Raw genomic sequence first — 53,029 nt, 5'->3', positions numbered from 1 at the left:
GACGGATGGATTGAAATGCGGTACCCAACCCGCGCATATCAGACTGTTAACCACCGTCAACGTCTTTGCCTTCGTGCCAAGATTTCAAGGTAACAACCATTGTCTCCATTAATGGTTAAAAATGGATTTTTTTCTGACAAAAATAAAAAAACATTTAATTATTAGAAGAGGTATTGACCGCCTCGTTCATATCAGCTTAATACATTCTCGTAACATTCCCGTATTCGCGACGTCCCACCGACTTAAGGCTTTATATGTATTATTACACGCTGGATAATGTACAAAATAAAGACATGGCAGGGGCATTTTGCTCCTACCATGTCTTATAATCTCGGTTCGCAGTTAGAAAGCAATCTCGCTTAACTCCTCAATTTGCTTGACGCTGATCGAAATATGGAACACTTCAGCTATAACCTGCGTCCATCCATGAATAAAGTAGACCCATCCATCGTGGAGCTGCAATTGCTGAGCTACTCTTTGTCTCTCAGCCTGCTTTTGAAAGAGCAGTTCTCCTCGATAATTCAATTCCCAGACCAAGCTGTTTGGAGGAAAGCAGGCTGCGTCCGTTAATGGAGAACCCGGTCTGTCCTTCCCCAATCCTGTTGCGTTAATGATCAACGAATACGGTTTCAAACTAGATACAAGGCGATCGTTATCGTGTTCATTTTCTATCATTTTATACTCAAACGCCGTCGAGGCATGGTTAATCGTAGACATGATGCGTGACATATGGTCCAATCTGTTCAAAACACGATCACTTGCATAAATTTTAGAAGGTCGATCGTAGCCATGGCACTCCTGAATCAAATAAGAAGCGATCGATAATGCGCTGCCGCCCGCCCCCAGTATGCAAACTTCACCTTGATTCTCCTTCCAAAAATGTTCCGGTATGAATGTCTCCATGGCAAGACCGCTGGATATGGGATCCTTAGCATAGCCTTCAAGCTTTCCTTCTTTTTTGGAGATGGATGATAACTCCTGAAAAGCCAGCGCATAGACATCCAGATAATCAAATAAATCGTGGGCTGCGGCAAAGAGAGCAAGTTTGTGAGTCGTGACAAGTGCTCCCAGAGAGAGTTCATCTTCTTTGATGAATTGAACGACCTTACGATAGATCTCAGGCTCCGCCTGAAGCTCAATATCAATACCCTTTATAACAACGTCTTGTAAGCCTAAGGCTTGAGCCCATAATGGAAAAACATGCATAATAGCAGATTGGCTGGTAGTAACACCTATAAAGTACATCGTTGGTTGTTTGGCTTTCTCAGGCAATATCATGATGAACACACCTCCTTCTCTCTTTCGAAAAATTGTAGAATGTGATCGGTAGAACGCTCCGTCATCCTCTTAATCGCTTCCACGCTTGCTGAAGCATTATGCGGGGTTAAAATTACTTGATCCAATTCGCAGAGTGGCGAGCTGGCGAGCGGCTCTGTCTGGAACACATCGAGTGCTGCGCCCGAAATCCGATGATGAATTAAAGCGTCGTACAGCGCTCTTTCATCCAGGATGCCTCCTCTCGCCGTGTTGATCAGCATTGCCTCTCGCTTCATCCAACTCAGCTCCTTTTCTCCGATGAAATGGTAGGTTTCGGGAGTAAGTGCTGTATGAATGGTAATGATGTCACTACCACTTAGAACAAACTTTAACTCTGCCAATTGGATGCCATGCGCTTCTGCAAACGAACGATCGGGGAATGCATCATAGGCCAGCACCTGCATATTAAATCCTGTGGCCCTTTTAGCCACCGCTTTCCCAATTGCTCCTAAACCAAGAATACCGATGGTTTTCCCATACACCTCAAACCCTACCCTTTTTTTCCATTTCCCCTGTACGAGGTCAGTATGACTTTGCGGAATTCTTCTAGCCAAAGAGAGAATTAAGCCCCATGTATAATCGGCAACAGCTTCTGTGTTCACCCCAGGCGTATTATAAACCTGAATCCCGTTGTTCTGGGTATAATCGGTCTCTATGTTATCTACGCCAACTCCGTATTTAGAAATCACCTTTAGATTCGGAGCGCTCACAAGTACCTGTTTCGATACAGTGTCCGTGCCTACCAACAGAGCGTCAGCTTCCGCCAACAATTCGCTCAACTTACTCTCTGATAGAGGTCCGGCTTCAACGGTGACATGAAAGCCGGCAGCTTCCCAGCGTTCCCAAATAAGAGGCGAATAGAGTCCGTAAGATCGCGGAGTAATCACAACTTTAGGCAATGGTATCCCCTCATTCCCACATCAATATCACTTTGTATATTTCAGATTATCAGCAAGCAGATACGCTCCTGTATGTTCCAAAACGACCTTAGCAAAGCCTTCCGTCTCGATTTCCCCGTAATTGTGGCCGGCGTCCCCCGGATAAGCCGCAAAGAAAACAAATGGCTCATCTCCGGTATTCACAGTACGGTGCGCCCAATAGGGCGGTACATAGGCGATCGATCCCGGTATCATCTCAAGTGTACTAAATTCCCCTTCTTTGGTTTGCATGACGAGTAGACCACTGCCTTTCAGACAAAAATAGATTTCAGCACGATTTATAATTTCATGATAATGGCCTTTGGTCATAAAATATTCCTTCCCCACCTTGCCGGGATATAGAATTGTCGTACAATGCTGAACATGCTCCTCATTTTCCGGAAGCTCTACATTATACACTTCATAAATAAGCGGATTCTCCGTTAACCTTTCTTTCGCTATATCCGCATCCTGATACATTTCCCACATGTCCGACAATCTTCGTACAATTCGCTTCCCCTCTGGCATTATAGCTCCACTTGAAAAGTCATAAGTTGTAATAAATGGTTTTATGAGTTGGCTCATGTCTCGTTCCTCTTTCCATTTCTAATTTTTTATATTCACAGCTTAAATAATCGACTATAGATCGGGAGAAGCTGGTGATACGCTTCCTCAAACGCACCGTACATTTCACGATATATCCTGCGATTATCTCGGCTGGGCACGATCAATTCAGAATGCTTCACCCATTGTTTAGCAATAGAAAAATCTCTTAACAAGCCTATACCAATTCCGCCAGCAACCGCAGCCCCCATAGAAGTCGCTTCCTCTAATACGCAGGGAACTGAAATGTCAACCTCATAAATATCAGCCAAAATTTGTCTCCACAGCTTGCCCTTTGCGCCACCGCCTAGAACCCACATGCGATCTATTTCAATATCTGCTTTCAGAAACGTATCTAAAATAATTTTCAAATTAAAGGCCACTCCCTCCATCACGGCTCTCGTCATATCTTGGCGGGTGTGTGTCATGTGCAATCCGAGAAAAGTCGCTCTAGCGCTCGGATTCCATCGTGGCGATCTTTCGCCCATCAAATACGGCAAATACAACAATTTATTCGCGCCTGGCATGGACTTGGCAGCATGCTCGTTCATCAGCTCGTAAATAGATTGACCCGTTTCTTTCGCCTTTGCATACTCCGAGCTGTACAACTGATCCCTAACCCATTGGTAGGAGGCCCCGGCCGACTGCATCGTTCCGTTCGGAGAGTATTTATCAGGATCCAGGTGCGCCCACGTATACGTTTTCATTTCCGGATCAAAAACGGGTTTTTCCGTTGCAACGGCAATCCAAGCAGAGGAACCGATGTAATTGAAGGCATCCCCTTCCGTTACAACACCGACGCCTACCCCCGCACAACATCCGTCGCCGCCTCCTATGACAACAGGTGTCCCAAAGGCTAAACCCGTTTCTTCTACCGCATGGGCTGCCACCTCCCCTATCACTTGCGTAGATGGATATACAGACGGAAGCTTGTCGGCATCCATCCCCCATGCGTCAATGATCTCTGCCGACCACCTTTTATTCACCAAATCAAATACATTCGTTCCTGACGCATCCGAGTAATCCGTGGCTAATTGTCCAGTTAATTGATACACAAGATAATCTTTAGCATTTAGAATTTTATAAGTCTGTCTATAAACCTCGGGCTCATGGCGTTTCACCCACATGATCTTCGCTCCAGAGTAAGAAGAACTGATTCGATGTCCTGTTGTCCGGTACACCTTTTCCATGCTCAGCTTATTCAGTAAATCCTCCGCCTCTTGTTCGGCGCGCATATCCGCCCAAATGATCGCCTCTCTTAATACCCTACCTTTTTGATCCAAAAAGACGCAGCCCATCATCTGTCCGCTAAAGGTGACGCAGGCGATCTCTTTCGGAGAAACTTTCGTTTTTGCAAGCAGCTCCTTGGAAGTGATACAGACAGCCCGCCACCAATCCTGCGGATTTTGTTCCGCCCACCCCACTTGTGGATAACTGGTTTCATATCCATAGAAAGCGCTTCCCAAAACTTCGCCAAACTCATTGTATAGCGAGGCTTTGTTGCCTGTTGTTCCGATATCGTGTGCTAGTATAAGTGTTTTGCTCAATGCCGACTCCCCCTTGCACAACTATTCAACCCGACAGATTAACACCGGTTATCAGATACTATGGACGGCTTCCGGCTGCCAAGGTTCTTCCATCAGTCGGTCCGCGTAATAACTCATATGAGCTTTTCCCCAATGATACATCGCGTCAACAATTGGAAGCAATGTTTCCCCCATTGGCGTTAAATCATACTCTACCTTCGGAGGCACCTCGGGATAGATATGACGTATAATAATGCCATCCTGCTCCAACTCTCGCAGCTGCTTCGTCAGAATCCGATTGCTCAAATTGTTGAACAATCGCTGCAATTCTCCGAAACGATAAGAACCCTCAAAGCCCAAATGCCATAAGATCACTACCTCCACTTCCCACTAATAATAGAAAGGGTCAACTCTTTCTCACAATTGAATTCGTTATTGCGCATCTTTTCCCGGATTTCATCCCTTAAGGGTATCGGCATCGCTTTATTCCCTCCTAAGTCATAAACAGCCTTCTAAAAACAGAAAAGCGAAAATGCACCGGTAGACGGATAACCCGCCTAACGCAGTGCATTCCCTTTACTTTCGTCACAAGTGATGATTTATAGCAAACTTCTCATCCTCACTGATGACTCCCCTTTCCAACCGCTTAAAACTGGAGCCTTATGTTATTTGACAAAAGGAATTTTTGTTTTGAACAGTTCATTGCCTGATGTATCTTTGAGCACATATTCAAACGAATACGTCCCAGAAGCGATGCTGCTTAATGACTTGGATGCGCTTAGCAAAGTTGAACTGGTTGCGCTCGCAACAAAATTTTGTTGAAGAAGCGAATAATTATTCGCACCCGTTAAACTAAGCGTCGCACTGTAAGTTTGGCCCGGAGAAGTCGTGGACGCATTCGCATTAAAAGTAGCATTTCCTCCTGCCGTGGAAACGGTCAACAATGCAGCAGCATTCTGGTTCGACGAGGTCACGTCTGACAAGCCGACCGTCGGAATATAGTACTCGCTCCACTGCTTCGTTTGGTTGGGTTGCAAAGTAGCATCTACGAAAAATTCCTCAGAAGTGCCTCCCCACATCTCGACATACGGTCTAGCCACTGAACTGAAATTGTTAGGATTCGCAGCATAACTTTGAGAATAGCCCCATGTCCACAGTTTCAATCCTGTAGTCGCCGTTTGATTGTCCGCAATCCTTAGAACACCTTCATTGTTCCCGGTATTGATGGCTCCCCACCAATTCTCCTTGAGACCACCCGGCTTCGCATAAGCGATTCCCGCATTCTGCCAATTGGAGAACAGCGCCAAATTCTTATATTTGTAAATTCGATTCGGAGCATCAACAGCTTGATCTACAGTAGCCATCCAAGGATACCAGTCGCTTTTCACCTTAATTTCATCCATCGGAACGACCATTTTCATATTTTGCGGGTTCCCGCCAGGTGCCAGCGTCGTACATGTCCAGTACTCGTAAGTAACCGCGGACGTCTTGGTGTTGACAAGTTTCATATTCAGATCAACATACGATTTGTTCTTGTACACAGTTACAGTTGCTGTCGCTTGAATATCAGACTTGCCGTTATTAAATTTCGACGGACGACCGGCGAAGTTGACATCGTCTGTCCTTTTCATTTCGACAGAGACTTTATCCGGCGTATTGACAGTGACGGTCGCAGTCCAAGGAGTCAGCCAGTACTTCCCATGTTCAGGTTCGTTGAAGGTTGGAAAAATACCGCCGTAGACCATCAGCCAATTGTAGTAAAAATTCCCTGCCCCCATTCCGTATGGCGTACCCACAGGGTTTTGATACAACAGATCATGCCCCGTCGGTTTGTAAATAATCGAAAGAATCCTTCCGCCATAGTCTGGCAGCAACGTTACTTTGAGATACTGATTCTCGATGACTTTCGTATTAAAAACCTGGGTGACTTGCGTACTTTGATTATACGACTGCATCGAGTTATCCGGGTTCAATTGAAATGCGAAATGCTTAAAGTCAACAGTCGAATTGTAAATCGTCACATCATCGGGTGCGGCGAATACAACAGAGCTTGCGGTCGACATAAACACCATCAACGAGATGCAAATGGCGATCATTCGTTTGAGCAACTTATTCCCTGGTCTTATCATTCTTAAACACTCCTCCTCTATTTGCCTTGATAGACAGCACCGAGATCGGTTAGAGCCAAGTACGCGACGGGAAAGGGGAGAGCCGCAAACTTGGATAAGAAAAGTTTACTTTCGCAATTAACTAGGCTAAAATGCCTTTCATTACATAAGATTTCGTCTGTGTCATCTCATCAAGCGTACAAGTAATCCCTTCGCGGCCTAGACCGCTTTTTTTGTATCCTCCGAATGGCATATCCGCTGTCCGGTAATTACCGGAACCATTGATGATCACCGAGCCGCATTGCAGCTTGGAGGCTGTGTGAATTGCTTTTTTCATATCCGTTGTCATCACGCCGCCTTGCAGTCCATAAATCGACCCGTTAGCGATACTCAGCGCCTCTTCCGTCGTCTCGAAATCGATGATTGGGAAAACGGGTCCGAAAATTTCCAAATCTTTGGCCACATCCATATTCGCAGTGACATTCACTAGGACAGTCGGTTCAAAAAAGGTACGGTCTATTCGCTTGCCGCCATGAATGCATGTCGCTCCCTGTCCGACGGTCAGCTCGATCTGCTTCTGAACTTCGTCAGACGCTCTAAGACTGATTAGCGATCCCATTTCAGTAGCATCGTTAAGCGGGTCGCCAGCTTTCACTGTAGATAGCAAGTCTATTAGTTTCTCTACAAACGCTTCCCGGATTGAACGATGGATGATAAATCGTTTCGGTGCGCAGCACGTTTGACCTGCGTTTTGAATCCGACCAGACGCAGCTTCACGAACAGCCAAGTCCATATCGGCGTCGGCAAATACGATAAAGGGATCGTTGCCCCCCAGCTCTAGAAACACCCGTTTGAGCGTTTGCGCTGCATTGCGAGCAACGTTTATTCCAACTTCGGTGCTCCCGGTTAAGCTAATTGCATCAATCTTTTCACTGGTGGAAAGAAGGTCGCCGATGACGGCTCCGCTTCCGGTAACAACCTGAACGGCGCTGCCAGGTACGCCATTTTCAATCAAAAGTTCAGCCATCCGCATCACCGCGAGCGGATTATCAGACGGCGGCTTGATGATGACTGCGTTCCCTGCAGCCAATGCCGGCGCTACTTTATGTGCGCAAAGCTCCACCGGATAGTTGAAAGGAACGATACAAGCAATAACGCCAAGCGGCTCTTTCCGCGTAAAAATGATGTCTTTTTCAGAGCCCGGCTGGAAATCAGGCATCGTCTCACCGTACAAATGATTAGCCTTCTCAACAAAACCGCGAAAAATTTGAGCTGCAACCGCGATTTCCTTGCGAGCTTCGGTAATGATTTTCCCCATCTCCGTGCTCAGCATGACAGCTAGTTCCTCCAGATTCGCTTCGATGGCATCGGCACAGCGGGATAATATTCGGGAGCGTTCATACAACGGCAGTTCACCCCATGCTCTTTTACCCTCCTGCGCAATATCGATAACCTTTAGGACATCTTCCTTCGTTGCGCTTGGCACCGTATCGATTAGCTCTTGCGTCGCCGAATTGAGGACCTCAATGACATTTCCGTTCCCAGCGTCTTTCCGTTCTCCTCCAATAAGCATTTTCATGCGTATTCCACTCCTTGCGCCCGTTTATTTTTATATGAATTGATGATCTTTCCGTCATGTATTATAATAAAATTGTCATATTACTTTTTGGGGCTGAAACCGTAATCCGAGTAACCTCGGGCCCGGTTCCAGCTTCTTTTTTTATCGGACCTCATATTAAAAATCAGCGTCCAGTTTATAGAATTTGTCAACATTGCTTTTCGAGATGACGGCAGGCGCCGTATTTATTAGCTTCGGAATATTTCTATCTCCGTTATAGTACTTCACAGCGGTATCCACGAGGGTTTTCGCTACAAGTGCAGGATCGTTCAGACCTGTTGCACCGTATTTTCCTTCTTTGATCAGAGCTAGCGCTTCCTTTTGGCCGTCAGCTGCAGCAAGAACCAGAATTTGCCCTTCTTTTCCCGCATGTTGGATCGCTTGCAAGGCACCCAGCGCCATACTGTCGTTCTCGGCCACAAGGACGTTCATATCGGGACTCGCTACCAGCATATCTTCCGCTGCTTTCAGCCCGCCTTCTTGACTCCAAGCACCCCAGCCCTGCGTAACCACTTTGAAATGAGTTTGGTTGCCTTGACGAAGCTGCTCCTCAACCAGTCCTTTAATAACGCCGATCCGGCGATCTACGCCAAGCAAGTTCCCTTGATTTCCACTTAAAACGCCAAGCTTAATCTCTTTTTTCGCCATTTGTCCAGCAAGCCACGCACCTACAAGCTCTCCGTTGTTCAAGTTATTCGATTGAACCATCGTAACGAAATCGGCTTCCGACGAGATGGAATTATCCATAATAAATACCGGCACACCTTTTTTAGTTGCAGCTTTAGTCGCAGCGACCGCGCCTTTAGGGTCTTGCGGGTTAAGAATAAGCATGTCGATATTTTTCGTCAATAAATCCTCAACGTCCGCCAATTGCTTGTTCATGTCCCCTTGCGCATCAACAGATAGCACCGTCATGCCGTAGCCTTTGGCCACTTTCTCCACCCCATTCTTCTGGGCGACAAAGTATGGAGCACCTAATGTTTGCATGGAAAGCCCAATTTTGACATCCTTTAAATCTTTCGCACTTACGACTGTATTCGAAGTTTGTGCCTCGTTAGATTTGCTGCATGCACTCATCAAACCCATCATTAGGATGAGAATCATTGTAAATCCCAGTCCTTTTTTAATTAGCCTCACTGACAAACCCTCCCAATTTCAAAATTTACACACTTGCATCGTCCCTAGAACCTTTTGCGATGGGCCTCTCACTACCCTCCTTGGCCCGATGCGAATCATTAAATTTTCTTCTTCATGCCACCTTGAAGCAAAACGGCGATTAAAATGATGATGCCTTTTATGACCTGCTGCGGATAAGCAGCAACGTTCATCAAATTCATAATGTTGCTGATCATGCCGAGAATCAGCACACCGATCAGCGTATTCAATGCCGTTCCCCTGCCACCGCTGAGACTCGCTCCCCCAATAACTACTGCTGCGATCGCGTCCAGTTCGATTCCCGTCCCAACGACCGGAGAGCCAACCAAAGTTCTAGATGTACTGATAATGCCAGCGAGAGAACAGAGGGCCGCCGACATGGCGAACACGATAAATTTATATCTGCCTACCAGAATCCCAGATAATCCAACCGCCGTCTCGTTACTGCCAATCGCTTTAATCAGTCGTCCGAACGTCGTGAATTTCAAGAGAAATCCAACAAGCAAGAAGATAACCAACATCAGCCAAACAGGAAAAGGTACGCCTAGAAAGCTCCCGGAACCGAATTCCACCAGTGCGGTACTATTGGCTTTGATCGGAGTTCCTTTCGAAACGATAAATGCAAGGCCTCTGGCAATGGTCATGAAAGCGAGCGTGACCACGAACGAAGCGATGCCTCTCATAGCTACGAAGTAACCAGAGCCTACTCCTATCAACGTGCAGCAGACAATTGTCAATACAACTGCAAGGGGAAGCGGAAGACTTTGCAGAAAGTAGGCGGATAGCACACAACCCAACGCAAGAACTGAACCCACAGAAAGATCAATACCACCTATCAGAATAACAAGCAGCATCCCCATGCTGATGATCGCTAGTCCGGAAAGCTGGCGCAGCAAATTAAAAATGTTGGCTTCCGTAAAGAAAGCTTGGGATAAAAAACTAGATATGATCAATAAAACTATAAAAATAAAGACTGTGTTGTACTTGACCAAAATCGACTTCCAAGGTAGCGAAAATCGTTTGGCAGTATCCGACCCAAGCTTTGAGTCTGCAATTCTAAGCATAGCTGGTTCCTCCAATCGCTATTTCCATGATGTTTTTCTCCGACATATTCTCTTTCTCTAAAACGCCTTTGATCTCGCCGTTGCCCATAACCATCGCCCGATCACAAAGGCCGATAATCTCCATCAACTCGGAGGAAATCACAATGACCCCCAGCCCTTTGGCTGCCATTTCGTTTACCAGTTGATAAATTTCCGTCTTTGCCCCTACGTCCACGCCGCGGGTAGGTTCATCGAGCAAGATGACTTTGCAGTCTGTATTAAACCATTTCGCGAGAACGACCTTTTGCTGATTGCCTCCACTTAAGTTTTCAGCGTGCATCTCCGGACTGCTTGCTTTTACCGTGAGCGCTTTCATTAATTCATCGACCAAAACATTCTCCTGTTTGCTTCGGATGATTCCGAATTTCCCCGTTATTTTCTGGAGATTAGACATCGTTGCGTTTTGTTTGATGGGCAGCGACAGGACGAGCCCTTGTTCTTTGCGGTTTTCGGGAACTAAACCAATTCCATGCCTCACAGCATCTCTGGGAGAGCGAACGCTGATCAGCTTTCCTTCCAAAATTAGCTTCCCACTACTTTTCGAATCAGCCCCGAAGATGGCTCTTACAACCTCCGTTCTCCCGCTGCCGACCAGTCCGGCAATGCCAAGCACTTCTCCCTTACGGACAGAGAACGAAATGTTTCGGAATTTAGGAGGATTGTGAAACTCTTCTACCCTCAGTATTTCCTCGCCGATCTCGCAGCTGCGTTTCGGAAAAAGTGATGTTAACTTCCGACCGATCATTAGCTCGATCACTTCATTCATGGAAGCGACTTCAGGATCGAGCGTCCCCGTCACCTCGCCGTCTCGAAGCGTTGTAATCGTATCTGCAATCTGAAAGATTTCCTCCAGTCGATGGGAGATGTAGATGATACTGACACCACTCTCTTTTAATTTCTTGAGCGTATCGAACAGCCTCTCCGTCTCTTGTGGCGTCAACACCGCCGTCGGTTCGTCGAGAATGAGCACCTTTACTTTCTCAGACAGCACTTTGGCGATTTCTACAATTTGTTGATAGGCAATACTTAATTCGTGTACGGTTTTGCGGGGATCGATATCAAATCCCAATTCGTTAAGAACCGCCTTGGCTTTTTGATGAAGATCGCTCCAGTGAATCAATCCCTTTGATCCGCCTAAACGGTTAAGAAACATATTCTCTGACACAGATAAATCCGGAACGAGTGCAAGCTCCTGATAAATGATGCCAATGCCAAGCTCTTTCCCTTTTCTGGGCGACTGAATCTCAATCGCCTCACCATCCAATTTGATAAGGCAGAATCCTTCTGGACCGCACCTGATAAAATTTTCATCAGCGTCGATTTACCAGCGCCGTTTTCTCCGATCAACGCGTGAATTTCTCCAGATTTCACTTGAAAAGAAACGTTTTTTAACGCATGCACGCCATGATAGCGTTTGGAAATATTCGTCATCTCGACCCGATAGTTGTCAGGCATGAACTTCCTCCCGAATAACATTTTTCCTTCCCAGACTAACTGATGTAGCGTAAATCTATCGAACAATTTCAAGTTACCTTAATTCAATTAATATGTAAAGTACGTACATTTTTGTATCATAGTAACATTATTGTTACTATTCCCCTCTATTTTGTATGCGTTTACATACGATGATTTTTTAAGGTCCGAGACCTCTCTAGAATCACAGACCGATAAGTATACCTGCATTTATTTTTTGTATTTTAAATTCAAAGTAAACGATGTAGAGTCCCCACGGTACCGCGCGATAGAATACTCAAACGGTTCGCCTCCAGATAAATAACCTGTCGATTTGATAAGTTGAATCGCGGACATCGGCTCCACCTCTAGCAATTCAGCGTCTTCATCATCTGCATTAATCGCTTCAAGCACACGGATTACATGGCTGATCTGATAACCATACTTCGTCTCGATGACATCATATAACGAAGCTTCAGCGAGATTCTCCTCCATGAAGCCAGGAACCAGCACTTTCGGAATAAACGTCTTCACGATGACCAGCGGCTCGTTCTCAACAAAACGAAGACGCTCCAAGCAGATAACTTCCTCACAGTTCGGACCGAATATAGAAATAAGCTTAGCCTCGGCCTTCACCACCTGTAAGCTTATGACCTTCGTGAAATGTGTAAGACCCTTCATTTCCATTTCTTTCGAAAAACTAATCATATTCTCAAGAAACCATTGATCATGCTTGGGATGCGCTACGAGCGTACCTCGACCTTTCTCTCGCGTCAACAAGCCTTCAAACACGAGCTCACTGATCGCTTGCCGAACAGTCGGTCTGCTAATCTGACAGACCTCGACCAGTTCCCTCTCAGAGGGAATCAACATTCCGTGCGCTAATGAGCCGCTTTCTATCTCTCCTTTCAAAAACTCTTTTAATTGATAATATAAGGGGATGGGACTATCCTTTTGCAGGCGTATTCTCTCTAACATCTGTAGCACCTCAATCTAAGAAGCCATGATTTGTATGGATATATTTACCACTTCACTTTATTTCATTTAATCACGTAATTGATAATGATGTCAAGATGTCATTACCACTTTTAAACAAAATAAGGTTATGGTGCAAACCTCTAATTCATGACAACGTATCTGAATGAAGTCATGGGATGGAGCAAGTGGTTCTGGTGCAAAGATTAAAAAAAGTTCGCAGTTACACGACAGACTATACTTTGTCTATGCCACTAAACCAAATATCTTATTTAGCCATTCAACAGCAGTGAGGACAGTCGAATTATCATAGGCCTGCGCTTTCCTTATCATATGCAAAGCTTCAATTCCCTTTAACGTCTGGTCCGCTATAAGAAACGATTGAAACCGAGCATTGGTTTTGTTATTTTCTTTATGAATCTGTGATCTTGCTCTACAATGTTGTTTAGATACTTTGTTTGTCTAATTACGGTTTCTTTTGGTAAGGATTTGTCATTTATTAATTCTTGTATGGCTGGTGGATATGCTGGATTTTTATCCAAGGTGATTACACGTGGGATTTGAGTATGTGGAGAGGACAGAGCCTTTGTAAAGAAGCGTTTAGCTGCCTGCATATCCCGATTTTCGGATAACATGAAATCAATAGTTTTCCCCATAGAATCAACGGCTCTGTATAAATACTTCCACTGACCTTTAACTTTGATGTAGGTTTCGTTAGTCCTCCAGGAGTCATTTGTAGGTTTCAAAAAGGGGTGGATTCGTTTGTCGATTTCTGGTCCAAATTCATGCACCCATCTCATAATCGTCGTATGGAAAATTCTTAATCCTCGATCACTCATCATTTCAACTATATCTCGATAACTTAAACTATATCTCAAATACCATCTCACCGTTAGTAAAATGATTGTTGATTCATTTTGCTTCCATTTGAATATATCCAATTTCGTTTCCAAAGCAAGTTGCTCCATCCCATGACTTCATTATCAATTACGTTATCATGAATTAGAGCTTTGCACCACAACCATAAAATTTACTTACATGTTCAATTTGGATTAAGGTCATTCCCTTCGCCTCCATTTCGTGATCACGTGATCCCAAATAAATGAAGTCTACGGTTTTTTATCCTAGGTTCTTACCGCTTCGCCTTATAAAACTCATGATACAGCTTCATGAGCGCCCGCTTCTCAATCCTCGATACATAGGAGCGGCTAATACCTAGCTCCTTCGCGATCTCCCGCTGCGTTCGCTCTTCGCCGCCTAATTCCAGTCCAAACCGCCCCACCACAACTTCCTTCTCCCGCTCATCCAATATCTCCAAATTCTTATATATCTTTGATTTCTCTATTTTCAGCTGTACAGCATCTACCACATCATCCGCCTCGCTACCGAGGATGTCGATCAACGTAATTTCATTCCCTTCTTTATCCGTTCCAATGGGATCATGCAAGGACACATCTTTGCGTGTTTTCTTTAACGAAAGGATCTCGTTCTCGATACAGCGAGCCGCAAAAGTCGCGAGCTTCGTGCCCTTATTCGGCGAGAAAGACTCGATCGCCTTAATCAATCCAATCGTCCCGATCGAGATCAAATCCTCTAGATCTTCACCTGTGTTATCGAATTTTTTGAGGTTGTGAACATGAAGCAACGTAATTTTCATCAGTCGCCGCCAAGTAAATGAACAAAAGACTGCTACGAGGCAGCCTTGTGTAATTTATATTGAACTGATATGAACGCGGCGGTCAATACCTCACTTTTAATAATTTGTTACTTTAAAACTTTGGCACGAAGGCAAAGACGTTGATGGTGGTTAACAGTCTGATATGCGCGGGTTGGTTACCGCATTTTAATCCATCCGTCGCTGAGCTGCCTCGGACTAACGGTGCACATTCGGCTATCACTCAGTGCCTAGTGAATAGTTCAAAATGAGGGTGCTCACTAGTGCTCTCTATGACTCTTACACCTCATCCTTTAGTAAATCTTAACGTGATTATAGCGTACTCCTCAACCCTGGAAAAAACTGTATCACCTCCTCGACTAGAGCATAGAATGAGAAATCGTCCCATAGTTAAAGTTAGGGACACCAACGAACCAAAGGAGCAATTCTTCACTATTTAGGTTTAAAGCTGCAGCATAAACTTGATCATTTTATCGTACAGTCCAGGCAGTCCCTCATGTCCGAAGTCCGGAAAAATTTCGAGTTTCTTACTCGCTGTTATTTTGTTATAAGCGGCAAACTGAGTCGAAGGCGGACAAACGCTGTCCATTAAGCCAACGGCCATCATCACTTCTCCTTTGATTCGTGGTGCTAAATGCTGATTATCTATATAACCAAGCTTCGTGAAGATTTCATCTTCATTCCTATGTTGAGGATCAAAATAACGAAAAAAGGATCGAAGCTCGAGATAAGCATCTTTGGCAAGATCCATTTCCCATACCCGCTTGTAGTCGCATAAAAAAGGATAGACAGGTGCAAGCTTCTTAATTCGTGGTTCCAGCGCTGCGCAGGCTAATGTAATCCCTCCGCCTTGAGAAGCTCCAGTGACCCCAACTCGATTTGCATCGACTTCAGGCATTTCCATGACAATTCCTGCCAGCTGTGCCGCATCCAAAAAAATATGTCTAAACAACAGATTATGAGGTTTATCGCTCAGCCCACGAATAATATGACCGTTTTGCGTTGGCCCTTTGATTCCGCCTGTATCTTCCGATGATCCGCCTTGCCCGCGACAGTCCATCGCAAATACGGAAAACCCAAGAGAAGCATAAATGAGTTTATCGTGCCAATCCCCCGAGTTTCCTGAATAACCATGAAACTGAATGATGGCTGGATGAGGCTGCGCGATATGTTTCGGACGCACATACTTCGTATGAATTCTCGCCCCCCGAACACCAGTAAAATATAAATCGAAACAGTCCGCAAACGGCACTTGAAAATCACTCTTAACCAGTTCAACATTCGCGTTAACAGATTTCATTTCGTCGAGCGAGTGACTCCAAAACTCCTCAAAATCTGCAGGTTTCGGATTGCGACCTCCATACTGCTTTAACTGCTCTAATGGCATATCCAAGGTCGGCATGTTCTATTCCTCCTTTAACGACTATATGATTGATTAAAAAATGCCCTTATGTCCGGAATCGTGGCGACTTCCTTCGAATGCAGGGATTCTATACCTGCAGGCACGGTCTGAAGCGCAACGTATTTAAAGGCCCCCCGTGGTGAGTTCGGTGGACGTCGCTAAGGTTCAGGATGTGATCAGTTCGCATTAAAGCAAATCGCGGTGAATCTTTACAACTAGCTTAACCAGATGCACGTTCCCTTCCGGATGACAATTCGGGCGGTGAATTTCGCCCGGCCAATAGACAGTGAAATCGCCCGGTAGAAGCCGGATACGTCCTTCGTTCTCAACATGCTCGAACAGTATGTAGTCGCTCTGCTTCAGATTGTCTTCAACCGCATGGTTCAGATCCGAAGTAGAGGCGAAGCCTTGCCACTCTTCCCCTTCTAACACGAGATGGATGTCGGCATAACAGGAATGAGCCTCGGCGAGCTGTTCCTCGAACTGCTTTGTCATTGGACTCTGCTTCATGACGTACATGTTCTTCCCTTCAAATTCAACCGTAGTACGCATATCGGCAGTATTCAAGTTGATGACGTATTCGAGTGCACGACATACAGCCTCACCGTATTGGTATTGGTGATCCTGCCTATGACGGATCGTATCGATAATCATTGCAAACTCCTCCTAATGTCCAATACCTGTACCACTCCGGTGACGACACAGCACGTCACTCCCCACGTAGAATGCCTTGATTTGTTCGCATTCTTTCACGGTAAACCGTTTAAGCGGCTGGCGGACAGCCCACGATGAGATAACTCCCTGCAAGTAAAGCATATATTTCTCATATGGGATGACATCGAATTGGATCATATGCGCAATCACCTCGTTGGCTTCGGATTGCATCTCCTGCAGTGTCGGCATATGAGGCCGCTCTTCTGCCGCAATCAGCTTATACATTTGCGCGAACAAGCCGGGCATCATGTTGAATGTACTGCCGATGGCCCCGTCCGCTCCCGCATAAGCACCTCCCGAATAGATCTCGTCATGTCCATTGAAGATCAGGAACTCGCTGCCGCATCTCACCCGAATCTGCTGCATCTCAAACAAATTCAGCGATGTAAATTTCACTCCGATGCATTGGGGATTACGGCTCATCTGCTCGTAGAAGTCCATGGACAGGATGACCCCAGTCGCTCCGGGAAATGGTAGACGATCATTGGCAGAGGAACCGCAGCCATAATGGCCTCGTAATGCTCGCGGATTTCTTTCATCGTCACCTTGTAGTAAAACGGAACGACGGCCGAAATCGCATCGACGCCTTGCTTTTCCGCATGTTTGGCAAGTCTGATCGATTCCAGCGTGCTGATGCAGCCGACATGCGCAATAATCGTAACCCGTCCCGCAGCGGTTCGGACCACCGTCTCCAAGATTTGCTCCCGCTCATCGGTTGTCAAAATAAACCCTTCGCCAGTGCTACCTCCCACATAAAACCCATGGATACCCTGACTAATTTGATGCTCCACCAAATTTGCCAATGATTTGAAATCGATTGCGCCATCCTCATGCATCGGTGTCAGCAGCGCCGTAAAAATACCGCGAAACGCAGGATGTTTTACATTGTTTTTGGTTTCATTGTTTGTGGTCATACCCTTATTTCCTCCCTTGGCGCCATAGCGCTTGTTGTGAATCGTAATGATTGTATTGTAGCGCCAGATACAGTGACGCGTTTCTCATTTTTTTATAAAATCTCTCATTTCTTTATGAAAATGACTCAAGTATAATGAAGCTACAACGAGGGAGGCGAAACGGTGCCATGTACCCGCAATACTTGTTTGAATACCCGAATGTCGAAACGGACTTTCCTTTTTATATGAAAAAAAAGAAATACACCTCGGTCCCGTCCCATCGCCACGATTTTATCGAATTATCGTTCGTGCTTGAAGGGACGGGCAAGGAACGTATCAACGGTACCGAGCATGACTTGCTGCCCGGCACAATCGTACTTCTGCTGCCTTACCAGGTTCACGAATATGAAGCAACCCCGGGCGAGAAGCTGCAGATGTATATTTGTAATTTCGATATGAAGCTGCTTACTGCGGGCCCGGAATCGGCTTGGGGCTTGCACGAGCTTCTGTTTGGCAGCGATAATCCCAGATCGACGCATATCCGGTTGGAGGGCCACGATTTCGAGGAGGGGTTGAGGCTATGGGAACGGCTGTACCGGGAATACGAGTCCTCGAAAGCCTGGAAGCCGATCATGCTGCGAGCGCTGCTGTTCGAAACATTGGCACAGTTCGTTCGTGGCAGTGACGAGCCGGAAGGAAGGCGGATCGAAGATCAGCGCCCCAATTCCGCCAAGAATATCTGGCCGATTGTCCAGCATGTTTACGACCATTATCTCGAACCGTTATCTTTGACCTCGTTGTCCGAAAGGTTTCAAATGCATCCGTCACAACTCAGCACGCAGTTCGGAACCGAGCTCGGCATCCATTTCGTCGATTTCCTTCATGAGATTCGGATCCGTCATGCCTGCAGCCTACTCATTTCCTCGGACATGCCGATCTCACAAGTCGCCTACGAATCAGGTTTCTCTTCCTATCCCACGTTCTCGCGCGCTTTTCACCGCATGAAGGGAATGTCGCCGCGCGATTACCGCGAGCAGCAAGGGCGGGAGCGCTAATTCTATTTTGGAAAAGGCTGCTATGAAAATCACTTCATTACTTCCACCGACTGGATGTACTCGACACTTCCGTCGTAATAATTGCCGATACGAAAATCGCTGGCATTATTCAATTGGCTGGTTTATACCTGGCTATATCCGGTGAAGGAAGCCCTGGCATGGAGGAAGCCCAAGGTGCGGTATAACATAAAATCCAGACAATATGGATGCCCTTTGCGGTCAATTGATTGACCATATTATCCAAATGATTCAAGTAGGCCGTGTCATACACGCTTCAATCCTGCCCCATTCCGGGGAAATGCGGATCCACTGAATTTGGGATTCGGCGATTTGATTGATTTCCGTTGTGTAATCCGTCGTGTAGCGTTGCAAGGGGTCATTCACCCCAAAGTAGTCGGAATCGATGGCGTTGGCTTGGTTAAGCGGTAAACCGATGATGCCTGCAAGACAAATCATCAAGAAAATCCCCATCTTCCTCAGAAACATAAGAAGTCCCTCCATTCAATTTGAAAATACATTTTGGATCGCCATGTATAAGGAAAGCCCCGGTCAGAATTGCTTCCTAACCGGGGCAGGCCATCATTCTAGCGCGTGGGCAAGTTCAATCAAGATGTCTGCCAACTCATTCGGAATCCGTTTTCCTTTTTGCGCTGATATCTCGTTCACATAAGCGCCATACTGCGAATGTTCCAGCTTTTTGACAAGCGAGTTGATCACTCCGTTCGATCCAGCTCCGGTTACGAAGCGCTGTGTTAATATCATTAGGCTTTCCCCTGACACTTGAATCGTGTAGCTCGACGTTTCGATTGTAGTGTTGCCTGCTGCATCCTCAGCGGTGGCCGATACCTGGTGTGTGCCCAACCCCAACATATAGGCAGGACTATCGACCAGCAGCCCGTTGCAATCGCTGTAAACGATGCCCGACACGCTATCCGTAGCCGAACATGCTATCTTTACGTTCTGATCGACTGTAAACGTGCCAACGCCGGAAATTTGCACAATCGGGGAAGTCTGATCAATCTTGAATGCAATCGACTTGGCTTGCTCTACATTTCCTACAGCATCGGTTGAGCGGTATAACAACGTGTATGCTCCATCTTCAGCAAACCTAAGTTCCTGCGTGTATGGCTGCCATGTGGCACCGCCATTCAAACTATACACGGACTCTGTCACGGCGGACCGATCATCCGTGGCGCTCAGGTTAACTTTGACATCAGATACATACCAATCGTTATGCTTCGTTCCGGTAAGCGCAGCAAAAGTAGTTGGCGGGGTATCATCTGTTACGACCCACTGCATGGAACGAAATTTATTGGACAATTTACCGTCGCCGATCCCGCCTCCCCATTCGATCCAACCTTTCCTACCGTTACCATCATTGTCATTAACTAATAAAGAGAAGCTGATGACCCCGTTCCTTTCAGCTTTGATCGGCGTTAATTCCGACCAAGGAAGCGCCAGCTCGTAAATCGTATCGTGCTGATTTTCATCTCTTGTCACGACAAGATCGCCATTTGTCACCAACCCTTTACTTACTCCCGGAGGTGTAATCCAGCGATAAATTTGCGGACCGTTTGGCGTTTGGGAAATCCCGTATTCATACCAACTGAGACTCTCGCCCGGGAGTCCGTTCGAAATTGCGAATTGAAAGCTGTCATTTTTATAAATGTCCGCTCCGGTAAAGGGTGCCGAATTGGTGTTATCTTTGACCCTTGCTGTGATATACAGACGATTCGAATCGAAGTTAAGCCAAAATTTCCCGCTTAAATCATTTGCGCCTTGATAACCTGTCATCTTGACCGTACCCTTGGACAGGTCGATTGTGGAGGAAGCGGCTGCCGTTTCTGAATCGAGTGCTCCATCAACGTTAACTGTCCCTTGCCTAATGGGGTTGAATTCTGCCGTGCCTTCATACGTGAACGGATCATAGTCATCGAAATAGACCGTCACTTTAAGCGCATTGGTTACCCCTAGACCGTAACCCGTAAGCGGAATATCAAATACTTCTGCGGAACTGGACTTAACCTCAGCATGAAATTCCTTCATTCCCGATTGCGTACCAAACTTCCATTCGACTCTTTTAACTTGCAATCCTTTGGTGGTAGAAAGATTATTGATCTGAATTTGAAGCGTTTTGCTCATCGTATCTACGTCGGCAATAATGGGACGAACCTTGACTTCATAGGACTGGAGAGCTGTAACCGTGCTCCTTATCATGCCGATCTTGTCATTCCCTTTCATCAAGAAACCCTTAACCAAGCGGGTACCAGGTTCATTCAAATTCGAGACGGTCAGCATTTGGGTAACCTTTTGACCACCCTCGGCAAATACCGGATAGGACTCGCCTTCAACCTTGAAGTTAAATGAGTATGGTGCAGATGTTGTATTATCGGTTTCCAATGTCAGCTTGATCGGATCACCAACGCGAGCGGGATCTCCATGCAGGGAGAACGTAGAATCCTTCTCGACTCCGGAAATGTCCCCTTTTATAAAATACGGCTCATCGTTTAAGGTCACATATACGTTCCCATTATGAGGAACATAAGTATCAGTATTTCCCATCATATCCGTGATTTGGATCGAATTGACGGTATGAATAACAGCCGGGACTGACGAACCTACAGCCCACAATGCTCTTATTTGTTCACCATCCTTATCAAATACGTAACTTCGGATGTCAGTATCCGTCGAATCCTTACTTACGAACTGTGCGCCGCCAAGCGCTCTTGACATGGTTGCATAAGCAGCATAGGCTGGCTTAGGCGTGTAAGCGCCCAGTTTATCATTGGTATTACGGATGATGCCGAAATTATCTTCGTTATAATTGAGTTGAACGCCATCGTTCATAAAATCGTACCACATGATTTTGTCGATGCCGTTCGCGATTGAAACGACATAACCACGAATCAGATAGTTCGCCTGTTTCTGTTCATCCACTCCGCGACTATCGAGTTGTGTCGGCCAGCCTGTCTCGGAGATCCAAATTGGTTTCAGCTGCCCGTTATTGTATGTTCGAATCAAGTCCTTCAAGCCATTAATTTGACTTTCCAACCGCTCTGGCTCACCGGGATATACATAAGGATGAACGGAAATGACATCCAGATATTGCATACCCCCAAGCTGGAATACTTTTTCCATCCAATTCAGATCGATAGCCATGACCATGCCCACGACAGGTGTATCGGGATGCGCAGCCTTGACTGTTTCATACGTTTTTTTCAGCAATGGAAAATAGTTTTCCGGTTTCGAATCTGCCGGACCATTTCCTCTGTCCCCGAAGCTTCCGTTGAATTCGTTGAAAACCTCGACCGCATCAAGCTGGCCATCGTAATGATCCGCATACGCTTTCACATAATTGGCGAATCCTTCACGGCCCTCATCGGTATAGGGGGTGCTATTGTTATCGTAAAACGGGTTGTTGAACCCGGAAACAAACGTGAAATCAAAATGATCATCGTTCAACTTCGCCATGTAATCATCGGGAGAAGGAGAAAAGGTGTACGAACCCTTTTGCTTTTCAATACTGTTCCATTCTCTGCCGTCCCGAACCATATCGATACCGGCATATTTCATCATTGTTATCATATTAGCAGCATCTGCCGGCGGGATACGGTGCAGATGGGTAGCCATCCCGAACGGTGAATTCTCACGCCCTGATTGATCTAGGGGAGAAAGCACGGCAAATGGAGTTTTGATGGTAATGGGATCGCTGTTGTTCGATTCAACTTTGATTTGTAAGGTGAAATAACCGAATTTTGTAAAAGGAACCGTCACTATGGACTCACCCTGAGCAACCGGACTGTTCCCCGCAGATACCGCAGCTCCTTGATAGTCATAGACTGTCCAAGCTACGTTTGGTCTTGTGGTAATGACCTTAAATTGAATAGCTTCATGATCGATAAACACATTGCCCGGACGAAGCTGTACCAGTTTGGTGGATGGCAACATCGTTGTAATAAAGGGGCCATCCGTGCTCCATTGATTCAAACCGTTAACAGCCTCGACCTTAAACGTGTACTTTTGATCGATTTGCAGCCCCGTAACCGTATAAGTGCTTGCCGTACCGGCAACCGTCCCCAAGACGATGCCGTTTTGATAAATTTTATAACCGGTCACGCCTACAGGGTCCGCCGCAGCCGACCAGTTTAATTGCATGCCCGTTTCGTTGAGATCCGAAACGGTGAGACTTCCCCCGGATGGCCAATTGGGAGCGTTTGCATTTACACGGTATGTGGAAAGTTCCAGATATGGACGGTTCACCGTGTTTTCCATACTGTTGATCTGCACAGCATGACCTTGTGCAGCTTGCTCCAAGAACGCGAAACTGACCGTCTGGTCCAACGCCTTTTGCCGTTTCACGAATGCCGTTACATCAATTTCATACCAGCCCGCCGTTTTGCCTACATCGATATTAGCTATATAAGTATCAGGACCAGGCTTCGTATTCCAAGTTACCGTGTTTGCTTTCCATGAATCATTCTCCATGCCAAAGACTTGGACACCAATCGTCGAATTCTCGGTATCAATGGCATATATCTTTAATTTGGCCGAGGCGATCTCGCTGGCAAAATAGTTTAAATCATATTTCATATACGCCTGCCGGTTTAAGTTGGCATCTGCAGCAAAATTCTTCACGCCTAGCAACGCAGATGTTCCATAGTTATCATTCGCATTCCCTCCGCCCCGGACATAGGTGTCCTCGAGTGGCAGCAAAACCGTCTGTTTAGGGTTGGGCAACGTTACGGTCACATAGGGCCCATCGTTACTCCATTGATTCAGGGCATTACCGCTTTCAACCGTGAACGTAACCTTCTGTCCGACCTGCAATCCTGTCACCGTATACGAGGTTACCGATCCGCCAACCGTGCCAATGACATTTCCATTTTGATAAATGGTATAGCTAGTCACGCCTGTAGGGTCTGCAGCTGCCGACCAGTTCAACTGCAGGCTTGTTGCGCTCACGTTTGAAATGTTGACGGATCCTCCAGACGGCCAATTGGGAGCGCTTGCATTTACGCGATCAGCAGAAATCTCCAAATACGGACGGTTCTCCGTATTCTCCACGCTGTTGATGTTCACAGCATGGCCTTTTGCCGCTTGCTCCAAAAAAGCGAAACTTACCGTTTGATCCAATGCCTTTTGCTTTTTCACAAATGCCGTCACATCGATTTCATACCAACTCGCTATTTTGCCAACATTGATATTGGTTATATAATGTTCGGGAATTGGCTTGGTATTCCAGGTTACCGTGTTTCCTTTCCATGCATCGTCTTCCATGCCAAACAATTGAACGCCGATCGTTGAATTTTCCGTGTCAATGGCATATATCTTTAACTTGGCCGATCCGATCTCACCTGTAAAAGTGCTTAAATCATATTTCATGAAAGCTTGCCGGTTAATATTGATATCTGCATCAAAACTCTTTACACCTAGTGTTGTAGAGGATCCAAAATTCGTATTCGCGTTCCCTCCACTTCTGACATAGGTGTCTTCACTTGGATTTATTTGTGAGATAACCGGATTAGACGCCGCAGCTAAAGCTGTCATTTTATCGTTTGCGTAGGGTACAAGCGGGGCAACAAACCCTTGGAGTATAACTGCTGTCATGGTAAAAACTAAAACTAGGCTCGTTACTTTCAATCGCATTTTATTTATCATTTACTCACCCCATATCGTTGTTTTAAAATAGCAGCCAAGCACTTCCCCCGGATGATAGACATCCGGAAAAAGAGCTGGCCAATTTCGTTGCCTATTGTTATTTAAAATTGTTCTTGTTCTTCTGGTACCAATCCTGAACCTGTTTATCCACGCTATCTCCACCGAGTCGCTTCCATTCTTTGCGGAGATCATTCATTCCATCCTGGGCTGTTATGGACTTTCCACCGGTAACCACCTTCGTTTCAATTTGCACAGCAATTGGTGAGAACGTAGCGATCAACTGGGTGAGTTCAGGAATATCCGGGCTGTACGGAATATCTCTCCGGTACACATTCTTCATTGCCAATTCAAGCGACTTCGCCTTCAACTTGGCATAGTTCTGGGATAGCTCATCCTTCGCCGCCGTGTCTATGATCAATTTAGGTGTCATAATCGAATCGATCATGAGCGCATATTCGCCGGCATAACTGACTTCCTTGATAAATTTGTCCTGATTAATTGTCTGCCGAGCGCCATCAACCGTTTTGTAATGTACGTTCTCCTCCCCATACTTGAGAGGCACCCATCCATCCTTCAGCATCCAGTCTATAAATTGGATGGCCGATTTGATTTGGTCTTCCTTCATCTTGCTGTTAAATACGGTAAATACGCTCGGTGGGGCTTCCTGATATAAGCCGTTCTTACCATACTTGGTGCTGATCGATTCAAGCGGAGTCAACTTCGCATCTGGCACGTTTTTCAACAAATCGCGATAAGAGTTATCCATACTCCCCGCACCCCATTGCCCCAAATATATGCCTGCTTTACCGGTCGTCAACAACTGGTTTGATCGCTGAAAATTAGTGTCTGTAATATATTCCTTGTCGATAAGCCCTTCGTCAAAGAGCTGCTTCTGGAATGCAAGCGAATCTGAAAAACGGTCAAGGAGCCTACCGTATTCCAACTTGCCGCCTTCTACATACCACTGATTTTCTTGGCTGAAAAATAAAGCCCGCAGAATACCGACACCGCTACTGCTTAATGAGATCGGTACGGTGTCCGCTTTGCCGTTGCCATCCGGATCACCGTCTCTGAATTTGCGGGCGACATCGAGAAATTCTTCTGCCGTAGTCGGAGTCTTCAGACCTAGCTTATCCAGCCAGTCTTGGCGAATCCACATGCCGTGATTGGCGACCGTTTCTCGCGCGAACGAAACCGCATACGTTTGACCGTTGACATTCAGATAAGGCTTAAGCTCCGGGTGTTTCTCCAGATATGCTTTATACGTTGTGCTGTACTTGTTGATATAATCGCCGATCGGCTGAATAACGCCTTGGTTGGCCAATTGGCTGATATAATTTCGGTCGTATTCCCAGATTAAATCAGGCGCTTCACCGGAAGCGATGAGAGCGTTCAATTTGGGCTGGGCCTGGCTCCTGGTAACGGGAACCCATTTGACATTCACAGGCGATTTCTCATTAATCCACTTTGTCCACCGGTTGTTTTCATAGGTGCCTTCCTCCGTCGGGACTGTGCCGCGATCGAACATCGATACGCTGATTTCCTTCTTAGGACCCGGACTGGATACTGAAGTGGACCCCGGCGAACTGCTTGTTTGTACCGAAGAAGTCTGGTTGGAGCTGCATGCGACAAGTAATGACAAAGACATGGTTACAGCGAGAACGGCATTTCCTGCGTATTTCAACTTGCTCATTCTTTTTATCCCCTTTATCTGTATGATATTCCTATCTAGAGTCAGTTCGCTCTGGAAATCAACCTTTGACCGAACCGATCAAAACGCCTTTGACAAAATATTTCTGGAGGAATGGATATACGCAAAGAATCGGCATCACGACAATGACAACAGCAGCAGCTTTAATCGCTTCCGGCGTAAGCAGAATGCGTTCCACTGCATCGTTCCCTCCAATATTGTTTAATAAATTCTCATCCACCTTGTTGACCATCTGATACAGTTTCACCATTACGGTCAGTTTGGCTGACTTTGTGATATAGAGCATTACATTAAAGTAGCTGTTTCACCAGCTAACCGCGTAAAACAAGGATAATGCTGCCAAAATCGGCTTGTAGAGCGGGATAAAAATCTGCATTAATATTCGCCAATCGCCGGCACCATCCATCGCCGCAGATTCCTCAATTTCCTCCGGCAGCCCTTCCATGAATGTTTTCATCACAAACATGTTGTAGGTGCTGATCAAACCAGGCAGCCAAACAGCCCAATACGAGTTTATTAAACCCAACGTTTTGATGAGGATAAAGTTGGGAATGATACCTGCGACAAACAACATCGTAACCGTGATCATCATCAGCAGCGCATTTCGACCGAGAAGTCTCCGTCTTGAAAGCGGATAGGCTGCCAGAATCGTCATGACCATATTAAGCACTGTTCCGACAATCGTGACCACAACCGTGTTGCGCATTGCTATCAATAACTGGCCGTCGTCAAACAAACGTTTATAGGAACTACATTGAACTCGACTGGCCAGAAGAAAACTTCACCGGAATTAATCGCCCTGCTGCTGCTGAAGGATGCCACAATTTCGTACCAGAACGGGAACAGTGTCAATAATGAGATTGAGCCTAGGAATAGGTAAGTACTTAATCTTGCAAATCCATTTAATATCCCTTTGTTCGTTCTACTCATTGCTTACCATAGCCCCCGTTCCCCGGAAATTCGGATCATCCGGTTGACGCCAACAATAAGGATCAGGCCTATGGCCGATTGGAACAGCCCTATCGCCGTTGTATAGCTGTAACTCATATTCTGCAAACCTACCCTATACACATAGGTGCTAATGACATCTGCAACATCAAGTACAGAGTTATTTTGCAGAACGAGCGTTTGTTCCAGCCCCACATCCATCATTTGTCCCATTCTAAGAATAAGCAGAATGGCAATCGTACTGCGAATGCCCGGTAATGTAATGTGCCAAATTTGACGCAGCTTGTTGGCACCGTCCATCTTCGCTGCATCATAGAGCTGCGGATCGATCGAGGCCATTGCCGCCATATACAGAATCGTCCCCCACCCTGCTTCCCTCCAAGTGCTCGATAACGTATACACAATCGGCCACCAAAAAGAATCGGCCATGAAGTAAACGGATTCCCCTACGGTTAATTTCTTGATGACCATATTCACAACCCCCGTGCTCGGTGAGAACACGGCAACCACAATTCCGCCCAAAACTGCCCATGACATGAAGTGGGGAACGTACAACATATTTTGCACAATGCTCTTATACCATTTCCGCCTTACTTCATTAAGCAGAAGAGCAAGGACAATCGGGACAGGGAATCCAAGAACGAGACTGTACAAGTTAAGTACGAGTGTGTTTCTTAATATCCTCCAAAAGTCCGGGCTAGCGAAAATCATTTGGAAATGCTTAAATCCAACCCACTGGCTTCCGAATACGCCGTCCGCAAACCGATAATTCTTAAACGCAATGATCTCACCAAGCATCGGAGCGTATTTGAACAGGACATAAAAGCTGATCACGGGCAGGAGCATCATATATAAATACTTATCCCGCATCAGCCTTCTCCATACCGACTGCCTGAACCTTCCGATTCCAACCGATTGTGTCCCGGTCCGTAATTCTGTTGCCGGGAGCCTAGCCTTCATATTTCTTCACCCTCTCATTAAGTCGTTTTGCCAAACCTTTCGTTCGGTTACGATTTGATTGTAGGAGAGGTGATAAGAGAAGGAAATAGACGTGTTATGAGGTAAGTGCCCTTTTCTGTATATTGCCTGGTTACATTTCTTTAGGGTGGTATCTTTATCTTGGGTTTTTGCGCCTTGAAGCTTACTCCGACGCAGATTTTGCTTCAGACATTAGCACCCACTCCCGATATTCGGTTGGTGTCATGCCCGTATATTTTTTAAAAGCCCGAAGATAGCTGCGCGTATTCGTGTATCCAACCCATTCCGCTATATCGTTAATCTTGCGGTTCTTAACAGCAAGGAGCTCCTTGGAAGCATTGATCCGGATTTCGATCAAATAATCGATGAAGTTTTTCTCCGTATATTCTTTGAACAGCTTGCTAGCGTATGTCGGATTTAACTGAAACTTTTCGGACAGCAACTCGAGAGAAAATTCACTGTCACGATAATGATCTTGAATGTAAGGCAACAACCTGTCGATGGTCTTATTGCTTCCCCGTTGACTTCGTTTTCCTTCAATTTTCCCCGCAAGTCCTTCAAGTACGGTTTTGACAATCCGCTGCGCATCCTGCCAATTGTCGCATTGAATAATCCGTTGGTGGAGATTACCCATCTCTTCAAGCGTTTCCTCTGTATTTATGCCGACTGAAGCAACGACCTGCAATGATTTCATGATCAATTCGTAAGAGAGCTGCCTTATCAAATCGGGAGATAAGCTGCCGTTGACCGCTTCTATAAACAATTCTGATATGTATCCCTCTAATTTCCCGTTCTCTGTCTGCTTTAACGCTTCCACAATTCGATCCGTCATCTTTATCAAGCGGTAATAGTCCTGATTATCATGCCCCAGTAAATCTTCGATAGAAATGACGGAATGACTGCCGATCACCATTTTGTATTGCAGGGCTTTTTGCGACTCTTCGTATGATAGGGGGATATCCTTCATATCTTGATAGCATCTTCCTACACCAATGGTCACCTGAAGCCCGAATTGCCTCTTCATGACATCCAAGACCAAATCGAGGACGGCCAATGCACGCAGATGGTTTTGGTCCATATCTCCTTCGGCAAAGCTAAAAACGATGGCAGCGAAACCCGCTCCTAAATTGACTGCAGCTCCCGAGTTTTCCATATTCATCAACTCTTCCGCAACGTTGCATAACGCATACGTATACAAGGTTTCATCCTTCGGGCTGACACCGCCCTCCTTACCGATCTCGGCCGTACACACGACAAACCGCTCAGAAAACAAGCGGATTCCGGTAAATTCAAGGTGATGGCGCACGGATGCGTACTCCGTTCTATAGCCGGACAGCATGTCCAAGATGATTCTCCATTTCAATACTGGCTTGGAATCCCGGACCTGCTTTTCTAGTTGTTCACGGTCTACAAACATTTGGTCGAATACCGTTTCTAGGTAACCCAACCCAATAACACGTCTCATCGACTCATGTTCCGGATGGACTGGCTTGAACGCTCCTGACATTTTCCCGACTAATCGGTCCAAGGGCTTAAATGTCCGACGGTTTACGTAAAAAAGAACAGTCAAAGCGAATAGAACCATGCCGACGGCAAACGCAATCATCAAACTCCGTGTAGATTCCAAAGGTTGATACACTTTAGACTTGGGAATAACGCTTACAATTCGCCAATCCCGTATAATTAGAGGCCGTATAAAATATCGATTGCTCAATCCCCTCCATATTCACTGTGAAGTGTCCGCTACCGTTATGGCTCAGAATCTGTTGACTATAGGGAATGTCTGCCAAGTTCTTATACAATTGCTTTGCGTCGTCATGAGTCACTATGTTTGCTTGATCATCGATAATGAAGGTATGTCCGCCATGGTCTTCTTCATACACATCCTTGATCATCCGATAAAGAACATCTTCACTGATATTGATGGCAACAAGTCCCTTTCGATATTCAGGGCTGCTGATCGATGGATAGGAACGAATCAGCGTGACGACAGCCTGCTCTTTTTCGCCATCCCATACTTTATGAGTAGTTAGCCATTTCGAATGCTCTTTCATCTTTATATAGCTAGCCAACCAGTTGTCTTGCGAGACATTCCCCTTCATATAGATTTTATCGGTCAGCATATCGCCACTTACATCCGAATAAAGGAATATAGAAGAAAATAGTTCATTCGTATGTACAAGCGTTTTCAGTTTGTTTGATAATCCAAAAAAATTCGCATATTTTTGAGCTGCATCATCATAACTGTCATACATGAAATAAACATACTCCAGCTCCTGCGACATGTTCAGCAAATCTTTCTCCGTTTGACGAAAAACGATTTCCATTTTATCATCGATCTGTTTTAGCAAGGCAATATGGGTATTCTTCAGATCCTGCTCCAATCGTCCCACAGTTCCGGCATAAGACAACCAGAAGGTTAAAAAAATGATCGCAATAAAGACCAAGCTGTAAATGAACATGACCTTGCCAGAAATACTCAATTTCATAGACACCTCTCCCTACTACAATCGCTCACTTTATATCGCTAGTCTTATTGACGGAATTCAGTAGGGGTCATCCCGATCCTCTTCTTGAAAAGCCTACTGAAATATTTTTCGTCTTGGTACCCCACTCGATTGGCGATTTCATACGTTTTCAGATTAGAGCCGAGCAGCAGTTCTTTTGCCTTATCCATCCGAACATGGGTCACGTAGTCGGTTAAATTTACACCCTCCACCTGTTTAAACAAAAAGCTTAGATAGACAGGCGACACAAATACTTCTTTGGCAATTGTATCCAAAGAAAGGTTGCTTGCATATTGGGTCTCAAGTATAGCTTTAGCGGCTTCCACCACGTTATTTCTGCCGGATTTCCGCAAATCTACAGTCAGCTGGAGCAAATAGCGAAGAAACGTTTTGCAGATTTGACTAAGTTCTTCCAGCGTAGCAGCAGATAAAACCAACTGAATCTGCTCAGCGGTCAATAAATGATCCAATTGCATCTTAGGATGCAATTCGGAGATAACGCTTGCTCCGGAAATCATGGCTTTCAGGCTCTCCGTTTTCGTTAATGGGATGGTAATCTCCCGCTCTTGAAGATCAGTGAAAAAGGAGTGCATCCATAACTCTAATTCCTGAAAATTACCTATTTTTAGTGCCATGCGCAGCCTTTCATGAGCCGATGATGTTTCTTCAATGGCGGACGTTTCCATCATCGGAGGCTCCTGTTCATCGTTCTTCCGCTTTCCTTTTGACGCTTCCCAATCCACGTCGTCAATAAAAATGACTTCGTTCGGTCCGGTATAATATTTATATTCCAAGGCTGTTTTGGCCTGCTCATAGGCCATCTTTCCGTCAAGAACCAATTGTTCGCAAAGGCCCCCGATACCAATTGTGACAAAGTATTTTAATGTTTGTCTTATATTCGCCGCCAAAAGCCGCAGGTCACGGTGAAGTTCCTCCATTGAAAATGTCATATTTACAATAATCGCAAAACGATCCGGCAACTCAAGAAAAATGCATTTATTTTCCCAGTCTTGCAAAGTTTCTTCAGCGATGTTTTGGATAGCGAAATTCATCAACTGTTGATCTTCATAATTATAATTTCTGACAATTTCGGGATCCTGCTCGATTTGCAGCAAAACCATCCGGAAAGGCTGCAGGGTCAACGGAACCTTGAGGTAGGCGGTTTTTTCCATAAACAACTTCTCATTGATTCGCGCCCCTTCCAATAAGGTTCTAACAAACCTATCCCGGATTAACGGCAAATTTTCTTGTAGTTGGCGGTTTCGTTTGTTCTCTTCCTCCCATTCTTTTTTGATCTTAATGAGCACATCTAACAGCATATCCGTGTCAGGAGGCTTAAGAAGATAATCGGAAGCTCCAAGCTGAAGCGCTTGCCTGACATAGTCGAATTCATCATGGCCGCTGAGAATGATAGATTTTATTGACCATTTCCGGTTGCGAATTTCTGTAAGCAGTTCCACTCCCCCCATAATTGGCATTTGACAATCTACGATAATCAAATTGGGCGGTGCGCTTGCCATTTGCTCCAGAGCCTTCCTTCCATTTTCCGCCGGAGGAAGCCATTCAAAGCCATACTCCTCCCATGGAATTAAAACATGCAGTCCTTTAATGACGATCGGTTCATCTTCAATGACCATGACTTTCATATAGTTTCCCCCATTGTTCTTCATTTTCGATGATAGGAATTCTTACAATTACAGTGGTACCGACATCAGGCATACTGTTGATTTGCAGAGCATATGCAGGACCAAACATCATCTGCAAGCGTTCATTCACATTTCGCAGGCCATAACCGCCTTTACTTCGTACAGGGATATATAACAGTTGTTCGACTTGATCCGCATTCATTCCACAACCATTGTCCTGAACGGTCCAAATGATATCGCTCCCTTGAATACAGGAATGAATCAAAAGAACTCCCTGGAGATCTGTTGATGATTTGAATGCATGAAGGATAGCATTTTCGACGATCGGCTGGAGAAGAAGCTTCATCGTAATAAAATGGCCGATAGTAGAATCAATATGATAAATGGGCGTGAATCGATTAGGGAATCGCGCATGTTGAATATTGATGTAGGCTTTGATTTGATTCATTTCGTTTTCTAATTTGTAGAAATCTTCTCCCTTATTCAAAGAAATCCGGAACAATTCACTGAGCGAATGAACGACTCTAGCCGTTTGGTTATCTCCGTTGAGTTTTGAGCTAAAGAAAATGTAATCCAACGTATTGTAAAGAAAATGCGGCTCGATCTGTGCTTGAAGTGTCTTCAATTCAATCATTTTCTGATTTGTTTGGCTGATATACACTTTCTGAATCAAATCATTCAATTCAACGACCATTTCGTTGTACTTTTGCGTAAGCATTCCGATTTCATCTTTTGACTCCACGGGGACCTTTTGATTAAAGTCACCTCGTTTAAAATTGCTCATGGACCGAAGCAATTTCTTAATTGGCAGGGTAATGCCTTTGGAAAGTAATATGGACATCACAACCGCAACGAGCAGGAGAGAGAAGGTCAATACGATCGTGCTGCTTAGAACAATGCCATACTGCTTTTGGATATCTTCCATGGGGGTAAGACTCACAATATGCCAACGATACAGCTCAATGGATGTGTTAGCAGCCAAATACTTTTTATTTCCTATTTCGTAGATCCAGGTTTGATTGGGCAGCAGCAGGTTTTTGATTTCGTTCACATTGTCTTTAAAATTTTTGCTCATTTCTTTATCGTCCAACTTACTTGCGACGAGTTGATAATTGTCGTCGAACAGAAGCAGATTGGTCGTCCGACTGATCTTCACGTCTTGGATGGCATCTCTTAACGCGTCCCGATTAATTCCAAGAAAAAACATGCCCAACTTTTTGTCCGCATCATACAAACTTAAAATACGCCGTCCTAATACGATGTCATTGTAATTATGCGCATAAATAAACAGAGGCGATCCCGAATAATCCAAGTGAGACTGACCGTTACGCGCAGCCGTAGCCATATACAAGGGTGATTCTTTAAATTCTTCATAGGGAACAACCTGCCTGAAAAATCCTGAGAAATCTTTAAACAGAAAGTTATTTTCGCCATACAAAATAATAAATGAAATATACGTTTTAGCTTGCTTCAAATTAGATAAATAATTGAAAATCGTTTTTTGCGGATCACCAACATATGAAGGAGAAGTTTGGCTGAGCAGCGATTGAATAGTTTCGTTCCCGACTATAAAGGAAGAGAGATCGGTAGCATCATCCAGCATATTTTGGATATTGTCGGCAATAAGCCGGATGATTTGCACTTGATTCTGCATGGTCTGTTTCTCCAAAGAACGAGTTGCAATGTTGTACGAGAAAATGCCCAGACCAATAACGGGAATAAGCACAAGCGAAATGAAAGCAACAAGCATTTTGGTTTGCAATGTTTTGAATTGAAACATCGTGTTTTCTCCTCAATCATGTTGATTACTAGCATTATAAAGCTTCGCAAACATCTAAGGTATAGCAGATTCACACTTGCTTGAATAAGTCCACCAATCCTTAAAATCGTCACATTGTAATAAAACCCTGTAACAATTACGATAAATTTGCATCCAAATCATCAAGGAGGGGTAAACATGAAACAGCTAAAAAAGCCTGCAATGATCCTAATCAGCCTAACCTTATTGGCAAGTGCAGCGTTGACAGGCTGCAGTTCGAACAACGGGGAAAAGAGTGCGCCAAGATCAGCTCCGTCAGCAGCAACGAAAGAAATCGATTGGAAAACCGTGAAAGCGGATATCCGGTTCGTCTATCCGGGAACATCTGAAGCGGAAAAAGAGTTAGCCGATCAATTTAAAACAAAAATGAAAGAAAAGTATCCTAACGTCAACATTGAGTACATGTTCTTATCCTGGCAGGATATGGAGAAGAAGTTACCTATCATGCTTTCATCTGCCGATTATCCGGATATGACGATGACCCAAGACGTAACCAACCTTGTGCAGTTGGACGGATTGGAGGACATTTCTCCTTATCTCAATAAAACAGGCTCCGCATTGAAAAAAGATAATTTTCTTCCAGGCACACTGGAATATGCGTCCAGAGGAGATAAAATCTATTCCGTTCCGAATCTTGCCAACTCATTTACCCTCCTAGTCAATGAACAAATGCTGAACGAAGCCGGCATGAAAGTTGAAGAATTAAAAACTTGGGAGAGCGTGGAAAAAGCAGCTCAACTCATGACCAAAGGCGATAAGTACGGCTTTGGATATCCTCTGGGCGTAGCTCGTTTTGCTTTCAGAGTTCCTTTCACAGCCGCATATAGCAATGGGCTTCTGCTCAACGATACATCGGAAGCGTCAAAGAAAAAATATATCGAGACGCTGGATCATTTCAAAAAACTAGAAGCCTATGAACCGAAAGCACATTTCACTTGGGGTTATCCGGAAATGTGGCGTTCGTTTAGCAACGGAGAAGTGGGCATGGTTGCTGCGGGAACATACTTTTCCGCTAATGTGTACAGCATCAATCCGGACATTATTAAGGTAACCAGAGCGATTCCATATCCGAAAGGACCTTCCGGGGACAAGGCACAAGCACCGGTATCGAGCGTTGGCGTAGGCATGTTCAAAGGCAGCAAAAATAAAGATGTCACATGGAAGCTAATCGAAGAGTGGTCCTCTTCCGAGTTTAATACGTCAGAAGCAGCGGTAGTTAACGTCACCGCGATGAAAAATGCAAATTTGGATGAGATCGTCAAAAAGGCTGAAAAAGTTTATCCCAAAGCCATCGATGGCCACAAGCGAATTTTACAAGACTTTAACCAAATCCTTGTCAACAACGGCGTTCCAATGGCTACCATCGTAGGGCAACCCGAGATGGAGACGGTTGTGCAAGATAATATAACGAAGCTTCTTACGGGAAAAACGAGTACAGAAGAAACGTACACGGCTATCAAAGATGGGATCAATAAAATAAAAGACAAGTTTAAATAACGTTAGTCAGCATGCTTCGGGGAACCGACAGGAAATATAAGTCGCTGTTCCCCGTTTTTATTTATGATCAAAATGCGAAAGTTTACTCTAATAAAGGAGGAAGTTCACCTATGGACACCCCAATCAAACAACCTGCTTCTTCTATTGCCATAAAAAATAAACAGCACCGTTCGCTTATCAGACGGTATGCTTTCGGCTATTTACTGCTTGCGCCAGTCGTATTATATGTGGCGTTCTTTCAATTTTATCCGTTGTTCGATACGATTCGTCTCAGTTTCTTCAATTATTCGCTTCTTCATGGCGGCGGCATGCAATTCACAGGATTGAGCAACTATAAAGAGCTGACCGTGAATGACGATCATTTCTGGTTTATTCTTAGGAATAGCCTAGTATGGGTTATCGGATCCACGTTACTTCAGTTCCTCATTGCTGTTCCTGCCGCACTCATCCTAAATCAGAAGCTTCGCCTTAGGGGCCTATGGCGTGGGTTAGTGATGGTTCCATGGGTTTCTCCTGTTGTTGTGATCGGCATCATCTGGAAATGGATTTATGACGGACAATATGGGTTACTCAATTACTATTTAAAGTTGCTGCACCTGCTACAGGACAACATCGTTTGGCTTGGACACGAATTTTGGGTGTGGCCTTCCTTGCTGCTTACTTCCACGTGGAAAGGGTTCCCCTATGTTACTTTGATGCTGCTTTCCGCACTACAGGGAATTTCCAGTGAGATGAAGGAGGCTGCAGAAATTGACGGTGCGACCAATTGGCAAAGATTCCGTTATGTAACACTACCTTCGTTAAAACCCATCATGTACGTCACCGGCATGGTTTCAATCATTGCATCTTGGACGAAGTTCGAAATGATCTGGGCATTGACCAATGGCGGACCGGGTTATACGACCAGCATTTTACCGACCTATTTATACACCCACGCATTCGTTTATTTGGATTTAGGCAAAGGCGCTGCTATTGGAACTTTATCGATGCTGATTGTGTTGATTATGGTATTTGTTTATGCCAAATTGTTTGGTAAAGATAATAGTTAAGGGGCGAGAACATGAGAGAAACTTACTTGATGAGAATATGGAAATACACGATTTTGTTTCTATTATTAGTTTTTACCTTGGTACCTTTTCTCTGGCTTTTGGATACTTCATTCAAGAGCGACGAAGCCATATTTGCCTCTAAACCGACATGGTGGATATCACCTTTTACTTTGGATAGTTATACATGGGCTCTCGGAAAAAAAGGGATCCAGCTTGGCAAATTGTTGTCCAACTCTCTGATCACCTGCGCGATTACCGCGCTGATAACAGGATTGATCGCTTGTATCAGCGGTTATGGTTTAGCCAGATATAAAGTTCCAGGGATCAAATTAATATTCGTACTGCTTGTATTAGCCCAGATGATTCAGGGACCGATGATTATGATTCCATGGTATAAATTTGCATCCTCGATGTCGCTTTTGAATACTAAAACCATTCTTGTGATGATTTATTGCACAATGACAATTCCTGTTGGCGTCTGGATCATGAGCGGTTTTTTCAAAACAATCCCGATCGATCTGGAAGAAGCGGCCTACATGGATGGCGCATCGAAATTAAAAACATTATTTGTTGTTGTGATTCCCCTTGCTTTGCCCGGGTTAGTGGCGATCAGCCTCTATTCCTTTATTCTTGGTTGGAACGATTACCAATACTCGCTTATTTTAACAAACTCCCTTTCTGCAAAAACGGTCCAGGTCGGCATCGCCGAGGTCATGGAAAGCATGGGCTCGACCAACTGGGGAGGCATTCTCGCCAGTGGCGTCATTATCATCCTTCCGATTATTCTGATCTTTGCTATCATTCAGAAATTCCTCATTGAAGGTTTAACCGCCGGAAGTGTTAAAGGATAATTTCTACACAATAACGAGTGTTAAGGTTAGTCACCTTTAACACTCGTTTTATAGTTTCTATATCAACCATTTTCAGCGCATACTTTGTTTCATACGACCAGTTTTTTCATTTCTCCAGGCATTATTTCTACGGCCTGTCCTTCCAAACTCAACCATACGGACATGGCGGAAGGATTATGAACCCACTCTCCTGAAACAGCGAACCGCAATTGGCGTAATGCTTTCATGTACAGCACGATTTCAATATTGGTCGCATACCAAATATCGGGATGGCGACCGATCAATTCACCAAATCGCTCTAGCTGCTCCCAGTTTTGATTGTTATTAAATTCATAGCTGTGACCCCATACATATAACAGTGACATGCGAGGATGACGCGGTCGATCATCGATAAACTTCTGGCCGAATTCCAGCATATCGCGATGATGGCAAGTAGGGGACCACAATAAAAAATCGTCCGGCATGTCAAAGCCGCCATGATTATTCGTGGTTCGAGCATATTCCACTCCCAGTGCAGGAAGCAGCGCCACAACCTCCTTGTTCCAAGCGCCGTGAGGGTATGACAACCCCTTTACGGGATATTCTGCAAGATGCTCCAACTCTCGGCGATCCTGCAAGATCTCATCGGCAATTCTTTCCTTTGGAGACAAACTCAGAAATGGATGGCTGACCGTATGAGCTGACACCTCATGCCCACTAAATAATTCTTTCACTTCCGAACGATCCAAATAACCTGGTTTCCCCAAAAGTCCGGAATTCAAGTGAAACGTCCCCCGGATGTCGAAATCATTTAAAATACGAACCATGCTCCGGTCGAATTCCCGTCCGTCATCGTAACTTAGCGTCAAAGCTTTGCTCTTTCCGCCGGGAAATAGATCAAAACGAATACGCATACAATCCCTCCAAATTTCAACCTTTTACGGAGCCAATCAAAGCTCCTTTAATGAAATATTTTTGCATCCATGGATATATCAATATGATGGGTCCTATCGAAAGCAGCGCAATACCAGAGCGAACGTTGCTCATCGCAAGTTGCGCCTGCTGCGCATTATTATTAAGCGTCAATTCATTGCTTTGTTCGCTTGCGGATGCCAACATTTCACGCATAATCACTTGTATAACCGTCAAATTGCGGTTGCGAATATATATCGTGGCATCAAACCATGCATTCCAATGCTCGACTGAAGCCCAAAGTGCGATGGTGGCCAGTACAGGCGTCGAAATCGGCAAGATGATTTTAAACAGAAGCGTTACATAACCGGCCCCGTCGATCACGGCGGATTCCTCCAAAGCTGCATCCAGCGACATAAAATAATTTCGCATGATGATGATACTGAAAATGGCAACGGCCCCCGGAATGATGAGAACTAGAAAGTTGTCGAGCAGCCCCAAGCTGCGAATGATCAGATAAGTAGGAATTAACCCTCCGCTGAAAAACAAGGGGATGATGAAATACGTGGTAAGCCCCCCGCGAAAAGGCAGTTCTTTCTTGGCAAGCGGATAAGCGGCCAGTATGGTAAATAAAACCTCCAATACAGTCCCGAAGGCGGTACGTAAAATCGAGTTCATATAGGGCCGAACGATCTCCCCGGAGGAGAGCAAATACCGATAAGCTTCAAAGGACCAATTTTTCGGCCAAAAATGAAAACCAAGCGTAGTCGCTTCTCTTCCGTCGGAGAAGGATAACACCACCACCTGCCAGAACGGATACAAGATTACCAATGAAAAAATAACCATAAACAAGCTGTTTAAACCAACAAACCACCAACCGGGTTGAAGTCTGACACGGATTCTGCCGGCTCTTTGCTGCACTAGCCTCATTTTCACCACACCCCATAGTCGTTGAATTTGCGCACAATCTGATTCACCGTGACAAGCAGAACAACCCCCACCACGTTTTTAAACAAACCGACTGCAGCGGAATAATCTAATCTAAATTCGACAAGACCCGCCCGATAAACATAGGTATCGATAATATCTCCAACCTCATATACCAACGGACTGTACAAGTTAAGAATTTGATCAAACCCGCCGGATAAAATGTGACCTAAACGAAGTAGAAATAAGATCGTGATCACAGGTATAAGCGAAGGCAGTGTAATATAAATCATTTTGTGGAAACGGTTAGCCCCGTCTGATTCCGCCGCTTCATAGATCTCCGGTGAAATCGAAGATATCGAAGCCAGATACAGAATCGACGCCCAGCCCACTTCCTTCCAGGCATCGGAAATCAGCAGAAGAGGAATAAAATAAGTTTTACTGGATAAAAAATTGATCGGTGTTCCGCCGAAAAAGGTAATGATGTAATTGACACCCCCCCGTTGTGGGGAGAATACCTCAACGACCATGCTGGCAATAATGACCCAAGACATGAAATGCGGTAAATACGAAATACTTTGTACGGTCCTCTTGAATCTATTGTGCATGATTTCGTTGATCAGTAGCGCAAAAATGATTGGGAATGTAAAGCCTATCACAAGCCGCAGCACGCTGATGATGACGGTATTTCGGAGTGCTCTTATAAATACGAAATCATGAAACATATTTTTAAAGTGTTCAAAATTATTCCAAGGGCTGTCCCAAATCCCCAGCCCGGCTTTAAAGTCCTTGAAAGCAATGATAACGCCATACATCGGCGCATAATGAAAGATAGCAAGATGCACGACAGGCAAAAGCAAAAGAAAATACAACATTTTCATTTTTTTTACTTTTTTCCACTTCAGAGCTCTGGATGTTTTCGCTTTAATGACTGATGTTTCAACTGAGATAGCCATGTTCCTCCGCCTTTCTAAAAAGTGGGGAGATTTGTCTCCGACAAATCTCCCACGTTCCAACTCTTATCCGTTTTTTCTTTATTTCAAATTACTTCTTACGGAGATCGGCGACTTTCGGCGCTTTTTCCAGTTCGGCAAGAATCTCATCACCACCGCTGCTGCGCCAATTCTTCACGTAGGCATCCCAAGCAGAATCGACATTCAGCTCACCCGTAATGGACTTAAACAAGAATTCATCCTTTATCGTTTTTAATTTTGCATCGTATTTGGTTTTCAACTCATTGAATTTGGTTTGATTGGAATAATCCCATTTGAAGGGCCGATAGGCAATTTTCCTGCCTGCTTCGGCACCAAAATACAGATCTGTCAATTTGGAAACGGCAGCATTACTATAATACGCATTGACATTACCAAATTGGATCGGCAAATTGTAGTAACCTATACCGTCTTTTTCGACTTCCGCTGCCTGTTTAGGAATGACAGCCGACTTATAGGGCTCAGCTTCCCACGAATAATCTTTTCCTTCTTCACCAAACGCTGAGAGCATGAGCCCATCTTTGTCCAAGTTCAAATAGTCAAAAATCTGGAGAATGCGAGCTAATTTTTCATCCGAGACATCCTTTTTGATGACCATCGCGTAGCCGAATCCATCTACAGGCGTATAAGCGGCCGAACCCTGCTGACCTTTAAAACCGATAGGCGGCGGGGTAAAAAGGAATTTCGCATTCGGATCCTTCAGGATGAGATTTCCGGGCGGACGATTGAACGTAAATGGCACCATTCCTGCCGCTTGAACCTGCACCTGCGCTGCGCCGTATTTCCCGGCAGCGAACTTTTCCCAGCTTTTAGCGCGGTTTAATGTGGTGAATTCCGGATCGATATACCCCTTTTTATTTAAAGAGGCCATATATGTCAGAAACTCTTTATAGTTTTGGCTGATCGCATAACTAACCAACTTCCCGTTTTCCTCCATATTATAATCCGCACCAGCGCCATAATCCCAACCAATGCCAAACGCCCCAGCTTCCGTACTTAAAGCCCAAGATGCATCGCTATTGTTCAGAAGCAAACCATACGTATCCTTTTTACCGTTGCCGTCAGGATCGTTATTGACAAACGCTTCGAACATTTTCTGCTCTTCATCCAGTGTAAACGCTTGTTTGGAGAAGAAAACTCTTTCGGCACCGCCGGAAGTACCCACGGGAACGATGTCCCCTTTAGGTTTAAATCCAAGTTTTTCCATCCAATCCAGACGGTAAACTTGACCCCAAGTGAGATTATCCCATTCTTGTTTATAACCCGTGAGGGCATAATATTCGCCATTCTTACCAGGAACTTGATTTATTTTCCACCCCGTCGGCTGATCGCTTAAAACTTTAGCGTAATTAGGAGCATATTTCATGATCATTTCTTTGGATATGCTTCGGGTGACAGCATCCGAATATAACTTTTCCGGCGCATCCATGAAGGCGATATCCGGTAATTCTCCCGATGCTACCATCAGATTTTTTTGTTCCTTGTTGTTTACATCCAGTTTTCGATTTTTCAATTTCACATTGAATTTCTTTTCAATCAATTGTTGAACCTTGTTGTTGTCTTCGATCTTGCCTCTTGCCCTTGGCCAACCCAACTGATGTCCAGCGTTTTCGATGTATCCGCCGGCTTGTCTGATGCATTGGTAACGTTCGGTTCGCTCGTTGTTTTCCCCCCCGAACATCCCGAAGCCATCAAGACCACTGCCAAGCTTAGTGCGGCAACGCTTACTTTTTTACTTGTCATATCCATCCCCCTAATCTTATCGCTTGCCTTACCTATTCATTATAAATAAGAAGCCCCTGAGATCAGTAACACTATCATCAGGGGTTTATAATACGAATCTCATACATTTGAGGACGCTTCCATCGAGTTGACGCCCTGATACGGAAGACGGATTGTCACTGTCGTTCCAACACCCGGACTATGGATCGATAAGCCGTACGCCTCACCAAAATGGAGCTTGATTCTGCTATTCACATTATATAATCCTACGTTTCGCCGGTCTCTTTTCTCCAAATGAAGACGGATTTCATCCAGCTTTTTTGGTTCTATGCCTGGGCCGTTATCCTTTACGACCACTTCGATACAATGCTCCTTTTTCATACAGCTGACCCTAATCCTAATCTCGCTGTTATTCGTCTTAAGGGTGTGTCTTATTGCATTCTCAATAATGGGTTGGAGGATCATCTTATTAACGACACATTCGTTCAGCGACTCGTCCAAATGCCAATCGAAATGAATTCTGTCCTTATAACGGTAACTCATGATCTTCGAATAGGACTGACAGTAGACGATCTCTTCTTTAAGCGTCGTCAATGGGCTGTCTTTCCCCATAGCGTATCGAAACAGACGACTCAGTAATCCAATCATATCTACGGCCAAATGGCGCTCTCCCTTTTCAATCATATACATGATATTCTCAAGTGTATTATAAAGGAAATGGGGATTAATTTGTGCCTGCAGCGCCTCCATGTGCAGCTCTTTTTTCTCAAATTCAAGGGTTAGCCTTTCTTCATTCGCACCCAGCGTATCTTGTACCAGCCTGTGAATCCTCTCCAGCATATAGTTAAAAGAAATTCTCAACTGTTCAACTTCATCGATCGCAAAGGCTTTGTGGAGAGTTAATTGATTAACATGTTCAAGATCAATGTTCAGATAACGGTCTTGAATGGAAGCTAGCGGTTGCACTAAATACTGTGACATCAAGTAGGAAAATAGGAGAATCAGCAAAAAAAGAATGACCAACAAATAAATATCATCGAAAAAGAGACGTATCACTTGATCCTTTATCTCCGAAGCATCGTACCTTGCAATCACATACCAGGGTAAAGCAGTCATTTTCTTGGAAAAATATATGGCGTTATCCGTGCGGAATAGAGTCCCCTCCGATTGACCCAATTGAAAAGGAATGTCGGCTTTCTGCCCTATTCTTCCCATATCAGGATGGGATACTATACGTCCGTTTTCATCAATGATAAACGCTTCACTGCCGTTCCCATTCAGATCGGCATACAAATTGGTGAAGAAAACACCGTTTATATCCGTTTTCATATAAGCAATCGGGCTGGAATAACGATTAATATCGACGATGCCTATGCTTAAACTTACCTTAGAGGATGCTGTATCTGTCGGTGGAAGCCAGTAAAAAATATTTTTACGGCTAGCGCGCATTTGCTCGAAAAAAGCCGGGTCGATTTGGGTTGCATGCTTATATCGATTGCTGTAGATCAATTGATTATTTATATTATAGATGCCAATGGCATCCTCACTGAGAATCGGCAAAAAACTGTCGAATATCAGTTGATCCATATGCTGTTGAAGGTTGTCGCTTGGTTGATCCACGTAGGATACAACGAACGCATCGTAAGCCAACCGGGTCATGGCGGATTCTTTTTGATCGGCAAATAACTCTACCCTATGAGCTGTCTTATCAAACAACGTATAAAAGGTTTCTTCCAATTCCTGCGTAATGATTCGCGATGATTGCACATAAAAAACCGTAACGAAAAGACAGATAGGAAGCAGTATCGTTATTAATAAATAGACAAATAAACGGTCCCTCATCGTGAACCTTTTGTATCTATTTCGCCCAACTTCTACAGGTTCCCACCGTTCCTCCAAGCTGCGCTGCCTTCCTATCCAACTGATCAGACTGTGCAAGGGGAACAAAATTTTGCGGCCAATCAAATGCGATAGAAAAAAAGTTAGCAAAGCGCTGCCGCCTAAAATGATGAGCGAATATCCCCCAAGCGTCAGAAATTGCCTTTTGTGAAACCCCGATTCGGTTTCGGCCAAAGCGATACGGATGTCATGAAATCCGATATCCCGAAAAAAATATCGTTTCCCCGAGAGTGGAACTCCGTCCATTTGCTGCGTATTCTCCATATTTTCCAGCAGTTCATTGATCTCTGGAGTGACTTCGTTCCCCTTAAATAATACCTGATCCAGTGAATCCAAGACCGCCAACGATTCGCCGTATGGAAGAATATGATTGAACGACCCTGCATTTAAATTAATCGTGAGGATGCCGAGTGTGCCTTCTGGACCTTTGATCGGACACATAAAGTAACTTGATTTGTTCCATGTGTCCAGCAGATTTCGCAGCGCGTCATCTTTGATGTCCAACGATTTCAAGCCAAATGCTTGATAAGTCTGGTTTAAGGAGACGAACTTGATCTGATTGTCCAGATTGGAAATAGGCAGTTGATTGCCTTCAAAATAATAGGAGGAATATTTGGCATTCGAACTGTACTGGCCCCCCCTTGTCCAAACCGTAATGCCGCTGATGAACTCATTTCCTTTATTCAAATTAAATAGGGAGGACTCTACGTTTTGCGACAAGCTCACCTTTTCATACGATGTTGCGTTTGGCCGCTCTAATTTGTCCAACGATTGAATTAATATGGTGTTATTACGCAAACTATCTATGGTTTGGTAAATATCTTCGAATTGTTTGCGCACATCCGCGGTTGTTTGATTTAATTTCATGGCTTGCACCATATCGGTTTTCTCATCAATATAACGTACGGTTTTCACATAAAGGACATAGCCGATAATGATGAGCATCAGCGAAACGATCGAAAGGGAGAAAAGCAACAAAAAACGATTCAGCTTTATCTCTTTTCGCTTCATTACACGCCTTCCTTGGACAAGTAGAGCGATCCGCCCGATTCTCTATAGGTTTGTGGCGTAACACCGCTTAAGCGTTTGAATATTTTATTGAAATACGAAAAATTGCCATAACCGACACTCATCGAAATTTCAAAAACTTTGTAATCGGTATGCAGCAGTAATTTCATAGCCTCGTTGATTCTAACTTCATTCAGATAATCGATAAAATTTTTACCCGTTTCCCGCTTAAATAATGTGCTGAAATAGTTCGGATTGACGTGCAGTCGTTCCGAAACATCTTCAAGCCTGATTCGCTCTGTATAGTTTTCAGCAATATATTGCTTCGCAACAGCAACATAAGAATTGCGATCTCCATTCGTCCTTACAACCAAATGACTAACGGAGTTAACGGGTTGGCTAGCCTCTTTCTTCAAATCATTGGCCACACCCCGGAACAACTCGAGGAATTCATCACGAATGATCGGCTTAAGCAGGTATCCCTTCACCCCAAAACGGATCGCTTCCTTGGCATATTGAAAATCATCATAGGCGCTCATCAGCGCAACCTTGATGTGAGGAAATTCAGTTTTCAAACACTGAGCAAGCTCCAGTCCCGTCATATTCGGCATTAAAATATCCGTCAAAATGACATCCGGATGACATTCGCGCGCCATTTTCAGAGCCAATTCGCCATCAGAAGCACACCCTGCCACTTCAAATCCAATTTCTCCCCATGGCATGTTATTGACTACCCTTTCGCGAATAAACTCCTCATCATCAGCAATCAATACTTTGTACATCGGATCCCTTCCCCCCTGTTATAAGCGCTTACAAATAGAGAAGATTGTTTCTCCTTATCATTAGATGTTACCTTGATAAGTATGAAAAAACAACTATCGTCTATCGACGATAGTTGCCTTGCCTAAACCATTATTGCGGTGTCTAACACTGCCGCCATTAAATCGATCCCGGTCCGTTTGAAGGGCGGATCCGATTCCAGCTCCTGAAATGCCGGATCCTCAACCTGCATATAGGTAATGATCGCTTTGCCGGATTTCGTGAACATACAATTCAGATTCGTATATTCATTCGGTCCCTCCGCAATATTTCCCACCTTTCTCCAGGATTCCCCGCCGTCTGTAGAAACCGCTGCGCTTAAAGGCGTACGTCGTCCGAAATGATGCTTACCGGGTTCGTACTGGCTATCGTTCCATAACAGAAGAAGTGCGTCGATGCCGGGGATCCGCCGCACGCAAGTGCATGATTCCGGCGATTTCAAACCGCTTGTTTGCGGTAAGCTCCACGTGTTGCCGCCGTCCATTGAAGCGCACAAAAACACCGCGCCCAATTGGGACCTGATGGACATGAGAAGACGTCCGTCGCTCATTTCAGCAACGGAGGATTCCATGGCGCCACGCATAGGCAGATCTACGGTACCAGCGGCACGCGTCCACGTAAATCCGTCATCATCGCTAAAGTAGCATCCGATCTCATTGTGCTGACCACCTTGATGGCCTGTGCCAAAGTGGAAGGGAAGCAACAATCGGCCGCTGGACAACAGGTTGATATGGTTCGCACCGCCTTGCAGCCATTGACCCTTCGTACGTTCCCAAATGTGTGTGAGAAATTCCCATGTTTCGCCTCCATCCTTCGAGACATGGGCTTCCATTGTGGAACTGGATCCCCCTCGATGACCTCTTAAGCAATGGAGTATTAACGTTCCATTGGGAAGAAGACACAGACCAGGAGCCTGCACATTGTGATCTTCCGGATTGACATCGATCAGCATCCGCTCGCGTCCCCAGGTCATTCCGCCGTCCATGGAGGTTTTGGCATAAATCCGGCATAGATCGAAATCGCTTCCAAAAGAACCGTCATATTTGTGCCAAACCGCTAACAATGTGCCATCCTCCAACTCAGCGACGGAAGCCGTATCGTTCCTTGGGTTATTGGCAGAGGATTTCGCAATTGTTGCGTATTTTATTGTATTCATCATGTCATTTCACCTCGTATATGGTCATGTCAAACATACTTTTACAAATTCACCTGATTGAGAAATGGTTTTCCGTCACGGTAATTCATCAGATTGTTCAAGAGCAACTGACAGAAACGATCGAATTCTTTGACCGACCGTCCTCCCGAATGAGGCGTAATTATCACATTATCCATTTCCCATAACGGACTTCCCTTCGGAAGCGGTTCTACCTCGAAGACATCAAGCCCCGCCCCCTTCAGCCTACCGCTGCTCAATGCCGCATGCAGAGCATTCTCATCGACGATACTTCCGCGGGCCAGATTATAGAAATAGGATCCTTTCTTCATAGAAGCGAACATCGCAGTGTCAAACAATTTCTCGGTCGATGCGTTACCGGGCAAGATTAGAATTACGTGATCCGCTTGCGCTACAGCTTCCTGCAAGCGGGAGCTCGGGTACATCTCATCCATGTAAGGATGCGATTCCCCAATTTCACGTCGCACCCCAATGGTGCGAACGCCCAATGCGCGCAGACGTCGCGCGATTTCTGTCCCGATGCCGCCAACACCGACAATGCATGCCGTGCTGTCAAACACCTCTTCATATTCAAATTGACGACTCCATTTATGCTCATTCATATCGCGTATATGATGCGAAATACGACGAGTCAGTGCGAACATCATAGCCATTAAATGCTCTGCTACAGCTACCGACATGACACCGCTAGCGTTACAAAGCGTAAAAGAGGTACCCTCTTGATGCGTGTTGCCCAAGAAAGCGTCATAACCAACACTTCCTAATTGGACAAGCCGAACCGGGCTTCTTGCAAGCCATTCCGCTTTCGGCCAACCAACCACAATTTGCGATCTACCTATCTTTTCACGGAAAACTGACTCAGGAGTCTCTTCGTTAATTTGCTCCAAAGTTGCCCAATCGGACAATACCTGCCGGATCCGTTCCATGTGTTTTTCCGTAAAACCATTGACAGCAACCAAGACGTGAGGTTTCATAGTTTATTTCTCCCACCTTCCTATTAGGATACCGTCAGCGGAACCCGATATACAGAACCTGGAAGGTATGGATATTTCTCTTCCAGCCCATCTGGTAAGTGTACGCCCAACCCAGGGGTCGACGGAACCTGTATGTTACCGTTCTCCATTTTCAAAGGTTCAACCATCATTTCCTCACGCAGGGGATTCGGCACATTGGAAAGCTCCAGAATCGTACAGTTCCTAGAAGCGAACGCCACGTGGAAATTCCCCATGATGCCCACACCTCCGCACCATGCGTGAACGGCAATAGGAATGGACTTGCGTTCGCACATTTGCGCTACCTGGCGGAACACGCTCAATCCCCCGATAACGGCCGCATCCGGCTGGAACAGGTCGAGCGAATTCGCTTTCAAATATGATTCAGCTTCTACCAGGCTCGTTACCGTCTCCCCTCCTGCAACCGGAATGTTGACGTTGCGCCGAATTTCCGCAAATCCTTCATAGTTGGTTACCTCTGCCGGTTCTTCAATCCAAAGTAGGTTGTATTTCTCAATACGTTTTGCAATCTCAATGGCTGTTTTGACAGACCATGGATATTTAGCTAAGCCTTGCGCGGCATCAACAGCCAATCCGATATCCGGCCCAAGAGCTTCGCGGCATACGGCTACTTTCTCTTCAATCGCGTCGATATCCGGCAGCAGGTTGATGCGAATTTTCACTGCCCGGAATCCTTGTGTCACATAGTCACGCATTTCTTGTTTAAGCTCGTCAATTGGCTTATTATTGCCACCGCTTGCATAAGCCATTATTTCATTATGTACCTTACCGCCAAGCAATTCGTAAACAGGAACGCCAAGCGCCTTACCTTTTAGATCCCAAAGCGCCATCTCGATACCGCCGATCACGCATTGCGTTAATCCCATTCGTCCCAGGTAATAATTAGCAACCCGCATTCGATCGGACATCTCAAGGACGGACATCGGGTTTTGTCCAATCAGATCGTGCTCCATCTGTTCCGCTATCCCTCTGACTGCTTCGGGTGCATAAGTACCCGCGTAGGTTTCACCCAAACCATAAATACCTGCATCTGTTTCCACTTTCAGAAAAGCCGTTGGACGGTATCCCGTTTTCAAACAAATTTCCCGCTCCGCGTCCCCTTTATTTGCGTACGGAGCGCTGACAAGGATACATTTAACTGCTGTGATTTTCATTCCGGTTTTCCCCCCTCGATGTTCACTTTCACCAAATTATTCGTTTATTCCGCTATTTATTATATAAAAGAAGCATCTGAGGTCCGTAACACAATCATTAGAGTTATCTAATACAATCTTCACCGATTTGGAGACATTCTCTTCCTGCGGATGACTTGAAGTCAATTCAGCATAATAATGCTTAATTAAATCCACTAAATCTAAATTTCATCCCGTTATCGCATAGCGTTCATAGTGATATTATGAGATAGCATCCAACTTCTAAAGGAAAGGGGTACGATAGTAAGTATCTACTTTTGAATGCGCTTTAAAATGAATGAAATATGATTCATGGCAATGGATATGATGAGAGGAGACTTTATTATGAAAGAAAATCAAAGAAAACTTCTTTATAGCCTCTGTTTCACTTTCCTATTTACCTTGGTGCTTGGGTGCTTCATAGTTGTAAATTCATCTGTTGCACATGCGTCTTCATCACCTTCTTATACGCTTGATGAAAAGGTAGCTTATCAAAATGATGGTTCAAATAACTTTTGGTGGACGCACATGAGGTGTGCGTCCATCCCGAATGGTGCAAGTCCCCAAATTATGTGTACCGTTTCCAAAGATAAAAATGAAAGCCCTACCAATTTATCGGATGTCTTTTATGATATCGCTTATACATCCAGCGCGGATCTAGGTGAGACTTGGTCATCGCTGACAACCATTCCTCAATTTCAATGGAAGACATTGCCGGATGGTTACCAAGGTATGTTAATTGATCCCGTCCCCGTGTATCACAAAAAAACAGGAAAGATCGTCCTGTTCGGCATGGCCCAATCCTATGGTCTTAATTTTGCAAAGAAACATAACTACCCCGCTTACGCGATATACGATCCTGCCTCTTCAACTTGGAGCAGCGATTGGTATTTATTGGACTGGCCTAATGTATTCGGACATACCGGCAGTGTTTATCCATATGAAGTAGACGATGGTACGGGAGACCTGCTTTGGCCCATCAACTTATTGGACGGAACGGGCGCCGTAAAGGTCATTAGGGCTTCATTTAACGGCACTGCACTTTCCTATATGAGTCAAGGTTCAGCAGTACCGAATCCTGGGGGCAACGGGAACCGTTCAGGCATTGAAACTTCCCTTACTCAATATAATAACGAATACTTTATGACCCTTCGCGATGATACCCAGAACAGATTAGCCAAAAGCAGCGACGGTTTGATCTGGCAGTCAGCAGTTACCTTACAATGGGAGGACGGGACGGCGGTAACCGGAAGTATGAATACCCAGATGCATTGGGTGACACAACCGAATGCGCTATACCTGGTCTATACCCGTCAGGATGCTTCTAACACGGATATACTCAGGTATCGAGCTCCCTTATGGATGGCTGAAGTCGATCCTGTCACGCTTCGGGTCAAGAAAAACACAGAACAAATCGTGATGTCGATAACGGACAACCGGGCACAATTGGGCAATTTTGGAACCACTGCAATTACGCCTGATTTGAGCGTCGTGACAAGCAACGAATGGAGATCCCTCGTTCCGAATCGGGCCATCGTTTCGAGAATTTGGTGGAATAAGTCTATCGTCGGTAACTGGAGTTTAGATGAAACTTCAGGAAATACTGTTGTGGATTCCGCTACCGGCCTTAATCCCGGAACCATTGTGAACGCGACACGAAACACGAACGGCAAATTCGGCAGCGCTTTAACCTTTGACGGCAGCGGCGATTATGTGAACTTAGGCGATCCTGCCAGCGGTGCCTTTGATTTCGGAACCTCACAAAACTTCTCGGTTTCCGCTTGGGTGAAAACCAGTGTAACGGGCACAACAAAGTATATTTTGAATAAAGGAGATACGAACGCTTCGTACTGGTTACGATTTGAGGAAAACAATACCATTAAATTTCTTCTCGACTATGGCAGCACCTTTGATGCCGCTCAATCGACAGCCACCTATACGGATGGGCTATGGCATCATGTTGTTGGTGTCGCCGACAGAGTAGCAGGTCTTAAACTATACGTCGACGGTGTATTAGTCGGTCAAGATAACAGCCCTACAAGCGGGACCATCTCCAACTCCCTTCCATTGACAATTGGAAATAGCTCTTCAAACACAATGAATGGTTTAATTGATGAAGTGAGACTATACAATTACGCTTTGAATTCAGCGGAAGTAGGACATTTATACGGGTTGAACGGATATTGGAAGTTTGATGAAACTACAGGAAGTACAGTGCTGGATTCTACCTACAATGGTTATCATGGAACAATTACGAATGCTGTTCGGAGTGCGAGTGGTATGTTTGGCGGTGCTTTAAGCTTTGATGGAAATGGCGATTATGTATCTTTGGGAGATCCCTTCAGCAATGCTTTTGATTTCGGAACCACAGGAAGTTTTTCCGTTTCCGCATGGGTAAAGACAAGCATGCCGGGCACAATCAAATATATTGTGAATAAAGGAGATACAAATGCCGCATATTGGTTGAGATTTGAAACAAATAATACCATTAAATTTTTGTTGGATTATGGTAGTACCAGTGATGCGGTTCAATCGACAGCGACCTTTGCAGATGGGCAGTGGCATCATGTCGTGGCTGTAGCCGATAGAGCTTTGGGGCTTAAGCTATACGTCGATTCTGTTCTGGTCGGCCAGAACACGACGCTTACGGGAGGAAATATATCTAATGCATTTCCGTTGACCGTAGGCGTCAACTCCGCAAGTACGATGAACGGCCTGATCGACCAAGTTAGCATATACGCTTATCCATTAAGTGCAGCGGATGTGCAAAGCTTACAATAGATTTCCATCAATCACATTCAAAAAAGGTAGATACTGCTTCTAGCAGTATCTACCTTTTTTCTTCTCGAATTATCCGATGCCATGCAAGATCATGTTTGTCCCCTCAGGAGGGTTCAAAAAGGGGCGGATTCGTTTGTCGATTTCAGGTCCAAATTCATGGACCCATCTCATGATCGTCGTATGGGAAATCTTAAATCCTCGCTCACTCATCATTTCAACTATATCTCGATAGCTTAAACTATATTTCAAATACCATCTCACCGTTAGTAAAATGATTGCGACTCATATTGCTTCCATTTAAATAAATTCAATTTCGCTTCCAAAGCAAGTTGCTCCATCCCATGACTTCATTTCAATGATGTTAACATGAACCAGGGCTTTGCACCACAACCAAATAATACTTAGTAACCAAGTTCGCCCCCTCCCACACCTACTTTGCATTGTATTTAATCAAAAACCGAAACACCTTTCGGAATACCGGTCTTCATTTTCCATTTATCCTCTCAGTCGCCCATCCCAAAACCGCACAATCCGCTTCGCCTGCTCCGCTACCTGCCGATCATGCGTAATCACAATAATCGTCCTGCCCTGCTCATTCAACCGCCTGAAAATATCCATAATTTCCACACCCGTCTTGGAATCCAGGGCTCCCGTAGGCTCATCCGCCAAGATGATCGGAGGATCTCCTGCCAACGTTCGCGCAATCGCAACGCGTTGTTGCTGCCCGCCAGACAGCTCTGAAGGAAAATGCTTCCTGCGATCAAGCAAATCCACGGCTTCTAATGCCTGCAAAACAAGCGGCTCACGTTGCTTTTTCGTCATCCCGCGATAGATTAGCGGCTATTCCACATTCTCATACGCATTCAATCTCGGCAGCAAGTTGAAATTTTGAAATACAAATCCGATCTTCCGATTCCGAATTTCCGCCAATTGTGAATCCTTAAGGGAATCAATCTGTTTCCCATCAAGGATGTAGGCCCCTTCATCCGAAACGTCCAAACAGCCGATGATGTTCATCAGCGTGGATTTTCCGGAGCCTGACGGCCCCATAATAGCGACAAATTCCCCGTGCGCGATATCTAGTGATATATCATCCAGCACCCGAATCGTTTCCCCGCCCATATAATAAAATTTACTTACATGTTCAATTTGGATTAAGGTCATTCCCTTCGCCTCCATTTCGTGATCACGTGATCCCAAATAAATGAAGTCTACGATTTTTTATCCTAGGTTCTTACCGCTTCGCCTTATAAAACTCATGATACAGCTTCATGAGCGCCCGCTTCTCAATCCTAGATACATAGGACCGGCTAATCCCCAACTCCTTAGCAATCTCCCGCTGCGTCCGCTCTTCCCCGCCTAATTCCAGTCCAAACCGCCCCACCACAACTTCCTTCTCCCGCTCATCCAATATCTCCAAATTCTTATATATCTTTGATTTCTCTATTTTCAGC

General features: G+C 45.0%; 41 protein-coding genes and 6 pseudogenes. 5 read left to right on the top strand and 42 right to left on the bottom strand.

Annotated elements, in window-relative coordinates; all coding sequences use genetic code 11:
• Positions 1–342: 342 nt before the first annotated feature.
• The 17 genes and pseudogenes from FU659_RS23515 to FU659_RS23440 form a co-directional block, all read right to left on the bottom strand.
• A complete protein-coding gene (locus FU659_RS23515) occupies positions 343–1,278 on the bottom strand; it encodes a shikimate dehydrogenase family protein (RefSeq protein WP_147949782.1) in 936 nt (311 codons plus the stop codon).
• A complete protein-coding gene (locus FU659_RS23510; RefSeq protein ID WP_187274349.1) occupies positions 1,275–2,216 on the bottom strand; it encodes a phosphoglycerate dehydrogenase in 942 nt (313 codons plus the stop codon). Before FU659_RS23510 ends, FU659_RS23515 begins: the two co-directional genes overlap by 4 nt.
• Positions 2,217–2,243: 27 nt before the next feature.
• On the bottom strand, positions 2,244–2,819 hold the full coding sequence (locus FU659_RS23505; RefSeq protein WP_147949780.1) for a glucose-6-phosphate isomerase family protein: 576 nt from the start codon (positions 2,817–2,819) through the stop codon (positions 2,244–2,246).
• Positions 2,820–2,854: 35 nt separating this feature from the next.
• Complete coding sequence (xylB, locus tag FU659_RS23500; RefSeq protein WP_147949779.1) at positions 2,855–4,384, bottom strand: xylulokinase; 1,530 nt, start codon at positions 4,382–4,384, stop codon at positions 2,855–2,857.
• A gap of 51 nt (positions 4,385–4,435) precedes the next feature.
• Positions 4,436–4,842, bottom strand: a pseudogene (locus FU659_RS23495) (winged helix-turn-helix transcriptional regulator).
• Between the two features lie 186 nt (positions 4,843–5,028).
• Entirely contained in the window at positions 5,029–6,492 is a 1,464-nt protein-coding gene (locus FU659_RS23490; RefSeq protein ID WP_147949778.1) for a DUF5107 domain-containing protein, read from the bottom strand.
• Between the two features lie 121 nt (positions 6,493–6,613).
• Positions 6,614–8,050, bottom strand: a complete 1,437-nt coding sequence (locus FU659_RS23485; RefSeq protein ID WP_147949777.1) for an aldehyde dehydrogenase family protein — start codon at positions 8,048–8,050, stop codon at positions 6,614–6,616.
• Between the two features lie 156 nt (positions 8,051–8,206).
• Positions 8,207–9,226: a substrate-binding domain-containing protein gene (locus tag FU659_RS23480; protein WP_147949776.1), complete on the bottom strand. Its 1,020-nt coding sequence runs from the start codon at positions 9,224–9,226 to the stop codon at positions 8,207–8,209.
• A gap of 98 nt (positions 9,227–9,324) precedes the next feature.
• Positions 9,325–10,308, bottom strand: coding sequence for an ABC transporter permease (locus FU659_RS23475; RefSeq protein ID WP_147949775.1), 984 nt, complete (start codon positions 10,306–10,308; stop codon positions 9,325–9,327).
• The gene (locus FU659_RS23470; RefSeq protein WP_261807996.1) at positions 10,301–11,611 is read right to left on the bottom strand and encodes a sugar ABC transporter ATP-binding protein; all 1,311 of its coding nucleotides are present in this window, start codon (positions 11,609–11,611) and stop codon (positions 10,301–10,303) included. Before FU659_RS23470 ends, FU659_RS23475 begins: the two co-directional genes overlap by 8 nt.
• Positions 11,612–11,676: 65 nt before the next feature.
• Positions 11,677–11,778 (bottom strand): annotated as a pseudogene (locus FU659_RS37510) (zinc ABC transporter ATP-binding protein); the annotation flags it as partial.
• A 252-nt stretch (positions 11,779–12,030) separates the two neighbouring features.
• Positions 12,031–12,777 carry a GntR family transcriptional regulator gene (locus FU659_RS23465; RefSeq protein WP_147949774.1) on the bottom strand — a complete coding sequence of 249 codons (747 nt, stop codon included), beginning with the start codon at positions 12,775–12,777 and terminating at the stop codon, positions 12,031–12,033.
• Between the two features lie 243 nt (positions 12,778–13,020).
• Positions 13,021–13,742: pseudogene (locus FU659_RS23460) on the bottom strand (IS6 family transposase).
• Between the two features lie 164 nt (positions 13,743–13,906).
• Positions 13,907–14,431 carry an RNA polymerase sporulation sigma factor SigK gene (gene sigK, locus FU659_RS23455; protein WP_147949773.1) on the bottom strand — a complete coding sequence of 175 codons (525 nt, stop codon included), beginning with the start codon at positions 14,429–14,431 and terminating at the stop codon, positions 13,907–13,909.
• Positions 14,432–14,891: 460 nt separating this feature from the next.
• Positions 14,892–15,851, bottom strand: coding sequence for an alpha/beta fold hydrolase (locus tag FU659_RS23450; RefSeq protein ID WP_147949772.1), 960 nt, complete (start codon positions 15,849–15,851; stop codon positions 14,892–14,894).
• A 186-nt stretch (positions 15,852–16,037) separates the two neighbouring features.
• On the bottom strand, positions 16,038–16,505 hold the full coding sequence (locus FU659_RS23445; protein ID WP_147949771.1) for a NanQ anomerase/TabA/YiaL family protein: 468 nt from the start codon (positions 16,503–16,505) through the stop codon (positions 16,038–16,040).
• A gap of 12 nt (positions 16,506–16,517) precedes the next feature.
• Positions 16,518–17,401 (bottom strand): annotated as a pseudogene (locus tag FU659_RS23440) (dihydrodipicolinate synthase family protein).
• 212 nt (positions 17,402–17,613) lie between these two features.
• Here FU659_RS23440 and FU659_RS23435 point away from each other — a divergent pair.
• Positions 17,614–18,513, top strand: coding sequence for an AraC family transcriptional regulator (locus FU659_RS23435; RefSeq protein WP_147949770.1), 900 nt, complete (start codon positions 17,614–17,616; stop codon positions 18,511–18,513).
• A 109-nt stretch (positions 18,514–18,622) separates the two neighbouring features.
• On the opposite strand, the gene FU659_RS35750 is transcribed toward FU659_RS23435, so the two are convergent.
• From FU659_RS35750 to FU659_RS23390, 12 genes are all read right to left on the bottom strand, one after another.
• Complete coding sequence (locus FU659_RS35750; RefSeq protein WP_187274347.1) at positions 18,623–18,766, bottom strand: hypothetical protein; 144 nt, start codon at positions 18,764–18,766, stop codon at positions 18,623–18,625.
• Positions 18,763–18,999 carry a hypothetical protein gene (locus tag FU659_RS23430; RefSeq protein ID WP_147949769.1) on the bottom strand — a complete coding sequence of 79 codons (237 nt, stop codon included), beginning with the start codon at positions 18,997–18,999 and terminating at the stop codon, positions 18,763–18,765. Before FU659_RS23430 ends, FU659_RS35750 begins: the two co-directional genes overlap by 4 nt.
• A gap of 93 nt (positions 19,000–19,092) precedes the next feature.
• A complete protein-coding gene (locus FU659_RS23425; protein ID WP_147949768.1) occupies positions 19,093–24,171 on the bottom strand; it encodes a CBM96 family carbohydrate-binding protein in 5,079 nt (1,692 codons plus the stop codon).
• A 97-nt stretch (positions 24,172–24,268) separates the two neighbouring features.
• A complete protein-coding gene (locus FU659_RS23420) occupies positions 24,269–25,864 on the bottom strand; it encodes an extracellular solute-binding protein (protein ID WP_147949767.1) in 1,596 nt (531 codons plus the stop codon).
• Positions 25,865–25,922: 58 nt separating this feature from the next.
• Entirely contained in the window at positions 25,923–26,168 is a 246-nt protein-coding gene (locus FU659_RS37505; RefSeq protein ID WP_261807995.1) for an ABC transporter permease family protein, read from the bottom strand.
• Between the two features lie 18 nt (positions 26,169–26,186).
• A complete protein-coding gene (locus FU659_RS37500) occupies positions 26,187–26,588 on the bottom strand; it encodes a carbohydrate ABC transporter permease (protein WP_261807997.1) in 402 nt (133 codons plus the stop codon).
• A gap of 5 nt (positions 26,589–26,593) precedes the next feature.
• Complete coding sequence (locus tag FU659_RS37495) at positions 26,594–26,812, bottom strand: ABC transporter permease family protein (protein ID WP_261807994.1); 219 nt, start codon at positions 26,810–26,812, stop codon at positions 26,594–26,596.
• A gap of 3 nt (positions 26,813–26,815) precedes the next feature.
• Positions 26,816–27,790, bottom strand: coding sequence for an ABC transporter permease (locus FU659_RS23410; RefSeq protein WP_147949766.1), 975 nt, complete (start codon positions 27,788–27,790; stop codon positions 26,816–26,818).
• Between the two features lie 181 nt (positions 27,791–27,971).
• Positions 27,972–29,435 (bottom strand): helix-turn-helix domain-containing protein, encoded by a 1,464-nt coding sequence (locus tag FU659_RS23405; protein WP_147949765.1) that lies wholly within the window; start codon positions 29,433–29,435, stop codon positions 27,972–27,974.
• 13 nt (positions 29,436–29,448) lie between these two features.
• Entirely contained in the window at positions 29,449–30,297 is an 849-nt protein-coding gene (locus FU659_RS23400; RefSeq protein WP_147949764.1) for a cache domain-containing protein, read from the bottom strand.
• A 44-nt stretch (positions 30,298–30,341) separates the two neighbouring features.
• Entirely contained in the window at positions 30,342–31,961 is a 1,620-nt protein-coding gene (locus tag FU659_RS23395) for a response regulator (RefSeq protein ID WP_187274345.1), read from the bottom strand.
• Positions 31,942–33,741, bottom strand: coding sequence for a sensor histidine kinase (locus FU659_RS23390; protein WP_147949762.1), 1,800 nt, complete (start codon positions 33,739–33,741; stop codon positions 31,942–31,944). The genes FU659_RS23395 and FU659_RS23390 overlap by 20 nt, the downstream gene beginning before the upstream one ends.
• Before the next feature lie 177 nt (positions 33,742–33,918).
• Between FU659_RS23390 and FU659_RS23385 the strand changes: the two genes are divergently transcribed.
• The 3 genes from FU659_RS23385 (at position 33,919) to FU659_RS23375 (ending at position 37,177) form a co-directional block, all read left to right on the top strand.
• The gene (locus tag FU659_RS23385) at positions 33,919–35,277 is read left to right on the top strand and encodes an ABC transporter substrate-binding protein (RefSeq protein ID WP_147949761.1); all 1,359 of its coding nucleotides are present in this window, start codon (positions 33,919–33,921) and stop codon (positions 35,275–35,277) included.
• A 110-nt stretch (positions 35,278–35,387) separates the two neighbouring features.
• Complete coding sequence (locus tag FU659_RS23380; RefSeq protein WP_187274344.1) at positions 35,388–36,326, top strand: carbohydrate ABC transporter permease; 939 nt, start codon at positions 35,388–35,390, stop codon at positions 36,324–36,326.
• An 11-nt stretch (positions 36,327–36,337) separates the two neighbouring features.
• Complete coding sequence (locus FU659_RS23375) at positions 36,338–37,177, top strand: carbohydrate ABC transporter permease (protein WP_147949759.1); 840 nt, start codon at positions 36,338–36,340, stop codon at positions 37,175–37,177.
• An 89-nt stretch (positions 37,178–37,266) separates the two neighbouring features.
• On the opposite strand, the gene FU659_RS23370 is transcribed toward FU659_RS23375, so the two are convergent.
• From FU659_RS23370 to FU659_RS23325, 10 genes are all read right to left on the bottom strand, one after another.
• A complete protein-coding gene (locus FU659_RS23370) occupies positions 37,267–38,070 on the bottom strand; it encodes a polysaccharide deacetylase family protein (protein ID WP_147949758.1) in 804 nt (267 codons plus the stop codon).
• A gap of 16 nt (positions 38,071–38,086) precedes the next feature.
• Entirely contained in the window at positions 38,087–38,998 is a 912-nt protein-coding gene (locus tag FU659_RS23365) for a carbohydrate ABC transporter permease (protein ID WP_261807993.1), read from the bottom strand.
• 2 nt (positions 38,999–39,000) lie between these two features.
• Positions 39,001–39,951, bottom strand: coding sequence for an ABC transporter permease (locus tag FU659_RS23360; RefSeq protein ID WP_147949757.1), 951 nt, complete (start codon positions 39,949–39,951; stop codon positions 39,001–39,003).
• A gap of 88 nt (positions 39,952–40,039) precedes the next feature.
• Complete coding sequence (locus FU659_RS23355) at positions 40,040–41,581, bottom strand: type 2 periplasmic-binding domain-containing protein (RefSeq protein WP_222708613.1); 1,542 nt, start codon at positions 41,579–41,581, stop codon at positions 40,040–40,042.
• On the bottom strand, positions 41,524–41,730 hold the full coding sequence (locus FU659_RS23350) for a hypothetical protein (protein WP_147949755.1): 207 nt from the start codon (positions 41,728–41,730) through the stop codon (positions 41,524–41,526). Before FU659_RS23350 ends, FU659_RS23355 begins: the two co-directional genes overlap by 58 nt.
• Before the next feature lie 99 nt (positions 41,731–41,829).
• The gene (locus FU659_RS23345) at positions 41,830–44,619 is read right to left on the bottom strand and encodes a sensor histidine kinase (RefSeq protein WP_147949754.1); all 2,790 of its coding nucleotides are present in this window, start codon (positions 44,617–44,619) and stop codon (positions 41,830–41,832) included.
• Entirely contained in the window at positions 44,619–45,398 is a 780-nt protein-coding gene (locus tag FU659_RS23340; RefSeq protein WP_147949753.1) for a response regulator transcription factor, read from the bottom strand. Before FU659_RS23340 ends, FU659_RS23345 begins: the two co-directional genes overlap by 1 nt.
• A 122-nt stretch (positions 45,399–45,520) precedes the next feature.
• Entirely contained in the window at positions 45,521–46,594 is a 1,074-nt protein-coding gene (locus FU659_RS23335; protein ID WP_147949752.1) for a sialidase family protein, read from the bottom strand.
• 38 nt (positions 46,595–46,632) lie between these two features.
• Entirely contained in the window at positions 46,633–47,583 is a 951-nt protein-coding gene (locus FU659_RS23330) for a D-2-hydroxyacid dehydrogenase (RefSeq protein ID WP_147949751.1), read from the bottom strand.
• 23 nt (positions 47,584–47,606) lie between these two features.
• On the bottom strand, positions 47,607–48,776 hold the full coding sequence (locus FU659_RS23325; protein WP_147949750.1) for a mandelate racemase/muconate lactonizing enzyme family protein: 1,170 nt from the start codon (positions 48,774–48,776) through the stop codon (positions 47,607–47,609).
• 363 nt (positions 48,777–49,139) lie between these two features.
• Between FU659_RS23325 and FU659_RS23320 the strand changes: the two genes are divergently transcribed.
• Positions 49,140–51,575 carry a sialidase family protein gene (locus FU659_RS23320; protein ID WP_187274343.1) on the top strand — a complete coding sequence of 812 codons (2,436 nt, stop codon included), beginning with the start codon at positions 49,140–49,142 and terminating at the stop codon, positions 51,573–51,575.
• Between the two features lie 114 nt (positions 51,576–51,689).
• On the opposite strand, the pseudogene FU659_RS23315 reads toward FU659_RS23320, so the two are convergent.
• The 3 genes and pseudogenes from FU659_RS23315 to FU659_RS23305 all read right to left on the bottom strand — a co-directional run.
• A pseudogene (locus FU659_RS23315) lies at positions 51,690–51,913 on the bottom strand (hypothetical protein); the annotation flags it as partial.
• A 157-nt stretch (positions 51,914–52,070) separates the two neighbouring features.
• Positions 52,071–52,739: pseudogene (locus FU659_RS23310) on the bottom strand (ABC transporter ATP-binding protein).
• Positions 52,740–52,809: 70 nt separating this feature from the next.
• The coding region (locus FU659_RS23305) for a sigma-70 family RNA polymerase sigma factor (RefSeq protein WP_147949748.1) at positions 52,810–53,029 on the bottom strand (220 nt) is incomplete at its 5' end.

It is taken from the genome of Paenibacillus sp. N3.4 (assembly GCF_008017805.1).
GTDB lineage: Bacteria > Bacillota > Bacilli > Paenibacillales > NBRC-103111 > Paenibacillus_E.
The sequence above is the reverse complement of the archived record's forward strand: the minus strand, read 5'-3'. Positions and strand labels throughout refer to the sequence as shown.

Excerpts from the sequence above, each read along its gene's own strand:
- FU659_RS23515 (WP_147949782.1), bottom strand. The coding sequence starts at position 1,278 with ATGATATTGCCTGAGAAAGCCAAACAACCAACGATGTACTTTATAGGT.
- FU659_RS23505 (WP_147949780.1), bottom strand. The coding sequence starts at position 2,819 with ATGAGCCAACTCATAAAACCATTTATTACAACTTATGACTTTTCAAGT.
- FU659_RS23490 (WP_147949778.1), bottom strand. The coding sequence starts at position 6,492 with ATGATAAGACCAGGGAATAAGTTGCTCAAACGAATGATCGCCATTTGC.
- FU659_RS23485 (WP_147949777.1), bottom strand. The coding sequence starts at position 8,050 with ATGAAAATGCTTATTGGAGGAGAACGGAAAGACGCTGGGAACGGAAAT.
- FU659_RS23475 (WP_147949775.1), bottom strand. The coding sequence starts at position 10,308 with ATGCTTAGAATTGCAGACTCAAAGCTTGGGTCGGATACTGCCAAACGA.
- FU659_RS23465 (WP_147949774.1), bottom strand. The coding sequence starts at position 12,777 with ATGTTAGAGAGAATACGCCTGCAAAAGGATAGTCCCATCCCCTTATAT.
- sigK (WP_147949773.1), bottom strand. The coding sequence starts at position 14,431 with ATGAAAATTACGTTGCTTCATGTTCACAACCTCAAAAAATTCGATAAC.
- FU659_RS23450 (WP_147949772.1), bottom strand. The coding sequence starts at position 15,851 with ATGCCGACCTTGGATATGCCATTAGAGCAGTTAAAGCAGTATGGAGGT.
- FU659_RS23445 (WP_147949771.1), bottom strand. The coding sequence starts at position 16,505 with ATGATTATCGATACGATCCGTCATAGGCAGGATCACCAATACCAATAC.
- FU659_RS23435 (WP_147949770.1), top strand. The coding sequence starts at position 17,614 with ATGAAGCTACAACGAGGGAGGCGAAACGGTGCCATGTACCCGCAATAC.
- FU659_RS23430 (WP_147949769.1), bottom strand. The coding sequence starts at position 18,999 with ATGTTTCTGAGGAAGATGGGGATTTTCTTGATGATTTGTCTTGCAGGC.
- FU659_RS23425 (WP_147949768.1), bottom strand. The coding sequence starts at position 24,171 with ATGATAAATAAAATGCGATTGAAAGTAACGAGCCTAGTTTTAGTTTTT.
- FU659_RS23420 (WP_147949767.1), bottom strand. The coding sequence starts at position 25,864 with ATGAGCAAGTTGAAATACGCAGGAAATGCCGTTCTCGCTGTAACCATG.
- FU659_RS37505 (WP_261807995.1), bottom strand. The coding sequence starts at position 26,168 with ATGCTCTATATCACAAAGTCAGCCAAACTGACCGTAATGGTGAAACTG.
- FU659_RS37500 (WP_261807997.1), bottom strand. The coding sequence starts at position 26,588 with ATGCGCAACACGGTTGTGGTCACGATTGTCGGAACAGTGCTTAATATG.
- FU659_RS37495 (WP_261807994.1), bottom strand. The coding sequence starts at position 26,812 with ATGAGTAGAACGAACAAAGGGATATTAAATGGATTTGCAAGATTAAGT.
- FU659_RS23410 (WP_147949766.1), bottom strand. The coding sequence starts at position 27,790 with ATGAAGGCTAGGCTCCCGGCAACAGAATTACGGACCGGGACACAATCG.
- FU659_RS23400 (WP_147949764.1), bottom strand. The coding sequence starts at position 30,297 with ATGAAATTGAGTATTTCTGGCAAGGTCATGTTCATTTACAGCTTGGTC.
- FU659_RS23395 (WP_187274345.1), bottom strand. The coding sequence starts at position 31,961 with ATGAAAGTCATGGTCATTGAAGATGAACCGATCGTCATTAAAGGACTG.
- FU659_RS23390 (WP_147949762.1), bottom strand. The coding sequence starts at position 33,741 with ATGTTTCAATTCAAAACATTGCAAACCAAAATGCTTGTTGCTTTCATT.
- FU659_RS23385 (WP_147949761.1), top strand. The coding sequence starts at position 33,919 with ATGAAACAGCTAAAAAAGCCTGCAATGATCCTAATCAGCCTAACCTTA.
- FU659_RS23380 (WP_187274344.1), top strand. The coding sequence starts at position 35,388 with ATGGACACCCCAATCAAACAACCTGCTTCTTCTATTGCCATAAAAAAT.
- FU659_RS23375 (WP_147949759.1), top strand. The coding sequence starts at position 36,338 with ATGAGAGAAACTTACTTGATGAGAATATGGAAATACACGATTTTGTTT.
- FU659_RS23370 (WP_147949758.1), bottom strand. The coding sequence starts at position 38,070 with ATGCGTATTCGTTTTGATCTATTTCCCGGCGGAAAGAGCAAAGCTTTG.
- FU659_RS23365 (WP_261807993.1), bottom strand. The coding sequence starts at position 38,998 with ATGAGGCTAGTGCAGCAAAGAGCCGGCAGAATCCGTGTCAGACTTCAA.
- FU659_RS23360 (WP_147949757.1), bottom strand. The coding sequence starts at position 39,951 with ATGGCTATCTCAGTTGAAACATCAGTCATTAAAGCGAAAACATCCAGA.
- FU659_RS23350 (WP_147949755.1), bottom strand. The coding sequence starts at position 41,730 with ATGACAAGTAAAAAAGTAAGCGTTGCCGCACTAAGCTTGGCAGTGGTC.
- FU659_RS23345 (WP_147949754.1), bottom strand. The coding sequence starts at position 44,619 with ATGAAGCGAAAAGAGATAAAGCTGAATCGTTTTTTGTTGCTTTTCTCC.
- FU659_RS23340 (WP_147949753.1), bottom strand. The coding sequence starts at position 45,398 with ATGTACAAAGTATTGATTGCTGATGATGAGGAGTTTATTCGCGAAAGG.
- FU659_RS23335 (WP_147949752.1), bottom strand. The coding sequence starts at position 46,594 with ATGATGAATACAATAAAATACGCAACAATTGCGAAATCCTCTGCCAAT.
- FU659_RS23330 (WP_147949751.1), bottom strand. The coding sequence starts at position 47,583 with ATGAAACCTCACGTCTTGGTTGCTGTCAATGGTTTTACGGAAAAACAC.
- FU659_RS23325 (WP_147949750.1), bottom strand. The coding sequence starts at position 48,776 with ATGAAAATCACAGCAGTTAAATGTATCCTTGTCAGCGCTCCGTACGCA.
- FU659_RS23320 (WP_187274343.1), top strand. The coding sequence starts at position 49,140 with ATGAAAGAAAATCAAAGAAAACTTCTTTATAGCCTCTGTTTCACTTTC.